General features: G+C 65.2%; 56 protein-coding genes and 1 pseudogene (1 of these 57 running past the window's edge). 32 read left to right on the top strand and 25 right to left on the bottom strand.

Annotation, left to right across the window (positions count from 1 at the left end; all coding sequences use genetic code 11):
* Positions 1-71 carry the end of a ribose-5-phosphate isomerase gene (locus tag G6R19_RS16795; protein ID WP_163167021.1) on the top strand. The gene continues 415 nt to the left of window position 1, outside the view, so the window shows 71 of its 486 coding nt (coding positions 416-486); the start codon falls outside the window, past its left edge; it ends in the stop codon at positions 69-71.
* Between the two features lie 2 nt (positions 72-73).
* A complete protein-coding gene (locus tag G6R19_RS16790) occupies positions 74-1,063 on the top strand; it encodes a 3-hydroxyacyl-CoA dehydrogenase family protein (RefSeq protein ID WP_205484523.1) in 990 nt (329 codons plus the stop codon).
* A 33-nt stretch (positions 1,064-1,096) separates the two neighbouring features.
* Here the strand turns inward: G6R19_RS16790 and G6R19_RS16785 are convergent, their stop codons facing one another.
* Positions 1,097-1,540, bottom strand: a complete 444-nt coding sequence (locus G6R19_RS16785) for a YgjV family protein (protein ID WP_205484521.1) — start codon at positions 1,538-1,540, stop codon at positions 1,097-1,099.
* A 261-nt stretch (positions 1,541-1,801) separates the two neighbouring features.
* Here G6R19_RS16785 and G6R19_RS16780 point away from each other — a divergent pair, with 261 nt between their 5' ends.
* The 5 genes from G6R19_RS16780 to G6R19_RS16760 all read left to right on the top strand — a co-directional run bounded on the left by G6R19_RS16780 (position 1,802) and on the right by G6R19_RS16760 (position 6,225).
* Positions 1,802-2,251 carry a helix-turn-helix transcriptional regulator gene (locus G6R19_RS16780; protein WP_163167019.1) on the top strand — a complete coding sequence of 150 codons (450 nt, stop codon included), beginning with the start codon at positions 1,802-1,804 and terminating at the stop codon, positions 2,249-2,251.
* A complete protein-coding gene (locus G6R19_RS16775; protein ID WP_163167017.1) occupies positions 2,248-2,667 on the top strand; it encodes a VOC family protein in 420 nt (139 codons plus the stop codon). The genes G6R19_RS16780 and G6R19_RS16775 overlap by 4 nt, the downstream gene beginning before the upstream one ends.
* Positions 2,668-2,702: 35 nt before the next feature.
* Positions 2,703-5,108: an excinuclease ABC subunit UvrA gene (locus G6R19_RS16770; protein WP_163167015.1), complete on the top strand. Its 2,406-nt coding sequence runs from the start codon at positions 2,703-2,705 to the stop codon at positions 5,106-5,108.
* 2 nt (positions 5,109-5,110) lie between these two features.
* Positions 5,111-5,548, top strand: coding sequence for a VOC family protein (locus G6R19_RS16765; protein ID WP_163167013.1), 438 nt, complete (start codon positions 5,111-5,113; stop codon positions 5,546-5,548).
* Positions 5,549-5,652: 104 nt separating this feature from the next.
* Entirely contained in the window at positions 5,653-6,225 is a 573-nt protein-coding gene (locus tag G6R19_RS16760) for an MOSC domain-containing protein (protein ID WP_163167011.1), read from the top strand.
* A gap of 18 nt (positions 6,226-6,243) precedes the next feature.
* Here G6R19_RS16760 and G6R19_RS16755 read toward each other — a convergent pair whose 3' ends face one another.
* Both G6R19_RS16755 and G6R19_RS16750 read right to left on the bottom strand, forming a co-directional pair.
* Positions 6,244-7,419 carry an MFS transporter gene (locus tag G6R19_RS16755; protein WP_163167009.1) on the bottom strand — a complete coding sequence of 392 codons (1,176 nt, stop codon included), beginning with the start codon at positions 7,417-7,419 and terminating at the stop codon, positions 6,244-6,246.
* Positions 7,416-8,081, bottom strand: coding sequence for a GntR family transcriptional regulator (locus G6R19_RS16750; protein WP_163167007.1), 666 nt, complete (start codon positions 8,079-8,081; stop codon positions 7,416-7,418). Before G6R19_RS16750 ends, G6R19_RS16755 begins: the two co-directional genes overlap by 4 nt.
* A gap of 74 nt (positions 8,082-8,155) precedes the next feature.
* On the opposite strand from G6R19_RS16750, the gene G6R19_RS16745 reads away from it, so the two are divergent.
* A complete protein-coding gene (locus G6R19_RS16745; RefSeq protein WP_163167005.1) occupies positions 8,156-8,878 on the top strand; it encodes an SDR family NAD(P)-dependent oxidoreductase in 723 nt (240 codons plus the stop codon).
* A 115-nt stretch (positions 8,879-8,993) separates the two neighbouring features.
* A pseudogene (locus tag G6R19_RS16740) lies at positions 8,994-9,083 on the top strand (IclR family transcriptional regulator); the annotation flags it as partial.
* 133 nt (positions 9,084-9,216) lie between these two features.
* Here the strand turns inward: G6R19_RS16740 and G6R19_RS16735 are convergent.
* Positions 9,217-10,701: an HNH endonuclease signature motif containing protein gene (locus G6R19_RS16735; protein ID WP_163167003.1), complete on the bottom strand. Its 1,485-nt coding sequence runs from the start codon at positions 10,699-10,701 to the stop codon at positions 9,217-9,219.
* Positions 10,676-10,993, bottom strand: coding sequence for a flavin reductase family protein (locus G6R19_RS20605; protein WP_346010089.1), 318 nt, complete (start codon positions 10,991-10,993; stop codon positions 10,676-10,678). Before G6R19_RS20605 ends, G6R19_RS16735 begins: the two co-directional genes overlap by 26 nt.
* Before the next feature lie 247 nt (positions 10,994-11,240).
* Here G6R19_RS20605 and G6R19_RS16725 point away from each other — a divergent pair, with 247 nt between their 5' ends.
* Positions 11,241-11,630: a VOC family protein gene (locus G6R19_RS16725; protein ID WP_163167002.1), complete on the top strand. Its 390-nt coding sequence runs from the start codon at positions 11,241-11,243 to the stop codon at positions 11,628-11,630.
* A gap of 27 nt (positions 11,631-11,657) precedes the next feature.
* Here G6R19_RS16725 and G6R19_RS16720 read toward each other — a convergent pair whose 3' ends face one another.
* Entirely contained in the window at positions 11,658-12,491 is an 834-nt protein-coding gene (locus G6R19_RS16720) for an oxidoreductase (RefSeq protein WP_163167000.1), read from the bottom strand.
* Positions 12,492-12,495: 4 nt separating this feature from the next.
* Positions 12,496-13,992 (bottom strand): FAD-dependent monooxygenase, encoded by a 1,497-nt coding sequence (locus G6R19_RS16715; protein WP_163166998.1) that lies wholly within the window; start codon positions 13,990-13,992, stop codon positions 12,496-12,498.
* 235 nt (positions 13,993-14,227) lie between these two features.
* Here G6R19_RS16715 and G6R19_RS16710 point away from each other — a divergent pair, with 235 nt between their 5' ends.
* Together G6R19_RS16710 and G6R19_RS16705 are read left to right on the top strand one after the other, a co-directional pair.
* Positions 14,228-14,707: a hypothetical protein gene (locus G6R19_RS16710; protein ID WP_163166997.1), complete on the top strand. Its 480-nt coding sequence runs from the start codon at positions 14,228-14,230 to the stop codon at positions 14,705-14,707.
* Between the two features lie 51 nt (positions 14,708-14,758).
* Entirely contained in the window at positions 14,759-15,016 is a 258-nt protein-coding gene (locus G6R19_RS16705; protein ID WP_163166995.1) for a DUF3072 domain-containing protein, read from the top strand.
* Positions 15,017-15,046: 30 nt separating this feature from the next.
* Here G6R19_RS16705 and G6R19_RS16700 read toward each other — a convergent pair whose 3' ends face one another.
* Positions 15,047-15,259 (bottom strand): hypothetical protein, encoded by a 213-nt coding sequence (locus G6R19_RS16700; protein WP_163166993.1) that lies wholly within the window; start codon positions 15,257-15,259, stop codon positions 15,047-15,049.
* A 369-nt stretch (positions 15,260-15,628) separates the two neighbouring features.
* Between G6R19_RS16700 and G6R19_RS16695 the strand changes: the two genes are divergently transcribed.
* A complete protein-coding gene (locus G6R19_RS16695; RefSeq protein WP_163167195.1) occupies positions 15,629-16,915 on the top strand; it encodes a glycosyltransferase family 87 protein in 1,287 nt (428 codons plus the stop codon).
* A gap of 64 nt (positions 16,916-16,979) precedes the next feature.
* Positions 16,980-18,200: a glycosyltransferase 87 family protein gene (locus G6R19_RS16690; protein WP_240341929.1), complete on the top strand. Its 1,221-nt coding sequence runs from the start codon at positions 16,980-16,982 to the stop codon at positions 18,198-18,200.
* A gap of 1 nt (position 18,201) precedes the next feature.
* On the opposite strand, the gene mptB is transcribed toward G6R19_RS16690, so the two are convergent.
* Positions 18,202-19,824, bottom strand: a complete 1,623-nt coding sequence (gene mptB, locus G6R19_RS16685) for a polyprenol phosphomannose-dependent alpha 1,6 mannosyltransferase MptB (protein WP_163166991.1) — start codon at positions 19,822-19,824, stop codon at positions 18,202-18,204.
* A gap of 321 nt (positions 19,825-20,145) precedes the next feature.
* Here mptB and G6R19_RS16680 point away from each other — a divergent pair, with 321 nt between their 5' ends.
* The gene (locus tag G6R19_RS16680) at positions 20,146-21,678 is read left to right on the top strand and encodes a SulP family inorganic anion transporter (RefSeq protein ID WP_163166990.1); all 1,533 of its coding nucleotides are present in this window, start codon (positions 20,146-20,148) and stop codon (positions 21,676-21,678) included.
* A 23-nt stretch (positions 21,679-21,701) separates the two neighbouring features.
* Here G6R19_RS16680 and G6R19_RS16675 read toward each other — a convergent pair whose 3' ends face one another.
* Entirely contained in the window at positions 21,702-22,853 is a 1,152-nt protein-coding gene (locus G6R19_RS16675; RefSeq protein ID WP_163166988.1) for a GGDEF domain-containing protein, read from the bottom strand.
* A 144-nt stretch (positions 22,854-22,997) separates the two neighbouring features.
* On the opposite strand from G6R19_RS16675, the gene G6R19_RS16670 reads away from it, so the two are divergent.
* A complete protein-coding gene (locus G6R19_RS16670; protein ID WP_138606428.1) occupies positions 22,998-23,234 on the top strand; it encodes a zinc-ribbon domain-containing protein in 237 nt (78 codons plus the stop codon).
* Positions 23,235-23,303: 69 nt separating this feature from the next.
* On the opposite strand, the gene G6R19_RS16665 is transcribed toward G6R19_RS16670, so the two are convergent.
* On the bottom strand, positions 23,304-23,948 hold the full coding sequence (locus G6R19_RS16665; protein WP_163166986.1) for a hypothetical protein: 645 nt from the start codon (positions 23,946-23,948) through the stop codon (positions 23,304-23,306).
* A gap of 439 nt (positions 23,949-24,387) precedes the next feature.
* Here G6R19_RS16665 and rsgA point away from each other — a divergent pair, with 439 nt between their 5' ends.
* Together rsgA and G6R19_RS16655 are read left to right on the top strand one after the other, a co-directional pair.
* Complete coding sequence (rsgA, locus tag G6R19_RS16660) at positions 24,388-25,521, top strand: ribosome small subunit-dependent GTPase A (protein ID WP_163167191.1); 1,134 nt, start codon at positions 24,388-24,390, stop codon at positions 25,519-25,521.
* A gap of 129 nt (positions 25,522-25,650) precedes the next feature.
* On the top strand, positions 25,651-26,676 hold the full coding sequence (locus G6R19_RS16655; RefSeq protein ID WP_163166985.1) for a LacI family DNA-binding transcriptional regulator: 1,026 nt from the start codon (positions 25,651-25,653) through the stop codon (positions 26,674-26,676).
* Positions 26,677-26,679: 3 nt separating this feature from the next.
* Here the strand turns inward: G6R19_RS16655 and G6R19_RS16650 are convergent, their stop codons facing one another.
* The 7 genes from G6R19_RS16650 to G6R19_RS16620 all read right to left on the bottom strand — a co-directional run bounded on the left by G6R19_RS16650 (position 26,680) and on the right by G6R19_RS16620 (position 34,609).
* Positions 26,680-27,723, bottom strand: a complete 1,044-nt coding sequence (locus G6R19_RS16650; protein WP_240341928.1) for an arabinan endo-1,5-alpha-L-arabinosidase — start codon at positions 27,721-27,723, stop codon at positions 26,680-26,682.
* A 1-nt stretch (position 27,724) separates the two neighbouring features.
* A complete protein-coding gene (locus G6R19_RS16645; protein ID WP_163167189.1) occupies positions 27,725-29,230 on the bottom strand; it encodes an alpha-N-arabinofuranosidase in 1,506 nt (501 codons plus the stop codon).
* 130 nt (positions 29,231-29,360) lie between these two features.
* Entirely contained in the window at positions 29,361-30,041 is a 681-nt protein-coding gene (locus G6R19_RS16640; RefSeq protein WP_163166981.1) for a YesL family protein, read from the bottom strand.
* Positions 30,038-31,390, bottom strand: coding sequence for an arabinan endo-1,5-alpha-L-arabinosidase (locus tag G6R19_RS16635; RefSeq protein WP_240341927.1), 1,353 nt, complete (start codon positions 31,388-31,390; stop codon positions 30,038-30,040). Before G6R19_RS16635 ends, G6R19_RS16640 begins: the two co-directional genes overlap by 4 nt.
* A gap of 3 nt (positions 31,391-31,393) precedes the next feature.
* Positions 31,394-32,341: a carbohydrate ABC transporter permease gene (locus G6R19_RS16630; RefSeq protein ID WP_163166979.1), complete on the bottom strand. Its 948-nt coding sequence runs from the start codon at positions 32,339-32,341 to the stop codon at positions 31,394-31,396.
* An 11-nt stretch (positions 32,342-32,352) separates the two neighbouring features.
* A complete protein-coding gene (locus G6R19_RS16625; protein ID WP_205484510.1) occupies positions 32,353-33,258 on the bottom strand; it encodes a sugar ABC transporter permease in 906 nt (301 codons plus the stop codon).
* A gap of 16 nt (positions 33,259-33,274) precedes the next feature.
* A complete protein-coding gene (locus G6R19_RS16620; RefSeq protein ID WP_163166977.1) occupies positions 33,275-34,609 on the bottom strand; it encodes a sugar ABC transporter substrate-binding protein in 1,335 nt (444 codons plus the stop codon).
* Between the two features lie 297 nt (positions 34,610-34,906).
* Here G6R19_RS16620 and G6R19_RS16615 point away from each other — a divergent pair, with 297 nt between their 5' ends.
* Both G6R19_RS16615 and G6R19_RS16610 read left to right on the top strand, forming a co-directional pair.
* Entirely contained in the window at positions 34,907-36,376 is a 1,470-nt protein-coding gene (locus G6R19_RS16615) for a family 43 glycosylhydrolase (RefSeq protein ID WP_240341926.1), read from the top strand.
* A gap of 26 nt (positions 36,377-36,402) precedes the next feature.
* Positions 36,403-38,694 carry a beta-L-arabinofuranosidase domain-containing protein gene (locus tag G6R19_RS16610; protein WP_163166975.1) on the top strand — a complete coding sequence of 764 codons (2,292 nt, stop codon included), beginning with the start codon at positions 36,403-36,405 and terminating at the stop codon, positions 38,692-38,694.
* A 27-nt stretch (positions 38,695-38,721) separates the two neighbouring features.
* Here the strand turns inward: G6R19_RS16610 and G6R19_RS16605 are convergent, their stop codons facing one another.
* Both G6R19_RS16605 and G6R19_RS16600 read right to left on the bottom strand, forming a co-directional pair.
* Complete coding sequence (locus G6R19_RS16605; protein WP_163166973.1) at positions 38,722-38,859, bottom strand: methionine/alanine import family NSS transporter small subunit; 138 nt, start codon at positions 38,857-38,859, stop codon at positions 38,722-38,724.
* Positions 38,856-40,448: a sodium-dependent transporter gene (locus G6R19_RS16600; RefSeq protein WP_163166971.1), complete on the bottom strand. Its 1,593-nt coding sequence runs from the start codon at positions 40,446-40,448 to the stop codon at positions 38,856-38,858. The genes G6R19_RS16605 and G6R19_RS16600 overlap by 4 nt, the downstream gene beginning before the upstream one ends.
* A 227-nt stretch (positions 40,449-40,675) precedes the next feature.
* Here G6R19_RS16600 and G6R19_RS16595 point away from each other — a divergent pair, with 227 nt between their 5' ends.
* From G6R19_RS16595 to G6R19_RS16580, 4 genes are all read left to right on the top strand, one after another.
* Complete coding sequence (locus G6R19_RS16595) at positions 40,676-41,380, top strand: alpha/beta hydrolase (protein ID WP_163166969.1); 705 nt, start codon at positions 40,676-40,678, stop codon at positions 41,378-41,380.
* A 90-nt stretch (positions 41,381-41,470) separates the two neighbouring features.
* Positions 41,471-41,971 (top strand): SRPBCC domain-containing protein, encoded by a 501-nt coding sequence (locus G6R19_RS16590; RefSeq protein ID WP_163166967.1) that lies wholly within the window; start codon positions 41,471-41,473, stop codon positions 41,969-41,971.
* 137 nt (positions 41,972-42,108) lie between these two features.
* Positions 42,109-42,540, top strand: a complete 432-nt coding sequence (gene umuD / locus G6R19_RS16585; RefSeq protein WP_163166965.1) for a translesion error-prone DNA polymerase V autoproteolytic subunit — start codon at positions 42,109-42,111, stop codon at positions 42,538-42,540.
* Positions 42,541-42,567: 27 nt separating this feature from the next.
* On the top strand, positions 42,568-43,848 hold the full coding sequence (locus tag G6R19_RS16580) for a Y-family DNA polymerase (RefSeq protein ID WP_205484528.1): 1,281 nt from the start codon (positions 42,568-42,570) through the stop codon (positions 43,846-43,848).
* A gap of 49 nt (positions 43,849-43,897) precedes the next feature.
* Here G6R19_RS16580 and treS read toward each other — a convergent pair whose 3' ends face one another.
* Both treS and G6R19_RS16570 read right to left on the bottom strand, forming a co-directional pair.
* A complete protein-coding gene (gene treS, locus G6R19_RS16575; RefSeq protein ID WP_163167179.1) occupies positions 43,898-46,096 on the bottom strand; it encodes a maltose alpha-D-glucosyltransferase in 2,199 nt (732 codons plus the stop codon).
* Between the two features lie 205 nt (positions 46,097-46,301).
* Entirely contained in the window at positions 46,302-47,645 is a 1,344-nt protein-coding gene (locus G6R19_RS16570) for a glycoside hydrolase family 27 protein (RefSeq protein WP_240341925.1), read from the bottom strand.
* A gap of 155 nt (positions 47,646-47,800) precedes the next feature.
* Here G6R19_RS16570 and G6R19_RS16565 point away from each other — a divergent pair, with 155 nt between their 5' ends.
* Positions 47,801-49,057, top strand: a complete 1,257-nt coding sequence (locus tag G6R19_RS16565; protein WP_163166963.1) for a D-arabinono-1,4-lactone oxidase — start codon at positions 47,801-47,803, stop codon at positions 49,055-49,057.
* Between the two features lie 80 nt (positions 49,058-49,137).
* Here the strand turns inward: G6R19_RS16565 and G6R19_RS16560 are convergent, their stop codons facing one another.
* Together G6R19_RS16560 and G6R19_RS16555 are read right to left on the bottom strand one after the other, a co-directional pair.
* Positions 49,138-49,980, bottom strand: coding sequence for an alpha/beta hydrolase (locus tag G6R19_RS16560; RefSeq protein WP_163166961.1), 843 nt, complete (start codon positions 49,978-49,980; stop codon positions 49,138-49,140).
* 107 nt (positions 49,981-50,087) lie between these two features.
* Positions 50,088-51,728 carry a 5-oxoprolinase/urea amidolyase family protein gene (locus G6R19_RS16555; protein ID WP_163166959.1) on the bottom strand — a complete coding sequence of 547 codons (1,641 nt, stop codon included), beginning with the start codon at positions 51,726-51,728 and terminating at the stop codon, positions 50,088-50,090.
* A gap of 54 nt (positions 51,729-51,782) precedes the next feature.
* Here G6R19_RS16555 and G6R19_RS16550 point away from each other — a divergent pair, with 54 nt between their 5' ends.
* The 4 genes from G6R19_RS16550 to G6R19_RS16535 all read left to right on the top strand — a co-directional run bounded on the left by G6R19_RS16550 (position 51,783) and on the right by G6R19_RS16535 (position 53,909).
* Positions 51,783-52,118 (top strand): hypothetical protein, encoded by a 336-nt coding sequence (locus G6R19_RS16550; RefSeq protein ID WP_163166957.1) that lies wholly within the window; start codon positions 51,783-51,785, stop codon positions 52,116-52,118.
* 107 nt (positions 52,119-52,225) lie between these two features.
* Positions 52,226-52,441: a hypothetical protein gene (locus G6R19_RS16545; protein ID WP_163166955.1), complete on the top strand. Its 216-nt coding sequence runs from the start codon at positions 52,226-52,228 to the stop codon at positions 52,439-52,441.
* Entirely contained in the window at positions 52,438-53,574 is a 1,137-nt protein-coding gene (locus tag G6R19_RS16540) for a Vms1/Ankzf1 family peptidyl-tRNA hydrolase (RefSeq protein WP_163166953.1), read from the top strand. Before G6R19_RS16545 ends, G6R19_RS16540 begins: the two co-directional genes overlap by 4 nt.
* Before the next feature lie 32 nt (positions 53,575-53,606).
* A complete protein-coding gene (locus G6R19_RS16535) occupies positions 53,607-53,909 on the top strand; it encodes a hypothetical protein (protein ID WP_163166951.1) in 303 nt (100 codons plus the stop codon).
* A 69-nt stretch (positions 53,910-53,978) separates the two neighbouring features.
* On the opposite strand, the gene G6R19_RS16530 is transcribed toward G6R19_RS16535, so the two are convergent.
* The gene (locus G6R19_RS16530) at positions 53,979-54,509 is read right to left on the bottom strand and encodes a MarR family transcriptional regulator (protein ID WP_163166949.1); all 531 of its coding nucleotides are present in this window, start codon (positions 54,507-54,509) and stop codon (positions 53,979-53,981) included.
* Between the two features lie 296 nt (positions 54,510-54,805).
* Here G6R19_RS16530 and G6R19_RS16525 point away from each other — a divergent pair, with 296 nt between their 5' ends.
* From G6R19_RS16525 to G6R19_RS16515, 3 genes are all read left to right on the top strand, one after another.
* Entirely contained in the window at positions 54,806-55,624 is an 819-nt protein-coding gene (locus tag G6R19_RS16525) for a hypothetical protein (RefSeq protein ID WP_163167175.1), read from the top strand.
* Positions 55,621-56,052, top strand: a complete 432-nt coding sequence (locus G6R19_RS16520; RefSeq protein WP_163164878.1) for a phage holin family protein — start codon at positions 55,621-55,623, stop codon at positions 56,050-56,052. The genes G6R19_RS16525 and G6R19_RS16520 overlap by 4 nt, the downstream gene beginning before the upstream one ends.
* Positions 56,049-56,132: DUF3618 domain-containing protein (locus tag G6R19_RS16515; protein ID WP_163167173.1), on the top strand; the 84-nt coding region annotated here is incomplete at its 3' end. The genes G6R19_RS16520 and G6R19_RS16515, both read left to right, overlap by 4 nt.

Below are 56,132 nucleotides of genomic sequence, written 5' to 3'. Positions count from 1 at the left end.
AAAACTCAGCCTCCGCCGCCAAGGTGGACGCCATCTGCTCCTACGAACCCGAATCAACGAAGGCAGTCTGACCATGACCGAACCAGCATCCAACGCGGCCGCCGCCAGTGGCGCCCTAAAAATCGCCATCGTCGGCTCCGGCTACATGGGCGGCGGGATCGCCCAGGTCCTGGCGCTGGGCGGAGCCCACGTGGCCCTCTCCGACGTGTCTGCAGAGGTGGCCCGGACCAATTACGACCGCCTCCTGGTGGAGTCTGACCAGTTCGTGGCCGACGGGCTGTTTCCCGCAGGAGCCACCGAGATCCTGAAACAGAACCTCTGGGCCGCCAAGGACATCGAGGAAGCCGTCGCGGACGCGGACTTCATCGAGGAAGCGGTCCCCGAAGTCATCGCCGTCAAGCACCAGACGCTGGCCCGCATCAGTGCCGCCGCCCGGCCTGACGCCATCATCGGCTCCAACACCTCCACCATCTCCATTGCCGAGCTGTCCGGGCCAGTCACCAACCCGGAACGGTTCCTCGGTGTGCACTTTTCCAACCCGTCGCCCTTCATCCCGGGCGTCGAGATCATTCCGCACGCCGGTACGTCTGCCGCCACCATCGGCGCCGTCCGCGGGCTGGTCCACGCAGCCGGCAAACAGACCGCCGTGGTCAAGGACGCCACCGGCTTTGTCCTCAACCGCCTGCAGTACGCGCTCTTCCACGAGGCAGCGCAGCTGGTGGAGCAGGGCATCGCGACGGCGGACGACGTGGACACCCTGGTTCGCACCACCTTCGGGTTCCGGCTGCCGTTCTTCGGCCCGTTCGCCATCGCTGACATGGCCGGGCTGGACGTGTACAACTTCTGCTACAAGTCCCTGCAAAAGGATTTCCCGGAGCGGTTTGCCACCCCGAAAATCCTCAGTGACCTGGTGGACGCCGGAAAGCTCGGCACCAAGACCGGCGCGGGTTTCCTCAACGTCCCGGCCGAGCGGATTCCCGAGCTGATCGCCTACCGGAACAAGGCGTACGTGGCCATGCAGAAACTGCTCGACGACCTCGGGCCGGCACCCATCGGGCAATAGAGTTCGCGGCAGTGCCGGCGGCGAGGAGGCCGGTTAGCGCCCTTCGTGCACCCCGGCTGCCATGGGCACGGAATGCAGGGAGCTTTCATGGCCCAGGCTGGCGTGGCAGGCAGCCGCGCGTGCCGGGACGTCGCCGTGGACGGCCGCAGTAACGGCCTCAACAACCGCGATCTGGCCGGTTGTGTCGGGGACGCCCGGGAACTGAACCGGCGGCGCTTCAACAGGCGCCGCCGGCGGCTGGTCCGTCGAACGCATCCGGATCAGCGCGATGGCGGAAATAAGGAACCAGGCGACATTCGTGACCACGGAGGGCCACGCTCCGTGGAACGTGCCGTTGATGATGAAGGCGATGGCGCCGAGCAGGTTCGCCGTCTGGAAGCCCCGGCCGGCCTTCAACCAGCCCATGGAAACTGACAGATATGCACTGAGGATCGCCGCCGCGCCGGCCCAGCCGGCGATTTCCCACAGCAGTTCCATGGTGTCCTTTCAAGGTGGTGCCCGGCGCCCAGAGGCTGGGCAGCGGCGTTCATTGTGGGTTTGAAGATGTGTTTTTGCCGGACGCCATCGCTGGATAAATCAGGCATAGCCGGACAAAGCGTTTACTCAAGCCCGTGCGGGGCGAGGACCTTATTTGTTGGTCGGCGGGATAATCATACTCTGCGCAGGAGCTGCTCGAACGCCCGGCCCACAGGCTGCCGCCTATGGACAACTCCCGTGCCACGTAGCACCATCTGAAAGGTGACCACCAGCCCCCTCTCCGATGCGCGCCTGCGTGAGCTCCGGGACCTTCGCCGCGTCAAGGACCGCATCGACAGGGAGTATGCACAGCCGCTGGACGTCGAATCCCTCGCCCGGGGCGTCCACATGTCAGCCGGGCACCTAAGCCGCAGGTTCAGGCTCGCCTACCAGGAATCGCCCTACAGCTACCTCATGACCCGCCGCATCGAACGGGCCATGGCGCTACTGCGCCGCGGTGACCTCTCCGTCACGAAGGTATGCTTCGCCGTCGGCTGCTCCTCCCTGGGCACCTTCAGCACGCGCTTCACCGAACTGGTGGGGATGCCTCCAAGCGTCTATAAACAGGAAGCGGCGGTATCGACGGCGGGCATCCCGGCGTGCGTGGCAAAACAGGTCACCAGACCGGTCAGGAATCGAGAAGCGCCCGCGCCGGAACCGCAACTAGCATGACTGCCATGGACATCACCATCAGCTCAAGTTTCCTTCCGCACACCGATCCCGACGCCTCCTTGGCGTTCTACCGCGACGCCCTGGGCTTCGAGGTCCGCAACGACGTAGGCCGCGGCACCATGCGCTGGATTACGGTGGGCCCGGCTGGCCAGCCCGACGTTTCCATCGTCCTGCACCCGCCGGCGGTGGACCCCGGAATCACCGACGACGAACGCCGCACCATCGCGGAAATGATGGCGAAGGGCACCTTCGCAACCGTCATCCTGTCCGCTCCGGACGTGGACGCCGCGTTCGCCAAAGTGGAGGCGACGGGGGCCGACGTGGTCCAGGAACCCGTCGACCAGCCCTACGGCATCCGCGACTGCGCCTTCCGCGACCCCGCAGGCAACACCGTCCGGATCAACCAGCAGCCCTGAGCTGGGAGGATTGGAACCCAACAGATGGAGACCCGATGAGCACGGACACCAGTACCGCTACGAACACCGATCCCCTGGCCAACGGGCTGCACGTCGCCGACACCCACGACCTGATCCGCGTCCAGGGGGCGCGGGAAAACAACCTCAAGGACGTCAGCGTTGAGCTGCCCAAGCGCCGGCTGACAGTCTTTACGGGTGTGTCCGGCTCCGGCAAGAGCTCCCTGGTGTTCGCCACCATCGCTGCAGAGTCGCAGCGCATGATCAACGAGACCTACAGCGCGTTCGTCCAGGGCTTTATGCCCTCACTGGCCCGCCCCGAGGTGGACTTCCTGGAAGGCCTGACGACGGCGATCATCGTGGACCAGGAGCGAATGGGCGCGAACCCGCGCTCCACCGTGGGCACCGCCACCGACGCGAACGCCATGCTGCGCATCCTCTTCAGCCGGCTCGGCACCCCCTACGTCGGTCCGCCCACGGCGTACTCCTTCAACGTTCCCACCCGCAAGGCCAGCGGCGTGATGTCCACCGAGAAGAGCGACGGCCGGGTGGAAAAAGCCGTGGTCCAGCAGGCCGTTTACCTCGGCGGCATGTGCCCGCGCTGCGAGGGCATGGGTTCGGTCAGCGATATTGACCGTACAGCCCTGTACGACGACGAAAAGTCCCTTAACGACGGCGCGCTGATTGTCCCGGGCTACTCCATGGACGGCTGGTACGGGCGGCTGTTCGAAGGCATGGGCCTGCCAATGGACAAGCCGATCGCCAAATTCACCAAAAAGCAGCTGGACACGATGCTGTACGCCGAGCCCACCAAGATCAAGGTGGAGGGCGTCAACCTGACCTTCGAGGGCATCATCCCCAAAATCCAGAAGTCGATGCTGTCCAAGGACCCCGAGGCGATGCAGCCGCACGTGCGCAGGTTCGTGGAGCGTGCCGTCGCGTTCCAGACCTGCCCGGACTGCGAAGGGACCCGCCTGACCCGGCAGGCCCTGTCCTCCAAGATCAAGGGCAAGAACATCGCCGAGCTGTGCCAGATGCAGATCAGCGACCTCGCCGGGTGGGTGCGCGACCTCAAGGACCCCTCGGTGGCTCCCCTGCTCAAGGGCCTCCAGCACCTGCTCGACTCGTTCTCCGACATCGGGCTGGGCTACCTCAGCCTTGACCGGCCGGCCGGCACGCTGTCCGGCGGCGAGGCCCAGCGCACCAAGATGATCCGGCACCTCGGGTCCTCGCTTACCGATGTCACGTACGTCTTTGATGAACCCACCATCGGGCTCCACCCGCACGATATCGAGCGGATGAACCAGCTGCTGCTCCAGCTGCGGGACAAGGGCAACACCGTGCTTGTGGTGGAGCACAAGCCTGAGACGATTGCCATCGCCGACCACGTCGTCGACCTTGGTCCCGGGGCCGGCACCAAAGGCGGAACGGTCTGCTTCGAGGGCACCGTCGAGGGCCTGCGGAGCAGCGACACCATCACCGGCCGGCACTTGGAAGACCGGGCGGCCCTGAAGGCTGCAGTCCGGAAGGCCTCAGGCGCAATGGAAGTCCGCGGCGCCTCGACGCACAACCTGCAGGGTGTCGACGTCGACATCCCCCTCGGTGTCCTCACGGTGGTCACCGGGGTGGCCGGCTCGGGCAAAAGCTCCCTCATCCACGGTTCCGTTGCAAAGCGCGACGGTGTGGTGGTGATCGACCAAGGCGCCATCCGCGGGTCCCGCCGCAGCAACCCGGCCACTTACACGGGCCTGCTGGAGCCCATCCGCAAGGCATTCGCGAAGGCCAATGGGGTAAAGCCGGCGCTCTTCAGTTCGAACTCGGAGGGTGCCTGCCCCACGTGCAACGGTGCCGGCGTTATCTTCACCGAGCTGGGCGTGATGGCCACGGTGGAGTCACCGTGCGAGGACTGCGAGGGCCGCCGCTTCCAGGCTTCGGTGCTGGAATACACGCTGGGAGGCCAGAACATCGCGGACGTGCTGGCGATGTCCGTGACGGAGGCAGCCGCTTTCTTCGCCGAGGGCGAGGCCAAGACCCCGGCCGCCCGGACCATCCTTGCGCGGCTCGAAGACGTGGGCCTGGGCTACCTCAGCCTCGGCCAGCCGCTCACCACGCTCTCGGGCGGCGAGCGCCAGCGCCTCAAGCTCGCCACCCAGATGGCTGAGAAGGGCGACGTTTACGTCCTCGACGAACCCACCACCGGACTCCACCTGGCGGACGTGGAGAACCTGCTGGGCCTGCTGGACCGGCTGGTTGATTCGGGCAAGTCCGTGATTGTTATTGAGCACCACCAGGCCGTGATGGCGCACGCCGACTGGATCATTGACCTCGGGCCGGGAGCAGGGCACGACGGCGGGCGGATCGTTTTCGAGGGCACGCCCGCCGATCTTGTGGCTGGCGCCGCCACCCTCACCGGCAAACATCTTGCGGCCTATGTTGGTGCTTGAGCATGGCCATCAAACTGGAAAACGTTGGGATCGCCGTTCGCGATCTCGAGGAAGCCATCGCCTTTTTCACCGATCTCGGCCTGACAGTGATCGGCCGTGACACTGTCAGCGGGGAGTGGACCGACACTGCCGTGGGGCTTGATGGCAACCACGCCAAGATTGCGATGCTCCAGACCCCGGACGGTCACGGCCAGCTCGAGCTCTTCGAATACATCCATCCGGAAGCCATCGAGTCGCACCCGACCCGGCCCAACGACATCGGCATGCACCGCGTGGCCTTCTCGGTGGATGACATCGACAAAGCCCTTGCGATAGCTGCCAAACACGGGTGCCATCCGCTGCGCGGCGTGGCGACCTACGGCGACGTCTACAAACTGACGTACCTCCGCGGCCCCAGCGGAATCCTCGTGATGCTCGCCGAGAGACTGCAGAAGGACTGACGCCGGAAAACAACGGCGCCGTCTACAGCGATTGGTTCCATTTTCTACTCCCCCAAAAGTATCGATCTGCGTGACTGACCGTTACATCAAACTACGCTGGCGGTATGGCCGAACGCTACCGGTACGATGTCGAAATCCTCCACCTGCTGGTGTCACCGGGGCATGCCTATTTTGGGCGGGCGAAGGACGGCCCTGCGGACGTGCCGACGCTTGACGCCGGCACGGCTGAAGTGGTGGCGGGCAAGGGCATTGTGGGTGACCGGTTTTTCGGCAAGGCCGCGCACATGGACGCTGCGGTGACCCTGTTCGCCGTCGAGGCCCTTGAGGCTATGGCCGCGGAACTGGAGACCGGGCCGTTTGATCCCCTGGCCACCCGGCGGAACGTGATCCTGCGCGGTGCCCACCTGGCTCCCCTGCTGGGCCAGGACTTCGCGCTTGAGTCCGGGGATTCCGTGGTGGAGTTCCACGGCGGGCGGCCCGCGCACCCGTGCGCCTGGATGAACGAGGTGCTTGCGCCGGGAGCCCACGCCGCTATGCGGGGCAGGGGCGGCATCCGCTGCCGGGCAATCTCGAGCGGCAGCCTGCACACTGGACCGGCGGTGCTGGTCAGCCCTGTTCCGCTGGATCCTGAGCAGGCCGGGGTGCCTTCGCTGCTGAAGCCCGGCCGGCTGCCGTAGCTAGTCCAACTGCACGCCCTAGTCCAACTCCACGCCGCGGAGCAGCAGCAGCGTCCCGCCCACCACCATGGCTGAAGCAAGGAAAACACCGCCTGCACCAAGTCCTGCCGCAACCACGCCGATGGCACTCGGCAGGACCACCTGGCCCACCCGGTTCCCGGCGAGCCTAAGGGCCAACGCCCGTCCGCGCTGCCCCGCGGGGGCCTGCGCCGAAAGCCAGGACATGGTCAGCGGCTGGCCGATGCCAAGCCCCAGCCCGAGAACGGCCATCACAACAAACAACAGCCAAGCCGGCATGGGAACCGCCGCCACGGCCAAGGCGACAGTGGAGAGTGCGAGGCTCAGCACCAGGAGCCTCATGCGGCCCAGCGTGCGGGACACCCGCCCCAGCAGGATCCGCGAAATCATGGAAAACACTGCACGGACAGTGAGCATGGCCCCCACTGTTGCCGCAGTGAGCCCGCGTTCGGATCCGAGCGCCGGGAGGTACACCATGGTCAGGTCCACCACGGCAAGCACGGTGGCGCTGGTGGCCAATGCGCGGGCGACGCCAGGGGTCCTGAGCAGTGAGAGTGCGTTGCCGGTCTTTGCGTCAACTGCAATTGCCTTCCTTTTCGCGCCGCTGACATGTGCTGCCACACCAAACGTGGTCACGAAGAGTGCCAGGCTCATGCACGTCGACAGGAAGAAGATCGCCTGCGTGTCGGGGCGAATGGAGGCACCACCGACGAGAGAGATCGCCAGGGGTCCGAGGGCCTGGCCCAGGGAGGCGGCGAAAGTCAGGTAACCGAAGGCTGCGTCCATGCGGGCTGGGGCAGCGTTGTTGGCCACCACGGCCTGCTGCCCAACAACGCATGCGAGTTGTCCGGCACCCAACAGCGCGGTTCCGATCACCAAGGTGACGATTGACGAGCCCCACAGCAGGAGGAAAGCAGAACAGGCAAGAACGATGGCGGACCCGATGGCCATCAGGCGGCGCTCACCCAATCGGTCCACCAGACCGCCCGTCGGGACGGCGAGCAGCAAGGGAAAAACAGCATAACTGGCAGCCAGAAGGCCCAGGGCAAACCCGGGAACGTCCAGTTCAAGCGCACGGTAGGTGGCCGCGGGCCGGACCAGGAAGGTCACGGCCTGGATCAGCGCGGAATGGACCAGGAGGGAAGTTGTTGTGCGGCGTCCAAGTTTGCCGATCATGAGATGCCCAGGCCGCTGCCCGAGATGGCACGCACCGCGGCGTCCCGGGCGCCCATGACGTGCTCGAAAGCTATCTTCGCAGCGTTGTCCGGATCGCCTGCGACCACGGCGTCCACCAATGCCCGGTGCTGGGCCAGGGCTTGGTCACGCCGTTCCTGGGTGCTGTTGGTGAAGTGCCGGTACCGCTCCATGTGGTTTGACACTTGGTCATGGAAACGGCGGGCCCAGGAATTTCCGGCAATCTCCGCGAGCCTGCTGTGAAGCGCCATGCCCTGCCGCATGGCGTCATCGGCGAATTCCACCACTGCAGCGTTCCGTGCAAGGATGCCTCGGAGCGCTTCGATGTCAGAAGGCGTGGCCTTAATGCAGGCGTTCCGTGCCATCAGCGACTCCATGGCCGCCCGGACCTCGTACAACTCTGAAATGACTGCCTCGTCCAGGCTGGGCACCAGGACACCCCCGGTGGGCTGCTGCTCCAGGAGGTTCTCTGAGATGAGCCGCCTGATGGCCTCGCGCAGCGGCGTACGGCTCACCCTCAACGAAGCCGCCATGGCAGGCTCAAAAATCCGCTCCCCCGGCTTCAGCTCAAGGCTGAGGATCTGCCGTTTGAGTTCCGCGTAAACAAAGTGTGCGCCGGTGTTCCGTTCCGGTAAATCAGTCATGTTCGACCTCCGGCATTAATCATACTTGTATAGATGTATACAAGTTTGATTGACCCGACCGATAAGGTGTAGGGATGCGTGTTTTTGTCACCGGCTCCGTTGACGGGCTGGGACGGGCCACTGCCCGGACCCTTCTGGAGAGCGGGCACCATGTTGTTGTCCATGGACGGAGCACCGCCCGGCTGGATGCCGTCCAGGATCTAATGGACCGTGGGGCCGAAGCCGTGGTGGGCGACCTGGCGGACCTGGAACAGACGCGCGATGTCGCCCGGCACGTCAACGAGATCGGCCGCATGGATGCCGTCATCCACAACGCGGGAGTCCTGCACACCCCGGACATTTTTCGTATTAATGTTGCGGCCCCGTATCTCCTCACCGCGCTTATCGACCGCCCGCAGAGGCTGGTTTACCTCAGCAGCGGGATGCACCGCAGTGGACACGCCGATCCCAGCAGGCTCGAAGCGGGCACGGGAAATGTGACCTACTCGGACAGCAAGCTCTACCTCACAGCCCTGGCAGCCGCCGTCGCCCGTTTATGGCCGGACGTCCTCAGCAACGCGGTCGATCCCGGCTGGGTACCCACCCGGATGGGCGGCGCAGGCGCACCTGATGACCTGCGCCTCGGCCACCTGACCCAGGAGTGGCTCGCCACCAGCGATGACCCGGCGGCGCTCACCAGCGGCGGCTACTGGTTTCACCAGACCCGCGAGAAGCCGCATCACGCAGCCCGCGACGAGCGGTTCCAGAACGCGCTCCTAGACCACCTGGCCGTTGTCACCGGCGAGCGCCTGGCCTGACGGGGCTACCCCTCACAGGAGCGCGGTGGCGTTCGCGGGTGATCCGGTCCCGTGATGAAGGCGTCCCCCACTGGTTATGGCCACGTATGTGGCGCGCCAGGGGCCCGCGCCGCCGGCCAGCGAAGCCACGCTCAAGGCAGGCGTCCCGGAACTCCGGCATGCGGCGAGCAGGCTCTCCGAGCTACTCGAGGGCTCCGTCTACTAAAGCTTTTACCAGCCCACCGTCCTCGGCGGCGTTCCCAACGACGCAGCAAATCCTTCGCCAGGACGTTTTCGGCCCAGCAAGGCGGCCGCCTCGGAACGGAGCGGCGCAAGTCCGAGGCCTGCATAGGCTGTGCCTAAAACGGCGGTGGCTCTGGCTGTTGGAGCGGATACAGGACTTTTCCGAGGTCCGCCGGTTCTGTGGTGTACTTCCTGCCCAGCGGTGAACGCCACTCAAGGTCCCCGGAGGTTGAAGAGTGTCTGTAGCTCCACGCACCGATGGACTTCAGCGCGTGGTGCCTGCGGCAGAGCATTGCCAGGTTGCCGGGGTCGGTAGTCCCGCCGTCCTGCCACTCGATGGTGTGGTCGGGCTCGCAGACGCTGGCCCGGCGGGTGCATCCCGGGAACCGGCAGGTCCCGTCGCGGCACTGCAGATACCGGCGCAGCGCCTTCGGCGGACGATATGCCCGGCGCCCCACGCCCAATGCCTGCCCGGTGGTACTGTCCGTGAAGAGCAGGTGCCATGTAGGCGCCAGGGCCGCCAAACGCCGGGCCGTTGCAGCATCAAGAGGGCCATAACCTTCGAGTTCAGCCGTTCCAAGTTCAGGTTCAGCGGATGCGGCAGTGCCACCGGAATCCGGGGTGCCGCCCCTAAGCTGTCCGACCGGAATAGTCACGACAATCTCAGGGCACAACACCCCGGATTCCACCCCGTGAGCGCCACCCAAGAAGCGGTAGGCCAGCGCCTCGGCTCGAAACTGCGACAGCGTAGGCGAATCCGCAGCAGTGCCGGATCCAGGTGCAGTGCAGGCTCCAGGTGCAGGGCCGGGCACAGTAGCAGCGCTGTGCCCCGGAATTTCCCTGAGCTCCGCGGCCCGCGCGCTTGCCAGCCGTGCATCACGATCGAGTCCGCTGTAGATTGCCAGACCTACCTCCGCGGTCAGGAACGCCGAAAGCGTGCACATCCCGTCCGGCTCGGCCCTGAACCACACGCCGCGCTCACGCCGGGCCGCCTCCTTGCGGGCCGCGAGGCTTTCAGGGTGAAGCTGTTCACGCAACCGCCGCAGACAGGCGCGCAATTCAGCGGGAGTGCGCCTGCGTCCGCGCCGGGTCCGCGTGCGCCGTAGCGCAATCGATGCAAACCCTTCAGCATGCCCGTCAGGGAGGGAGCGGGCTTGTTCGACAATGATCCGGGCATGTGCATCGGAAATTTCGCCGGCCTCCAAGGCTTCAAGGACCTCCCAATAGGACGTGGTCAGCTCCGCCGCATCATTGAGCAACCGCGCAGCCGTGCCCTCCGAGAGGGCACAGGCAGTCGACACTTCGGTGACAGCAAGCGCATGGGTCTCGTCGCCGCCAAACCGTAGCGGCTGGTTCTCCTGCCGCACCGGAGCTTCTTCCACAACAGCTTCCTCAACCCGGGCAAGCGCGCCATGCTTCATGCCCGTAGCCCAGGCGATCAGCCTGTCAGCGGACTGGACCACGCGGATCGCACCATCGGCGGTCAGGAAGGCAGGAGCCGGAAAGCTCAACGTCCCGGCCAGGAGCGAATCCTCCCGGTCCGTGAACTCGACAGCTGGAACCCACGCCTCGTCGTCAGTGACGAACGGCTGAACCTCCATGCTGCCCCTCCTTCGCGGAACCAATGCCGGCCCCTCCTCTTCCGGACACTTTCAGACTAGGAGTAGGGTCTGACATTTGCGCCCAACCGATCCGCGCAGCATCACCCACCACGATGGTGTGGTCGCCGCCGTCGTACTCTTTATGCAACTCACAGTCCACCCGGGCGAGCGCCTGGTCCAGCACCGGGTTGCCCAGGGGTAATGCCGAGTAGTCCACGCCGGCGAACTTGTCAGTACCGGAACGGGAGAACTGGGCGGCCAGATGCCGGTGCTCGGCGGGCAGGATGTTCACGGTGAACCGGCCCGCCTCGCGCAGCTGGGGTCAGGTGCTGGAGCTGCGCGCGACTGAAGGTGACCAGGGCGGTCCAGTGAGAGGGAAGAGAAAGACTGGCACGTGAAGCCCGCGGGGCCGTTGTCCGTGGCCGCGGTGATGACGGTCAGCACGGAGGCAAAGTGGCCTAGGACGTGGCGCACGCGCTGCGGGGTGAGATGCGGGGTCACAGCCCGAAGCATGGAGTAACGAAAGGTACTGTGGGCCAATGGAGATGCGCCTTGAGGTTGTGCAGGTACCCGTGTCCGATGTGGACAGGGCAAAGTCCTTCTACACGGAGAAGCTCGGCTTCGTGCTCGACCACGATGTGGAGCACGTTCCCGGAATGAGGGTGGTCCAGCTGACGCCTCCGGGTTCGGCTGCGTCCATCGTTATCGGCACCGGTATGACAGCCATGCCGCCGGGCAGCCTGGAGGGGTTGCAGCTGGTGGTGCCGGACATGGGCGCCACGCGCGACGAACTCCTCCGCCGGGGCGCGGACATCAGCGACGTCCAGGACATGGGTGGCGTGTTGTTTGCCCACTTCGCCGATCCGGATGGCAACCGCTGGGTCCTCCAGGGCGCCACACCGCCGGAGGTCAGGGATGCGCACCTCTAACGGTTGACGGACCGGGCTCGCCGGCCCTCAGCTGTGCGGCAGCCCGATCGCCCGGCTGATCACAGCGTCGAACTGGCGGTCACCGAGAAGGCTGCGGGCCGTAATCAGGGGCTTGGCGCCGAAGCCCATCGCGTAGCGGGTCTTCGGCTTCGCGGCGGTCACCGCCTTCCCGATCGCGTCCGCCACCACCGACGGCGGCGAGTTCCGGTTCCCGGTCGATTCCGCCCTCAACGTCCGGGCCACCGCCTCCGCCTGCGGGGCGTAAGGTCCGTGCCCGGATGTCGCCTCCAGGTTGTCCGCCGCGATGTCGCCCCACTCGGTGGCGATGCCGCCCGGTTCGATGACCACCACATCTATGCCGAAGGGCTTGACCTCCAGGCGGAGGCAGTCGCTGAGAGCCTCGAGGGCGAACTTCGTCCCGTGATACCAGCCGCCCAGCGGGGTGTAGATCTTGCCGCCCATCGAGGTGACGTTCACGATGGTGCCCGAACGCTGCCCGCGCATGTGCGGCAGGACCAGCTGCGCCAGCCGGATCGCGCCGATGACGTTGACCTCGAACTGCCGGCGGCCCTCGTTGATAGGCACGTCCTCCAGCGCGCCATACGAGCCGTAGCCGGCGTTGTTGACCAGGACGTCGATGCGGCCGGTATCGGCAATGATCTGCTCAATGCCCGCGCTCATCGACGCATCGTCGGTCACGTCCATGGCAAGCGGCCGGATGCCGTCGGCCGCCAGTCCCTGCAGCCGGTCCGTGCGCCGGGCCGCCCCGTACACGATGCAGCCGAGGCCCTGCAGCTTCCGGACAGTGGCCTCACCGATTCCTGAGGATGCTCCTGTAACAAGTGCCGTCTTGGTGGTCATGCCCCTAACCTAGGGCGGATCCGCACCAGGTGGCCAGAGCTTTCGCAAGCCCTGCGTCCGTTCCCTCGCCCACCCACGCGACGTAGCCGTCCGGCCGGACCAGGACAGCGGCGGGAGCAGGAACCTCGCCGAGGACCGGCAGTTCCCAAGAGCCGTTGTACTGGGCATCAACCACTTTCAGGCTTCCGGGCCGCTGCACGTTGTCGAAGACGCCCGGAGCACCAAGGTTCAACAGCAGCGGCCGGGCGTCGTGCAGCAGAGCATAGGCGGTCAGCGCGCCATCCGCAGTGGAGAGGTCGACGTCGGGCATCCGGCGTCCGAGCAGCGGGTGGCCCTCGCCAAGGTCGTAATGGACGTCCAGGCCAGACTGCATCCCGGCGAACCGCCTGCGCGGCTCCTCCATGCCGAGCAACTCGGACACCACCTCGCCGGCTGCCTTGATCCTTGGATCCGGGCGCCGGAGGGCGCTCTGCGCCATCGTGTTGCGCAGCACCCGCGCAGCCACAGGGTGGCGCTCCGCCTGGTAGGTGTCCAGGAGGGTTTCCGGGGCGGCCCCTTTGACCACCTGCCCCAGCTTCCAGCCCAGGTTCACCGCGTCCTGCACTCCGATGTTCAAGCCCTGCCCGCCGTCCGGGGCATGGACGTGCGCGGCATCACCAGCCAGCAGGATCCGGCCCGCGCGGTACGCCGCAGCCTGCCGTGTCATGTCCGTGAAGCGGGAAATCCAGGTGGGGCTGTGGGCCCCGTAATCGGTGCCGCAGACGGCAATCAGCGCCGCCTTGAGGTCCTCCAGGGTCGGCTCGGAGGACGGCCCCACGTGTTCCTCGGTCACCATCACCCCCACCGGCCCGCTGTCCGCATAGACAACCTTGCCGTCCACGATTTCGTACTCCCGCCGGCCAAAGGAATGAATACCGAAAGGATTCTGGTGCACACCAAATTCAGGAACGCCGGTCATCTCCACCTCCGCGATGAGCGCGCTGGTGGTGGGATCCCAGCCGGGGAACCCGATGCCCGCCGCCTTGCGCGCCAGGCTCCTGCCGCCGTCGCACCCCACTACGTAGTCTCCCCGCAGTGTCCTGCCGTCCTCGAGGTAAAGGTCGACGCCGGCAGCGTCCTGCGCGAGGCCTGTCACCTCTTGGCCGCGGTAGAACGTCACGGCCAGCTCGGCTACCCAGCCCGCCAGGATGCGTTCGATGTGGTTCTGCCACAGCCCCAGACCGTAGGGATGGCGGGTGGGAAAGTCGCTGATGTCCAGGCGGGTCATCGCAAATCCGGCCACCTGGGCCACCTGGCCCTCAGCGAGGAACCGGCCGGCGATGCCGCGCTGGTCCAGGACTTCGATGGTCCGGGCGTGAAGGCCACCGGCACGGGCACCTGGGAGGTCCTGGGTGGCACGCCGTTCCACAATGGCCGCGTCAACTCCCGCCAGTGCCAGCTCACCGGCCAGCATCAACCCGGTGGGGCCTCCCCCGACAATCACCACTGCATGATTACGCATCGCTTGTGCTCCCGCTCTCGAGGTTGTGGCACCTGCGATTATGCGGCCCCGCCCGGGCCTTGCCGCAAGCCCCACGCCGGGGGATACAGTGGAAATGGAAGGAGTGATTCAGCCTCTTTTCCGCCTGCCGTTGCCGCCGTCCAAAGCATCCCCAGGAGTACCGGTTTGAGGCACCCATATAGGTCTAGTGTGGGTGGGGTCGGCACTCGCCGCGAATAGCCCTCAGGGAGGGTGCATGAACTCCACACAGTCCAGCTCCGAGCAATTTATGCAGAACCTGAAAAGCATCGGGGGGTCAGAATCTGACGTCGACGAAGCTGTCTACGTAGTCCGCGATGAGGACACCGTGGAGAATGTGGTCTCAGGCCTCCGGATCGAACAGCGGCAGCATGGCAGCGACGCCAGGGAGTCGTCGATTCTCCATGCCGCAGCTGAAGTGATGGTCAGCAGGCGCGATGAACAAGACCGCGCCCACCATGCCAGTGCCTCTCAGGAGGGGGAGTATCAACTGGACATCCATCTCGGCGCAGGCCACAGCACACGGGAAAGCATCCCGCACAAGGACATCGAGGAGGCCAAGAGTTGGGCGCGGGCACGGATCGAAGCCCAGGGCGCCGAGTTCGGGGCCATCTATTTCCCTGCCGGCGGGGACGGCGTACCCGGAACGGGTGCGCTTGTGTCCAGTTACGACCGTTCCGTCGGGTGGTACAGATAACCTTCGGAGCCTGCCGGGGCGTGGGGGTACCCGGCGCCTAGAATTTCAGGCATGAGTGATAACAAGGAAACCATCGGCAGCCCCACCCCTGAACCGGATGCAGGCCTGAACCGGGACCCGGAAGACTGGGTGACCGGCGACGAGCCAATGACGGCGGCACAGCGAAGCTACCTGGATACGCTGGCCCGTGAAGCAGGCGAAGAACTTCCGGCGGACCTCAGCAAGGCCGAGGCATCCAAGCACATCGACCGGCTCCAGGGGCGCAGCGGACGGCTCTCCGGAGACGACTCCGGCAACGCCGGAGGGTAAAGCGCCGTCAGGGAAACAGGCGCGGCCGGGCTACCAGGCCTGGTGCTCGCGGGTGAGGCCAAAGGGGACGGCCTCGCTGAGGGCGACCGTGAACTTGTCCACGCCGTGCCGTGTCACCAGGATGCCGTGGCGCTTTTCAGCGAGCGCGTGGGCCTTGGCGGCCGTGACGGCGGCGTCGAGCTGGCTGTCCATGCTCTCGCGGTCGGCGATGGTCAGGGTCAGTGGGAAGTTGTGAGCGGTCATGTGGGGTAGGCCTTAATGGTTGGGGTTGCGCAGGCGTCTTCCGCTCCCCCGAACTGCTGACGCCGTGAGGCACTTGGTGTGCCCCGTTTATGATGCCCTAGCATCGCCCCGCCAGCAACTTGAAAAATCAACTAATTTAGAACCGCAGGTCAGCGGCACGCACTTCATCGAGCAAGCACAACAATTACGGGCCCCTAGGCATGGTCACTTAGAGTTGATGGGGAGTGGAAGCTGTTTTTGAACGCCTCCAATGCCCCGGAGAAGCCTCCCGGCATGACCCGTGCACCATTGCGCAACGACCTTGCTGTGCAACGACCTGACAAGGATTCCGCCATTTCCACCGACGCTTTCTTCGGCAATCTCACCCGGATGCGCAACCTCCTCATCCCGGCACCGGTTCGGGATCGGCTGAATACCGGGCGGGGACTGCTTGCCGGATTCATCGTGGTGCACCTGGTCTTCCTGGTCTTCGCCGCTTCACTCTCGCTCCGCGGCGAGGCCTTCAGTGACACGTTCATCTACCGTGACTGGGCCATGGCCGGGTTCGACGACGCCAACCTCACCGGCGGTCCCAGCCCCTGGGTTTACCCCATCCTCGCGCTGATCCCCATGGCCATCGCAGGCGTTGCCGGTCCCGGGCCGTTCTTTTTCCTTTGGGTCCTGATGACCACAGTGCTCAACGGCTGGGCCCTGCTGAAACTCACCAACCGGGGCCGGGACCGCCAGGCCATCCCTGCCGGCTGGTGGTGGCTGGTCTTCACCTTCCTCATGGGCTGGCTCGGCTTCGCCCGCGTGGACGGCCTCACGGCGCCGCTGGTCCTGGTGGCCCTCGCCTACGGCGTGGGCCGGCCGTTCATCGCCTCCGTCCTGCTGGCCGTCGGCACCTGGGTGAAGGTCTGGCCGGCTGCTGTCATGCTGGCCCTGTTCGCCGTCGTCAAGAACCGGATCCTGGTGGTGCTTGCCGGAATTGCGACGTCGGCGGTTGTGGTTGCGCTGGCTGCTGCGGCAGGCAGCCTTCCGAAGCTCCTGAACTTCCTCACCCAGCAGGGCGACCGCGGCATGCAGCTCGAGGCCACCTTCACCACGCCGTGGCTCTGGCTGTCCGTCCTGAACATCGGCGATTCCCGCATGTACATGAACACGGATATCAACTCCATGCAGGTGGACGGCCCCGGCACCGCCCTGATGTCCGTGCTGATGCAGCCCCTCCTGATCCTGGCCGCCCTGCTGGTGGCCGGCCTGACGTTCTGGGCGCTGCATAACGGCAACCAGCACAACGGCAAAGTCAGCGGCGGGGCAGACCGCACCGAACTGCTCCTGGCCGGCGCCCTGACTCTGGCCACCGCGTTCGTGGTCTTCAACAAAGTGGGCTCCCCGCAGTTCATGGTGTGGCTCGCCCCGGCAGTCGCCGTCGGGCTGGCGCACAGCTGGCGGGAATGGCGGGTCCCGGCGGCCATGCTGATCGTCATCGCCGTGGCCACCTACTTCATCTACCCCCTGTTCTACGACGCGCTCAGCCACAACAACCCGTGGATGGCCCTAGTGCTGACCATCCGCAACGTCCTCCTGGTGGTCCTGTTCCTCTGGAGCGTCCGGCGCCTCTACTCGCTGGGCAAAAAGACGCCTGCAGCCGCTCCCGCGCTGAAGGAGTCCTAAGATTTCCACGAAGTTCTTCGACCGGCTGGTCAGCGTCCGCACGAAATTCGTTCCCGCAAAAGTAGTGGACTGGTTCGCGCGCCCGTCCAGCGTGTGGTGGGGTTTCGCCGTCGTCCATCTTTACTTCCTGGGCTGGATGGCGTCCTTCTTCCTGCACGGCGAGACCTTCAGCGACACCGAGCAGTACCGCCAGTGGGCCACGGACGGCTACAACCCGGAGAACCTCGATGGGAAGATCAGCCCGTGGGTGTACCCGGTGCTGGCGCAGATCCCCATCTTCCTCGCGAACATCGCCGGGCCAGGCCTGTACCTCCTGGTCTGGTTCCTGATCATCACGGCCCTCAATGCCGTCGGGCTTGCCTTCCTGACCCGCGGTCCGCGGAAAGTGAGCGGCGTGGCCCCGGCATGGTGGTGGCTGTTTTTCACCGTCTTTATGGGCTACCTCAGCTTTGCGAGGGTGGAGGGCATTACCGCACCCATCGTGCTGATTGCCCTCCTGTATGCGGCGCAGCGGCCGGTGGTGGCGGGCATCCTGCTGAGCATTGCCACCTGGATCAAGGTGTGGCCGGCCGCGGTGCTGGCGCCCATCGTTATTGCCAGCCAGAAACGGATCCAGGTGGTCCTCTCAGGGGTGGTGGTGACGGCCGTTGTCGCCCTGGGAACGTGGCTGTCCGGCGGGCTGCCGCACATCATGGACTTCCTCACCAACCAGGGCGAGCGCGGCATGCAGCTCGAAGCAACCTTCTCCACGCCGTGGGTGTGGCTGAGCGTCTTCAACATTGCGGGTTCAAAAATGGCGGACAACACCGCCATCAACTCCACCGAGGTTTACGGCCCGGGCGCCAGCACTGCGGCGTTCCTGATGCAGCCGCTCCTCATCCTCGCGGCGGTGGGAGCGGCTGTCCTGCTGGTCCGCGCGATGAACCGCGGTGCCGAACGCGAGGAACTGTTCCTTGAGGGTTCCCTCATGATGGTCACCGCGTTCATCGTGTTCAACAAGGTGGGTTCCCCGCAGTTCATTATCTGGCTGGCACCGGTAATCATTGCCGGCCTCACCCACGACTGGGACCGCTGGAAGGTCCCCGCTGCCCTGCTGATGGGGATCGCCATGACCACTTTCGTGATCTATCCCCTCTTCTATACACCGCTCATTCATGCCCACCCGGTAATGGCGGCCATCCTCACCACCCGCAATGTGCTTCTGGTGGTGCTGCTCTGGTGGTCGGTGAAGCGGACGGCCGAGCTGGGCCGGAAGTCTGCTGCCGCAGTGCCTGCCGGAGCCTAGCTCAGCGGCTTCCGAGCTGCTGCCGATCGGGCTGTTCGGCGCGGAGGCGGCGCACCTCACGCCTCGAGCTGATCCAGTTCCAGCCCCGCCTTGCGAGGTCCAGCGGCTTGGCTTCAATCAGCAGTTTTCGTGTATGCACATCGAGGAATAAAAGGTAGAACGTGAACCCCAGGGCCGTCACGAACGCCAGGGATGAGGCGTCGATGGGCAGCTCAACGAAGGACCACACGGAGAGCTGGTCCTGCGCCCCGAACACCACAAAGAAGGTGACGCCCACGTACAGCGACCGGATCTGCCAGTCGTCCCGGATGCCGGTAACAGCCAGGAACGGCAGGAACCACAGGATGTACCAGGGCTGGATGATGGGTGACAGCATCACCACGGCGGTGAACGCCAGGGCCATCCGGCGCACCGCCCGGGAGTAGTCCCCGCGGAACATCAACAGCAGGACCAGCGCGATGGCCGCATACTTCATGCCCGTCCGCAGCAGGGTGGCAAATGTCCCGCCCGGCAGCCCCAGCACATTGGCCAGGAACTCCACCTGCTGGCCCAGGAAGCCTGACGGCGAGTAACCGGTATAGCCGGGAGTGGGATCCATGATGGCCCAGGTCCAGCCCAGCCCCAGGTTGTACGGGATGCCGCTGAGGGCCAGGACGCCGAAGCTGATACCCGCCGTCGCGCCCCAGATCAGGAACTTGCGCAGCCACGAGGCAGAGGGGCCCGCCCACATGACCCCGATGAACGGCAGCAGGAGCACAGTGATGGGTTTGATGCCGATGGAGGCGGTGACCAGCAGGATGCCCAGCAGGTAGCGGCGCGTTGCCGCGAAGTAGACGCCGGCGACGGCGAGCCCCACCATGAGTGCATCATTGTGTGCGCTGGCAATGAAGCTGATCAGGAACAGGGGGTTGGCCACGGAGATCCACAGTGCCCGGGCACCGTTGATGCCGTGCAGCTCCGCCAGCTTCGGCACGTAGATGACGCAGAGGAGGACGCCGGCGCCGGCGAGAAGGCGGAAGAGCAGCACGGAAACATCGGGCTGGGCTCCGGTCAGCCCTACGACGGCGCGCGCCAGCCACAGGAAGTACGGACCGTACGGGGTCCTGTTCTCCGCCCAGGCAGGATCTGCCCCGAGCGAGAACCAGTTGTTGAGCGTGGAAATGCCCACCTCGTACGGGTTTTGGCCCTCCATCACCAGCCGGCCCTGGCCCGTGTACGCGTAGACGTCGCGGGAAAAAACCGGCACGCAGAAAAGCAGCGGCAGGGACCAGGCAGAGATGGCGATAACAACGGAACGAAGAGACGATTTGCCCCAATCACCCAGCCGTTGCCCCAGCCGGAGCCACGAACGCATCAGCACCATGGCGCCCGCCGTCAGCAGGATGGTGGAAACCGTCACTCCCCAGCCTTCTGTACGGAGCGCGATGACCACAGGCTGGCGGATCATGGGCGAGCCGTTGGCGATCCAGCCGGTGCCGATGGAACCGACGAACATCATGAGGGCGCCGAGGAACCCCTCAATGATGGCCACGTAGGCGCGGCGCCTGGCGGGCTCGGTGACGGCGGTTGCCGGCAAGCCTGGCTGGCTTTCCGACGTCCCGAGGTGTGCACCGCCTTCCGTCATGATTGTTGGTCCCCTACTTCGTTACGGCGCTGGTTGCACCAGCGAAAAGGCCGCCCTGCAACCCCGCCATTTTACCAGTCAAGCTTCCCGCTGCTTCCGGATGACGGGCCGCAGGAAGCCACAGTTTGACAACATGCCCACGTGCAGGCTCCCCCGCGGCTCGGCGTAAAGTTGGAGAGTTCGGGCGCCGCAAACCGCTGGTGCCCCGGCCGACTCTCCCACTCCGGCGCAAGGCAGCGCCATCCTTCCTGACCACCACTCACTGCGAAGGCGCGCGCCTCCCCTGCTGCCGCGTTTCCGATACCCGATTGGAGCCGGACCATGGCTGTTTCCACCGCAGAGAACAGGGCGCCCTCGCCCCAGCAACTGCAGTCCGTACGCGCCACCTTGCGCTCCCCGCGGCGGCTGAAGACGGAAGCCCTGGCCGGGTTGGTGGTGGCGCTGGCGCTCATTCCGGAGGCCATCGCGTTCTCGGTGATTGCGGGCGTGGACCCGCGGATCGGCCTCTTCGCCTCCTTCACCATGGCGGTGACCATCTCGTTTGTGGGCGGCCGGCCGGCGATGATCTCGGCCGCCACCGGGGCCGTGGCGCTGGTGATTGCTCCGCTGATGCGCAGCCACGGCCTGGACCACCTGATTGCGGCAGTCATCCTGGCTGGCGTCTTCCAGATCCTGCTCGCGGTAGCCGGTGTCACCCGGCTGATGCGTTTCATCCCCCGCTCCGTCATGGTGGGATTCGTCAACGCGCTGGCCATCCTGGTCTTTATGGCCCAGTTGCCGGAGTTGATCGGCGTCCCCTGGCTGGTCTACCCACTCGTCGCCGCCGGCCTGGTCATCGTGGTGGGGCTGCCAAGGATTACGACGGCGGTGCCCTCGCCCCTGGTTGCCATCGTGGTGCTCACAGTGGTCGCTGTACTCGCGGGCGTCGACGTGCCAACGGTCAATGACAAGGGCCAGCTGCCGGAAAGCCTGCCTGGCTTCTTCCTCCCGAACGTCCCGTTGACCTGGGAGACCTTCCAGGTCCTGGCGCCGTTTTCGCTGTCCATGGCGCTGGTGGGACTGCTCGAATCCCTGATGACCGCCAAGCTGGTGGACGACATCACGGACACCCGTTCCAACAAGACCCGGGAATCATGGGGGCAGGGAGTTGCCAACATCGTCACCGGGTTCCTCGGCGGCATGGGTGGCTGCGCTGTGATCGGCCAGACGATGATCAACGTCAAGGGCTCCGGAGCGCGCAGCCGCGTATCCACTTTCCTCGCCGGCGTCTTCCTGCTGGTCCTCGTGGTGGTGCTGGGTGACGTGGTGGGCCTCATCCCCATGGCAGCCCTGGTAGCGGTAATGATCTTCGTTTCGGCCATCACCTTCGAATGGCACTCCATCGCCCCCCGGACGCTGCGGCGGATGCCCAAGTCGGAAACCGCCGTCATGCTGATCACGGTGGGTGTGGTGGTGGCGACGCACAACCTGGCCATTGGCGTCGGCGTCGGCGTGCTGGCCGCCATGGCCATGTTCGCGCGGCGGGTGGCCCACTTTGTCACCGTTGAACGGACGGTGCTCGAGATCAACGGCGAAAACGTAGCCACGTACACGGTGGATGGCGAGCTGTTTTTTGCCTCGTCCAATGATCTGTACATGCAGTTCGAGTACGCCCTGGACGCGGAGCCGGAGATCAGCCGGGTGGTGGTGGACCTGCACGCCTCGCACCTGTGGGACGCCTCCACCATCGCCGTGCTCGACGCCGTAACCGAGAAGTACCGCCGCCACGGCCGGGAGGTGGAGTTGCTCGGCCTGAACTCGGCCAGCGTCCAGATGCGCGAGCGGCTGGCCGGAAAGCTTAACGCCGGCGGTTGACGGCCTGGGCACCGCTGACCGCCCTAGCCCTTCCGGTCGCTGCGGGCAGTCCGGTTCCGGCCCAGTGACTTCGCCATGTATAAGGCGCCGTCCGCGGTAGCGATCAGGTCGTACACGTCGCTGGTGCCGTCGTCGTACGTGGAAATCCCGTAACTGACGGTGGGCATGTCCATCCCGTCCACCGATGGTGCCGCCGCCAGGCGCCGGCTGATTTCTTCGGCAATCGTTTCGGCCCGTTCTGCACTGGTACCGGGCAAAAGAAGGACAAACTCTTCCCCTCCGTACCTTCCCACCAGGTCCGTGGATCGGACCGTCGCCGTGCAGGCGTCCGCGAAGGCTTGGAGGGCGAGGTCCCCGGCGGCATGGCCATAGGTATCGTTGACGGATTTGAAGTGGTCCAGGTCGGCCAGGATGAGGGTGCCCGAACCCCGGGTAATGGTACGGTCCGCCAACTGCTCGGCAGCAAGATCCAAAAAGGCCTTGCGGTTGAGGAGCCCGGTGAGGTCGTCGCGGGAAGCGACCACCCGCAGGGCCCTGGTCTGCTGTTCGCTGCTGAGCGCGGCCATGCTGAACGAGACCACCACCAGCAGCACCATTGTGATCAGGGTGGTCACGGCGGAGCCGAAGACCGTGACGAAGATGGGCCCGTCCTGGCCCTCCACCACAAACGCCAGCCAGCGGAAGAAGTAGAAGACCGCGAGTCCTCCGGCGGATACGGCCATGGGAATCCGCACCCGCGAATAGCCCGGCTCCAGGCGCCACAGCTCCCGGGCCGCCAGCCCTATGGTGATGCCCATCGCGGCGAGGAACACGGGCCCTCCGGACCACGTGTTGGTGGCCGGATTGTCCACCACCGAGGCGACCAGGGTAACCAGCGGGATGCCGGTGAATGCCCACTTCGGCGGCGGAACTGTGCGCAGCGAACGTGCACCCGCCCAGACCGCCACCCCGCCGTGCACCAGCAGCACGTTGCCCGCCGGGTTGGCCCAGATCTGGTGGGCCGTCCCGTCCAGCAGGTAACAGGCAGACCCGGCGAGGAAGAAGATAAGGGCCAGGCACCACCAGCCGCTGTACGGCGAGCGCGTGGTCCGATAGGCGGAGAAGTAGAAGAGGAACACCAGAACCAGGGCCATCAGGCCAAACGCAATTCTCAGCGTGGCGGTATCCAGAACCATGTAACCGAAGTCCCCCCGATGCCGAAACGCGCGAATGACCCCCAGTATTGCACCGGCCGGGGAGCCTGTCAGGCTATCGGCAGGACCTTTTCCAGGGCTTAGGGTTGTCAGATAGCCCGCAGGACAGACCCGAAAGGCAAAGCCATGCTCCTTCTCTTCGGTTTCAAGACAGTGCTTAAGGCGCTCCCCGGCAAACCTGCCACCTGCCAGTACTGCCGCTCGTTTGTCCACCACCACCTCGAGGAGCGGGCCACCAAGTTCACGCTCTTCTTCATTCCGGTGTTCACTACGTCACGGTCCTACCAGATCACGTGTACTAACTGCGGCTACGTCTCGCGAATCTCCGCACGGGAAAAGCGGGCTCTGGAACTTCAGCGCTAAAACCGTACCGTTTCCCGTTCGTTCCGCCGGTGAAGCGCACTGAAGCCCGGAAAGACGGGCTGCCGGGCGCTACTTCACGGAGCGGGCTACTGTTTTGTCTTTGCTTACCATCGAGGCGAGCATCCCGTAGTACGCCGGTGTGCCCGGCGAAACCACAGTTTGAGCCCCGAGTTTTATGGTGCCGGTGGAGGAGACGGGCCGGCTCCTGGTATCTGCCGACGAGACAAAACGGATACCCGCCGAAGCGGACTTGGACTTTACCCGCGTCCTGTCCGCTTCAGCCGTGGCCCGGAAGGACATATCGGCCGTCAACTGCGAATTTACTGGATTGCTGGGGTCTGCAAAGTTGGTGAATTCCATGGACATCTTCAGGCGTCCCCTGGACAACCCGTTTGGAGAGTCCATTTCCAGCGTCAATGTCTCCCCAAACCCGTTAATCAGCGTGGTGCCTGTGCAGGTGTTGTCCTGGGTGACCGACACAAAGCCCAGCTTCTCAGGGGCAGTTGATCCGCGGACCGTGTAAACGCTGCCGAACACGCTGACCGTCGTCCGTATACAGCCATTCGTGTGGTCATATTCCGCGGTCATCGCCTCCCCTGTTGCCACGGTTTTCGTAATGACACGCGGCTCCCCCGCGATGCCCGGTCCGGCGCCAGCGAGCTGAATGGACAGTGTCCCGGCTAGAGCCAGAACTCCGAGTGCTGTCTTTTTCATGGCGCCTCTTTCCCAGCCTGAGAGTCCTCACGATCCTCGGATCGTAGAAATGCGAGGCTGGGAAAACCTTGGAACGGCGCGGGCTGGCCGGCCCTGACGGCAATACAGCTCTGGTTCATCCGGCTGCCGGCAGCTAGAGTAAAGCCGGGCCGGCACCACGTCGCCAGGTGCTCGCCGGGCTGAAGCCGTTCGGCTCAAACAGGGGACTTGTTACCAGTCCCCTTTTCGGGAAAGGGAGGTGTTTTCGATGACTGTCACAGCCGTGCGCCCAATGCGCTCCGCACCCATCATCCAGACCCTTCCCCTGTACCGCACCGGCGCCGCTTGACTTCTCCGCGGAGCGCCTAACACCAAAGCCGAAAGCGGCCGGTGCGCAGGGGTAATACCCCGAGGTATCACAGTGAAAACATCTGCAGGCAGCGCCCTGGACAGCATCAGCATGTCAAGCAACACCACGTCGGGCACTTCGGCTTCAACCAGCAAGGGCCCTGTCCCCTACGGATATACGCCCGCCGTTGCCCGGCACTTCCAGAATCATGCCCTCCCGGACGCAACCGAGCCGGGACGGGTGGTCCGCGTGGACCGCAACCTGTTACTGGTGGCAGCTGGCGGGGACCTCCTGCACCTGCCCTATCCGCTGACCGGAGAAGCAGCAGTCACCGGAGACTGGGTCTGGATCGGACCCAACCGGGCCGGCGAGCGCCAGATCCTGGGCGTCCTTCCCCGCCGCTCGGAGCTCAGCCGCAAGCGCGCCTTCGAGGACTCCTCCGCGGCGCAGGTCCTGGGTGCGAACATGGACATGGTGGGCGTGGTGGTGCCGGTGGACCGGCCGCTGACGCACAACCGGCTGGAGCGCACCCTCGTGGCGGCGTGGGACTCCGGCGCCACTCCCCTGGTGATCATCACCAAGGCGGACCTCGCCGAGGTGGCGGACGACGTCGTCGGGAAAGTCATGGTGCAGGCCGCAGGCGTGGACGTGGTGACCACGTCCGCGGAGAGCGGGGACGGCATCGACGAACTGCTGGCACACATTCCGGCGGGCGGCACCATCGTCCTTCTGGGACCCTCCGGCGCCGGAAAGTCCACACTCATCAATGCGATGGTGGGCCGCGACGTCCAGGACACCGGGGAGGTGCGGGCCGGCGACTTCAAGGGCAAACACACCACAACGTCGCGGGAACTTGTGCCGCTTCGGAACGGGACGGTCCTGATGGACACGCCCGGTGTGCGGGGCTTCGGATTGTTCGACGCCGAGGACGGCATCGGCGAGATGTTCGGCGATGTCGAGGAACTGGCAGGCCGGTGCAGGTTTTCGGACTGCGCCCACCAGGGCGAGCCCGGCTGCGCCGTGCAGGAAGCCATGGCCGGCGGCGTGCTGGAGGAACGCCGCTGGCACAACTACCTGAAGCTGCAGCGTGAGCTGGCCGCCCTGGCCCGCCGGAGCGACGCCGCGGCGGAGCGCGCCTACCAGCGGGAGTGGCACCAGAAGGTGGTGTCGGCCGGGAAGTCCCAGCGGTGGGCCGAGCGGGAGACAGCAGAGCGGAAGGACCGGTCAGGCCGGAAGCGCCGTTGAGGACGCGGGCCGCCCAGTTCTGTGTCCTGGGCGGCCCGCCCCTGGCGCAACCTGCACACGAGATATCGATTCAACGTTGTAAAATCGCAGGTACTGGCCTGCGGGCCGCAGCAGGAGCAGGGGGCAGGGATGGCGGCGACTCTTCACGACGTGGCCCGCGTGGCAGGCGTGTCCTTCAAGACCGTCTCCAACGTGATCAACCACCACCCCCATGTCCGGGACACCACCCGGGCCAAAGTGGAAAAGGCGATCGCAGAGCTGGGCTACCGGCCCAACCTGACCGCCCGGAGCCTGCGCTCCGGGCACACCGGGGCCATCACCCTGGCGCTGCCGCAATTGCGCCTTCCCTATTTCGCGGAACTGGCCGACGCCGTGATCGAAGCGGCGGCGAAGCGCGGGCTGGTGGTGCTCATTGAACAAACCGGCGCGGACCGCAAGCGCGAGCTGGAGGTGATGGCCAGCCCCCGGCTCAAAATGTCCGATGGCCTGATCTTCAGCCCGCTGGCACTTGGCCAGGAAGATGCGGACCTGATCAAGGCTGACGTGCCGATTGTCCTCCTCGGCGAGCGCATCTTCGATAGTTCTTCAGACCACGTCACCATGCAGAATGTTCCGGCCGCGCGCGCCGCTACCGAGCACCTGCTGGACCTCGGCCGGAAACGCATTGCGGTCGTCGGCGCCCATGAGGGCGAAGTCATCGGCTCCGCGGGGCTTCGCCTGCGGGGGTACCGGGAGGCGCTTGAGGCCCGGGGCATCCCGTACGACGACGGGATCGTCGCCTATGTGGTGGACTGGCACCGGTCCAACGGTGCCGCAGCCATGCACGACCTCCTGGACCGCGGAGTGTCCTTCGACGCCGTATTCGGCCTGAATGACACCCTTGCCCAGGGCGCGGTGCGCGTCCTGCAGGAAGCAGGTTACCGGGTCCCGGACGACGTCGCCGTGATTGGCTTCGATGACCTCGACGAAACCCGCTACACGCTTCCCACCCTGAGCACTGTTGATCCCGGCCGCACGGAGATCGCGGAGACCGCCATCCGTATGCTGCTCGAGCGGATCAAGGACCCTGCCGGAACACCGCCCCGGGAAGTCGAGACGGCGTTCCGGGTGGTGGCCAGGGAATCGACCATGGGCAGCGCGGCCGGCGCCGCGTAGGCCCTACTCCCACCGGGCCTTAGGCCAACCGTCCTCCCACTCCAGCCCGGCAAGCCCCAGGCGGAAGGCGCCGTCGAGCTCTTCCGCGTAGTAGTGGAACGCCAGCGTATTGCTGGAAACGGACTGCCCGCCCGGCCCCACACGCCCGCCGTCGGAGGCCAGGAGGGGCGTGCCGCCGCCGTCGAGCAGTTCCTTGCCCTCGGCATCCAGGTACGGACCGGTGATGCTGTCCGACCTCCCCACGGCGATGTTGTACGTGCTCTCGAGCCCCTGGCAGCAGAAGTCGCGGGAGAAGAACAGGTAGAACTTGCCGTCGTGCGGGAGGATGTACGGCGCCTCGATCGCGTTGGGCGGCGCTTGCCGGTCTGCGATGGTTAGTGGCTCTTCCGTCCCGGCGCGCAGGCCGGTCGGCCATTCGAGCTTCACTAGCTGCAGTCCGGTCCAGAAGGAGCCAAAGGACATCCAGGGCATGCCGTTTTTATCCTCGGCGATGCCGGGGTCGATGGCGTTGAACCTTTCCCCCTTGGAGGAGATCACCTGCCCCTTGTCCACCCACTCGTAGGCCGGGTCGGCAGGGTCAAGTGTGGTGTTCGTGGCCAGTGCGATCACCGAGAGGTTCTTCCCGAACGTCGACGCCGAGTAGTACAGGTACCAGGTCCCGTCGTGCTCGTACAGTTCCGGTGCCCAGAGGTTGTCCACGCCAGGCACCGCTTCCTTGAGCCAGGCGGGTTTCTCCGGCCACACCTCGCCGGCGTACTCCCACTTCACGCCGTCGTCTGAGCGCCGCACCTGGATATTGCCGTCCGCCACCTGCCCGTTCCCGGTGGAGTAGATGAACCAGGGTTCGCCGTCCTCCCCCTTGACCAGCGCGGGATCGTGGGTGAAGAAGTCGCCGCTGAGTTCGGCGGCAGCGCCTGCCTCGGGCGCTGGCGCCGCAGCACCGCATCCAGTCAGGACCAGGACGACGGCGGCCAGCACCGCCGCCAGCCGCGCCGCTGTCCATTGAGCAGCAGGGCGGCTGGCAGCGGACCTTTGTGGCTGGGCCACGTCAGCCAAGCGCGACGGCGGACCAGGACACGGGCGGAAGCGTCACGGTGAGCGTGCCCTCGTCCAGGATGGCGCCGCCGAGCTGCTTCAGGCCCACGCGGTTCTGGTCCTGAAGGGTGTTCTTGGCGTAAACGTCCTCATCGTGCAGGGTCACGGCCTCGGTGACCGTCTTCGCGTTGAGTTCGGAGACGTTGATGGTCACGTCGATGGCCTCGGTCTGGCTGCGGTTGACCAGGAAGACGGCCGATTCTCCGGTAGCGGCGTCGGTGGTTGCCACTGAGTCCACCAGCGGGGCCTCGCCGTACACCGCCGTCGTGTAGGTTCCGGCCTCGATCCTGGGGCGGAGCACTTCGCCTTTCGCGAGGCGGGACGTGACGGAGAACGGGAAGAAGGTGGTCTGCCGCCAGGTGTCACCGCCCGGTTCGGTCATGATGGGCGCGATCACGTTGACCAGTTGGGCGAGGGATGCGGCGGCAACGCGGTCGTGGTTCTTCAGGAGCGTCATCAGCAGGTTGCCGAACACCACGGCGTCGGCCACGGAGTAGGTGTCCTCAAGCTGGCGCGGTGCGTGCGTCCATTCCTCGTTGACCTCATCGGAAGCCTGGTGCTCGTCCAGGTACCAGATGTTCCACTCGTCGAAGGAGAGCTGGATGGTCTTCTTGCTCTTGAGCTTGTGCTTGACGTGGTCGGCGGTGGCCACCACCGTCTCGATGAAATACTGCATGTCCAGCGAGGACGCCAGGTAGGAGCCGAGGTCGCCGTTGCGCTCCTGGTAGTACGCGTGGCAGGAGATGTAGTCCACGTAGTTGTAACTGTGCTCCAGGACTACCCGCTCCCACTCGCCGAATGTGGGCATGGAGGATCCGGAGGAGCCACAGACTACGAGTTCGAGGTTCTTGTCCGCAGTCTTCATGGCGGAGGCGGTGCGGGCCGCGAGCTTTCCGTAATCCTCGGCGGACATGTGGCCGATCTGCCAGGGGCCGTCCATCTCGTTGCCCAGGCACCACATGGTGATGTTGTAGGGATCCTTGGCGCCGTTGGCGATGCGCTGCTCGCTGAGTGCGGTCCCCGAGGGGTGGTTGGTGTATTCCAGCAGGTCGAGGGCGGCTTCGATGCCGCGGGTTCCAAGGTTCACGGCCATCATCAGCTCCGAGCCGGTGAGCTTGCACCAGCGTGCGAACTCATCCAGGCCCACCTGGTTGGACTCGAGCGAGTGCCAGGCGAGGTCACGCCGGACCGGCCGCTGGTCGCGCGGGCCAACGCCGTCCTCCCAGCGGTAGCCGGAGACGAAATTGCCGCCCGGGTAGCGGATGGTGCTCGACCCCAGCTCCTTGACCAGTTCGATGACGTCCAGCCGGAAGCCGTCCTCGTTGGCGGTGGGATGGTCGGGCTCGTAAATGCCGTTGTAAACGCAGCGGCCAAGGTGCTCCACAAAGGAACCGAAGATGCGGCGGCTGACAGGTGCCACAACAGCGGCCCTGTCGATAGTGACGACGGTGGGCGCCACAACGGCCAGGGTGGTGTCTTCTGCGGCAGGAGAGGTGATGGTCACGGGGTTTTCCTTTTCTTTATAACGTTGTAGATGCTAACTAGGTAGCGCTAAGTGTCGTTATGGGGTGCCAAAACGGCAGTTAGCGCTACCTAGTTGGGCTGGGGGAAGCGACTGGATGGTTGGACGCCGGATCTGCGGTTTCAAGCGCAGCCAGCCGCCGTCCCACCAGCCAGCCGGAGAGCAGCAGGGGAACCGACGCGCCCACAAGGGGCACCAGCACCGTCGTTCCGGAAAAAACGACGGCGGCGGCCGCCAGGGTGACCAGCAGGGACAGGCTCATCACCGGCGACACCAGCGGCAGCAGAAAGGCGGTCCGCCACGTCCTTGCCACCTTGTCCCGGTAGCGGCTGCACAGGGCGACAGCGGTTGCCGCGGCAGCCACCGTCCCCAGGGCGGCAACCGTTGAAAGCGCCAGGAGGACAGCGTGTGCGGCCGGTGGTATCACGGTCCCGGCCCGTCCCAGCAGCGCCAGGAAGTCAAGGAGGAGTACCACGCCGGCTATCCAAAAGACGCTTCCCACCCGGTTGGCGTGCCGGAACTGGAAACGGTATGCCGTGATGAAGTCCCGGACCAGCGTGTCCCCGGCCGCTCCGCCGCGCAGCCCGCCAAGGACCGAGGTGGCGGCGACGGCCGCGGGGAAGACCCCCAGGACCACCAGACCGGCCAGGACTCCGCCCACAAACAGCACGTTGACCAGGACCAGCCGGGTTGCGAAGCGGAGCCAGTCCATCAGACGCCCGGCCCACCCCAGGGGAGCATCATTCATCGCGGTGCATCCTGGGTTCCGGACCAGGCCACACCGTGCTGGTCAATGCCGCTGAAGGACAGGGCAGTCCGGCCCCTGGTCCAGTCCCAGGAACCGAAAACTACAGCATCAAGTTCGACGGCGTCCTGCCCGCCAATGGGGGCGACGGTCCGGAGCCGGATGTGGGCCGGCGCACCGGCGGAAACAGCGCAGTGGCCAGTGGTGCTTTCGAGTTCCATGGCCACAGCCCTGACAAGGTCTGCGGACTCAGGAGCGAACCGGAGAACCTGCCAGGTTCCCGCCACCGGAACAGGTGCGGGCAGCGTTTCACGCTGCACGCCTGCGAAGGGCTGTGGTGAGACGAGGGGCCAACCGGACGCGGTGAAGAAGACCCGCCGGAGCTGGACCACGTGTTGGCTCGGATCCGCGGCGAAGCGGACGTGGTGGACCGCGAAATACTCCATGCCGTCCGGACATGCTTGGGTAAGGATTGAATTGTGGCCGGGGGCCAGCCAGCCGGTGCCGCCGTCGAACTGGTAGCCGCCCAACACCTTGGTTCCCACAGCCTCGGGAGAGGCGCCCACATCCGTCATGTCCGTGCCACGGAAGTCGCGGTAGGGACCGGTGATGGAGTCCGCAACGCCCACACGCATGTTGTAGGTATTGAAGAGCGAATCGTAGGAGCAAAAGAGGACGTAGCGGTCCTCCTCGGGCCGGTACAGCACAAAGGCGCCTTCCACTGCCCCTTCCACGGACTTCGCCCGGCGGGCGATGACGGATCCAAGATCACCCTCCACCAGCGGCAGCCCGGAGTTCCGGTCCAGCGGGAGGATGTAGATGCCGGAGAAGAAGGACCCGTAGGTCAGCCAGGGGAAATCATCGGCATCAAAAGTCACTGCCGCATCTATGGCGTTTTGGGAATGTTCGCCTTTCCTCGTGGCCACCACCAGCCCGCGGTCCTCCCACGGGCCGGCCGGTGAAGGTGCAACGGCAAGCCCGATGGCTGAGGTGTTGGAGCCGAAGGTCGACGCCGAGTAGTACATATGCCATTCGCCGTTCGGCCAGCGGACCACGTCCGGCGCCCACAACCCCACTGCCCCGGACCATTGCGCAGCCGCTTCCGGGACGCCGTCGAACGCTGTTCCGATGTACGTCCACTCCACCAGGTCAGCGGAGGTCCTGATATGTACGCCTGCCGGTATATCTTCCGAGTTGGCGACGGCGTCAGTGGAAAACATGTAGTAGGTGCCGTCATCGTCCCGCACCACGGTGGGATCGTGGGCGTGGCGGGCGCCCCAGGAGGAAGGCTCCTGGCGGGCCCCTGCAGCGAGCGGAAGCAGCTCGCGGGAAACGTCAAGATCAATAGCCACGGTTCAGCCCTTGGAGCCGGAGAGCGCGATGGATTCGATGATCTGGCGCTGGAACACCACGAAGACGATCAGTACCGGCAGGAGCGCCACGAAGGATGCCGCCATGATCAGCGGGTAGTCCGTCTGAATGGCGTACTGGGCGTTGAAGTTGGCAATGACCAGCTGCAGCGTCTGCGTACCCGGCGAGTTCAAGTAGATGATCGGGGCAAGGTAGTCGTTCCACATCGCCATGAACCAGAGGATGAACTGGGCAGCGAGGGCCGGGCGGATGGCCGGCAGGATGAGGGTCCGGAAGATCTGCAGGTAGGAGGCGCCATCGATCCGTGCCGCTTCGACGATGGAGTCCGGAATGCTGTTCAGGAACTGGCGCAGGAAGAAGATCATGATGATGTTGCCGAAGAGTCCCGGCACGATCAGCGGCAGCAGCGTATCCACCCAGCCGATGCTGGCGAAGATGGTGAACTGCGGAATCATCAGGGTGGGGAACGGGATCATCAGCCCGGACAGGAGTCCCAGGAACAGGACGTTCTTGAACGGCATCCGCATCTTGGCGAAGGCAAAGGCCGCGAGCGCGGAGGTCAGCGAGCCCACGATGGTCACCGAGCATGCCACGATCAGGCTGTTCTGGATGCCGGTAAGGAGCGGGCCGGCAGTCCAGATGCGGGCGTAGTTTTCCCACACGAACGGATCCGGGATCCACTGCGGCGGAAGCTCAAAGACGCCGTCCTTAGTCTTGAGCGAAGTGGAGAAAGTCCAGGCGAGCGGAGCGATCATCACGATGGCACCGACGCTGAGGATCAAGGTGGTGAGGACGTTTCCCACGCGAAGCGTGTCCTTAGTGGACCGGCTGCCGCCGGTCCGCGAGGCGGAGGGGCGTGAATCCCCGGCGCCGCCCGGAAATTCCTGGCTTGGTTCCAGCGGTGGGGTGGTGAGGACATTCTGTGCGGACATGGCTGCCTGCCTCAATCGATCGAGAACTGGTTGCGGCGGTTGAGCCGGAACTGGATGAAGGTGATGACGAAGACCAGCAGCCCCAGGACCACGGACATGGCCGATGCGTAGCCCATCTGGAGGTTGTCGAACGCTTTCTGCCAGATGTACCAAACGATGGAAGCCGACTGGAATTCAGGGCCGCCGGTGGGGGTCATGATGTTGATCTCCACGAAGATCTGGGATCCTCCGATGATGCTGGTGACGATGAGGAAGAAGGTGACCGGCCGGACCATGGGGATGGTGATGTGCCGGAACTGCTGCCACGCGGTGGCGCCATCCAGCGCGGCTGCTTCATAGAGGTAGCGGGGGACCGACTGGAGGGCGGCCAGGTAAAGCAGCATGGAGTATCCCAGGCCCTTCCAGATGGCCATGATGATGAGTGCTGGCTTGACCGTCGCGGTGTCCTGCAGCCAGTTTGGGCCGTCGATCCCCACCAGGGCAAGGCCCTGGTTGATGAGGCCGAAGTCGCCGTTGAAGGCCCACTGCCAGAGGATGGCGACGGCGGCGATCGAGGAGATCACGGGCAGGTAGTAGACGGTGCGGAAAAACGTGGTTCCCCGCATCTTGCGGTTCATGGCCAGTGCCAGGCCCAGGGAGATGACCAGGCCGATCGGAATGCCGATCATCATGTACAGCGTGTTCCAGAGCGACTGCAGGAAGTAGCGGTCGCCGAACATTTTTGTGTAGTTGTCCAGGCCCTTGAAGACCGGCGCTGAAATGCCGTTCCAGTTCGTGAAGGATGCATAGACCGAGAAAAGGAGCGGGAAAAGCGTAAAGAGGAGGAACCCGATCACCGGTATGGCAACAAATGCGAGGGCGGCCTGGTGTTCCTTCCGGTGAAGCTGCGAGCGGCGCGGGCGCGTCATGGTTGTCATACCGGTGATCCCTCCTCTAGTTGCCGGATTGCTGGTTGGCGGAGTCCAGGAATTCCTGCATCCTGGGCTGTGCTTCCTTCAGGTAGTCCGCCGCCGTCTGCTTGCCGTCCAAAACAGGCTGGATGTTGGTGAAGAGTTCGTCGTACCACTCAGCGTTGAAGGTATTGCCGCCTGGCAGCGCCCGGCCGTAGTCCTTCACGATCTCGAGGAACTCGGCCTTGTTGGCCGGCTTGGTGGTGGTGTCCGCGGCCCAGGTCTCGGCCATGTCCTTGAGGTTGGGAATCTGGATTCCGGCGTCCACCAGGCTCTTCTGGGCTTCCTTGTTGGCGGTGAGGTATTCCACCAGCTTCACAGCCTCTTCGGGGTACTTCGTGCTTTCGGAAACAGCGACGCCGAGGGTACCGATCCAGCTGGCCGTCTTGCCGGTGTCTCCTGCCGGGTACGGAATGACGTCCCATTCAAAGCCGAGCTTCTGGTAGGTGGAGAGATCCCAGGGGGCAATGGGGAAGAACCCGATTTCGCCCTTCATCCAGCGCTGGTAGGTGTCCAGGGTCTGGGCTTCCGCCACCGAAGGCGTCACACCGTGGACATTCTGCAGGTCGGCGAACCACTGCAGTGATTCAGCAAACTCCGGGGTGTCCACCGTGACCTTGGTGCGGTCCTCGTTGAGCCAGTCCCCGCCGTTGGACCAGACAAACGGCTGCAGGTTCCACTGGACGTTCAGGCCGGTGCCCCACTGGTCCAGGGTGCCGTCGCCGTTGGTGTCCGCCGTCAGCTTCTTGGCAGCTGCCACGAACTCGTCGAAGGTGTACGGTTTGTCCTTGTCCGGCAGCGGAATCCCGGCCTTCTCCAGCATCGTCTTGTTGTAGCCGAAGGAGAACGGGCCCACGTCCTTGGGCAGGGCGTAGATGGCCCCCTCGCCCACCCTCTTTCCGTCGTAGCGGTAGCTGTCCACGCCGTACTCCCAGATGTTCTCCAGGTCGATGGTGTCGGAGCCTTCCACGTATTCGGTGATGTCCTTGACGATTCCGTTCTGCACGTAGGCCTGGACGTCGCCGGGGCCGATGTAGAACACATCCGGGACCTGCTTGCCGGCAATGGCGGCCTTGAGCTTCGTGGCGTACTGGTCAGCGGTGGTAACAATGATGTCCACGTCCACACCATTGGCGGCTTCGAACTGCTCCACGGCCTTTTCATAGGCCTTCTTCTCGTCTTCACCTCCGCGGAACATAAAGGTGAGCTTCTTTTCGCCGCCGGCGTCCCCGCCGGTGGGGGCGGAGCAACCGCCGAGCATAAGGCCGGCGGCGGTAAAGAGCGCCAGGGTTGCGGCCATGGGACGTGACTTCATCATCACGCAGTCCTTCCGGGTTGGGTGGAGCAAACAAGTGTATGGGTTGAGCTGAGCGGTACCGCACCCCGCACGCCGCGGTAGCTGAGCGTCTTTGCGAGGTACTTTTGCAACGTTGTAAGAAACCATCACACAGCAGCAGATGAATCGTCAAGGGTTGGAAAACGAATGGTTCCAGCGCCGAGGGACGGCTGCTTGACGTGACCCAGGTCGCATGCCATATTTCCATTACAACGTTGCAAGCTCTTGTTCCCCCGCCTGCGGCCCGGTGCCGCACCCACTTCCCGGAAGGACCACGTGATGATGAAGTCACGTCCATGGGCGCTGCGCGCCGCAGGATTGGCCGCAGCCATCGGTATCGCCCTCACGGCAGCAGCGATTCCGACGTCGGCCAGTCCCGTCAGCACCTCGGCAGCAGCGTCCGAAGCCCGGCAGACAGCAAAGTCTGTGCCCGGATGGCCCGCCAAGGAGAAGGCCCAGCCGGACCTCCCCGGGGGAAAGACCGTGGTGGGCCAGACGTCCCCCATCCACGATCCCGCGCTGATCATCGCCGAGGACGGCACCTGGTACGTCTATTCCACCGGACTGATGAACCGGGAAAACGGCGGCACCATCCAGATCTGGGCGTCCCATGACGCCGGAACCACGTGGGAATACAGCGGGACGGTGTGGGACCGGATCCCCGCCTGGATCGACGAGCACTTTTCCGACGGCGAGCTGCCGGGCAATCTCTGGGCTCCTGAGATTACTGAGCACAACGGCACGTATTACCTCTACTATTCAGCGTCGCGGTTTGGCGGCAGCAACTCGCTAACGGCCTTGGCCACCAACACCACCCTCGATCCGAACCACCCGGATTATGAATGGGTTGACCAGGGCCTCGTTGTTTCCTCGCCGGTGACCGGACTCGACCCAGGCAACCCGGGTAAAACCTTCAACGCCATCGATGCCGGCATCATCGAGGACGCTGACGGCACGCCTTACATGGCCATTGGCTCCTTCTGGTACGGCATCTTCCTGGTGCCCATAGAGTGGCCAAGCGGGAAACCGGTAACGGACTGGCAATCAAAGACTGTGAATATTGCGGACCGCTTTATGCCTGGCAACCCCATCGAGGCGCCATACATCACCCAGCATGGCGGCTACTACTACCTGTTTGTCTCGTTCGATTCCTGCTGCCGCGGGGGCGACTCCACCTACAAAATAGCCGTGGGCCGGTCCACTTCCGTGAAGGGCCCCTACCTGGACAAAGAGGGCCGTAACATGTTTGGCGGCGGCGGTTCCGTGGTGCTGGATTCGCATGGAGCCATCACCGGGCCCGGCGGCCAGTCGGTCTTCGGCGACTACCTGGCGTTCCACTACTACGACGGCTCCAACGAGGAGCTCCCCTTCTTCCCCACCTTGGGCGTGCAAAAAATCGAATGGGCTGACGGCTGGCCGGTATTCGACCAAACCGTGGGGCTGCCGGTGATTGCAAAGCAGCCCAAAGTCGTAGCGGCGGGGAGCGGCAAAAATGCCAGCTTCAGTGCCGCCGCCACGGGAACACCGGGGCCGGTTGCTGTTTGGGAGACCTCTTCCGACGCCGGCGCAAGCTGGCACAGGGTCGGGACCCAGCCGGTCACCAAACGCACCGACGAGGGCACCTACCGTTCCACCCTCGAACTTCCGACCCCGATGCCGGGCGACCCGGACGTGCTGGTGCGCGCCGTGTTCCGTAACGCCCACGGTACGGTGACCACGGACGCCGTCGGACTCTCTTCCAAGCAGTAATGCCCGCCAGCAAGAAAGCCCATGCGATGACCAGCAGCACCGCCAATTCCAGGTCCGGGGCCGGCCGGCCGGTGTCACCGTTCCCCCTTAATCGGGTCCGACTCCTTGACAGTGGCTTCAAGACTGCCCAGGAGACCTCTATCCGGTACGTCCTGGAACTTGAGACAGACAGGCTCTGCGCCCCCTACCTCTCGGAGGCCGGCCTGGATGCCGGCGCTGAACCGTACGGAAGCTGGGAATCAGACGGGATGGGCGGGCATATCGGCGGCCATTACCTGTCAGCCTGCGCGCAGTTGTTCGCGGCCACGGGGGATCCGCGCCTGCTCGACAAGGTGCGGGCCGTCGTCGGCGTCCTTGGCAGGTGCCAGGACGCCGGCGGCGACGGCTATGTGGGCGGCGTACCCGGCGGCCGGAAGCTGGGGAACGAACTGGCCGCGGGCACCGTGGATGCGGACCTCTTCACCCTGAACGGAAGATGGGTCCCGCTCTACAACCTCCATAAAACGCTCGCCGGATTGCTGGACGCCTATTCGTACGCGGGATCAGCCGAGGCCCTGGAGATCGCCGCCGGCCTTGCCAACTGGTGGCTGGGCATCTCGGCCAGGATTTCCGGCGAGGCTTTCGAGGAGCTCCTGCATACTGAATTCGGCGGCATGAACGACGCCTTCGCCATCCTTGCCGGAGTCACCGGCCGGGCCGACTATCTTCAGGAAGCCCACCGGTTCGCACACCGCGCCATCCTGGAGCCGCTTGCCGCCGGCCAGGACCAATTGGACGGGCTGCACGCCAACACCCAGATCCCCAAGGTGGTGGGCTACGCCAGGCTCGCCGCCGCCGGCCACCGGGAATACGAGAGTGCCAGCTCCAGCTTCTGGGACTCGGTGGCCCTGCGCCGCTCCGTTTCCCTCGGCGGAAACAGCGTGCGGGAACACTTCCATTCCTCAGCCGACTTCACGCCGATGATGCTTGATGCCCAGGGCCCTGAATCCTGCAACACCTACAACATGCTGAAGCTGGCCAAGCTGCGCTTTGAACACTTGGGCGACCGGGCCGCCGTCGACTTCTATGAACGGGCAACCTACAACCACATCCTGTCCTCCCAGCACCCCCGCCGCGGCGGCTTTGTGTACTTCACGCCCATGCGCCCCCGGCATTACCGAGTCTATTCACGGGCGCAGGAGTCCATGTGGTGCTGCGTCGGTTCGGGGCTGGAAAACCATGCCCGCTACGGTGAAATGATCTACAGCCACAGGGGGAACGAGCTGCTCGTCAACCTCTACATCCCCTCGACCCTCGACTGGGCGGATAGGGGCCTGCAGGTCAGGCTCGAAACGGACTTCCCGCACTCCGACGAGGCAACGCTGCACGTCACAGCACACAGCCCCGTCGAGGCCACCATCAGCCTGCGGCGTCCGGGATGGGCCACGGCATTTCAGGTCGACGGCGGGGCCGCGCCGGCGGGCGCCGGCAACGTCAGCATCAGCCGCACCTGGCAGGGCGATTCCGCCGTCCGGATCCGGCTCACCCCCGGCTTCCGATCCGAACGTCTGCCGGACGATTCGCCCTGGGTCTCATTCCTTTACGGGCCCGTGGTGCTGGCATCGCGGGCGGGAACGGAAGGCGTACCCGGGTTCGAGGCAGCGGACGAACGGATGGGGCACGTGGCCTCCGGGCCCTTGCTGCCGCTTGCCGGCACCCCCGTGGTTCCCAACACCGCATCCATCCGGCTTCGCGACAGAGCTACAGTAACGGCGGAGCTGTCAGTAATTGACGCCGACGGGCAACCCGGCACCGTTGTCCTGGAACCGTTCCACGCCATCCACGACGAGCGGTACACCGTGTACTGGCCCTCCGGTGAGCCCCGCGAGCGGTGGGAGGAACTGCTTAAGCTGGACCGGGCCGCCGTCGTGCAGGGGGAACTGGTGGATGGCGTCACCGCCGGGGAGCAGCAGCCGGAGGCGGACCATGGCTTCAGTGGTGAAGGCACCCGTGCCGGGGGCGCTGAGGGCATCCACTGGCGCAGCGCGACCGGGTGGTTCTCCTACCTCCTTAGTGATCGGGACGCCCGCGCCAACCTGCTGCGGGTCCGCTTCCGCCCGGACGAAAACCGCAGCCATCAGCTGAGTCTGAACGGATTGCCCCTGGGCGAACCTGTCCGCCAGGTGCAGGAGGGAGGGGAGGTGCTGAGCGACTTTGCCATCAGTAATGCCCATCGGGCTGCATCCCCAGGCGGCGGGCTCGTCTTCACCGTCACGGCGCTGCCCGGTATGCAGACAGGGGATCTCCTGTCCGTCCAGCTCCGGGCACCCGGCCCGTAACTTCCAGAGACGTGGTCATACCGGCGGTCAGAGTTCCGGTGCGTGCTCCTTGGGCAGTGCGCCCTCGTCTTCCGGGTGCCGCTTCAGGTTGAGCAGCGCCAACGCAAGGCCGCCCCATACCGTGAGGACAGCGATGATCATCATGGTGATCGCAATGGGTGTCACCGTGCCGTCTCCTCTTCTTCCTCGTCCAGCATGGATTGGTACTCCGGGTCATCGTGCGCTTTGGATGTGCGGCTCCAAGGAATGAAGGTCAGGACCAGCGCCACGACCACCAGCGCGCCGGCCATGCCCCAGCCGAACAGGCCCACAAACCACTCGGGATAGCCCTCGTAGGTGGTGGAGATCTTGCTGATGAATTCGCTGGACACCATGTAGATCAATGCGAGCGGCACCACCCCGGCCACGAGTACCATCCAAATCCGGCGCATCTTGATCGTTGAGACGTGATTGAGGTGCGCTGACAACAGCGGCAGCTTGCGCAGGAACCATGCCAGCACCACCACGGTCACCAGCGCGCCCAGCGTAATGCCAAAGCTGTTGACGAACGCGTCGGAGGTGTCCAGGAGGTACAGGCCCGTTGCCGTGGGAAACAGAGCCAGGGACACTGCCGCGACCAGCCCGCTGACCACCAGGGAAGCCTTGATCCGTCCCCAGCCGACCTTGTCCTGCACTGCCGCGACAATAACCTCCAGCACCGAGATCAGCGAGGTGACTCCCGCGAACACCAGGGATCCGAAGAACAACACCCCCATGAGGGCCCCGAACGGAGCCTGCGAAACGATGGTGGGGAACGCGACGAATGCCAGGCCGATGCCCTGCGTCACCACGTCGTTGACGCCGGCCCCCGCAGCCTGGGCCATGAATCCAAGGGCGGCGAACACGCCGATGCCGGCCAGGATCTCGAAGCCGGAATTCGCGAACGCAACCACCATGCCAGAGCCGGTGAGGTCCGTCCTGCGCTTCAGGTAGGAGGAGTAGGTGACCATGATGCCGTAGCCCACGGAGAGCGAGAAGAAGATGTGTCCGTAGGCCGCCGCCCACACGGACGGATCTGCCAGGGCGGACCAATCGGGGGTGAAGAAGGCGTTTAAACCCTGTGCGGCACCAGGGAGGAACAACGATTGGACCACCAACAGCACAAACATCACCACCAGCAGCGGGAGCAGGATTGAGTTTGCGCGCGAGATGCCCTTACGGATCCCGGCCACCATTATGACGATGACGGCTATCCAGACCAGGAGCAGCGGGAAGAAGACGGACGGCACGTAGGTGAACCCGATGCCAGGTGCCTCGGCTACCCGAAGGAAGCTCCCGAAGAAGTAGCCCTCGGCGTCGTCGCCCCATGCCTCGGTGAAGGAAAAGAGGGTGTACATCAGGGACCACGCGATGATCACCGCGTAATAGGCCGCGATCACAAAGCAGACCAGGACCTGCCACCACCCGAGCGGCTCGGCGACGCGGTGGAGCCTGCGGTAGGCCAGTGGAGCGGAGCCCCGGAATTTATGGCCCACGGCGTAGTCGAGGAACAGCAGCGGGATGCCTGCCGTCAGCAAGGCCACGAGGTAGGGGATGAGGAAGGCACCGCCGCCGTTGTCATAGGCGATGTAGGGGAACCGCCAGATGTTGCCCAGTCCCACGGCGGAGCCGATCGCGGACAGGATGAAGAGCCGGCGCGTGGAAAAGGTCTCGCGCTTCGCTGGCGCGGCCGGGCCGGCGGCCCCGCGCGAGCTCCCGGCCGCAGCGCTGCTCATGCCGCCCCGCCCCCGGCGCCTGGCCAGGCTTTGACAAGGCCGCGGCGGCAGTACTCTGTCCGGTTCATGTGAAGCTCGCTCTCGCGTAGAGGTGAATGTCCGGTGCAGTGGCTATCCGGGGACTTTACTGCGGATGCCTCCCTCCGGGAAGCCCCTGTGCAAGTTCCCCCCCGGAGGGAAGCGCGGGACTCGGGACTTGTGTCCTGCCCCGGTAGTAGGGTTCGGTCATGGACATCATCCTCGTACCCGGGTTCTGGTTGGACGCCTCATCCTGGGAGGAGGTGACGCCTGCCCTGGAGGCCGCCGGCCATCAGACCCATCCGCTCACGCTTCCCGGGCTCGAATCCGTGGACGCGAGCCGTGCCGGAATCGGCCTCCGCGACCATGTCGATGCGGTGGTGGCTGCCCTCGATTCCCTGGAAGGCAAGGTTGTGCTCGTGGGGCATTCCGGCGGGGGCGCCATCATCCACGCCGCCCTGGATGCCCGGCCGAACCGGGTGGAGCGGGCCATCTATGTGGACAGCGGCCCCCTCGGCGAAGGAGGCGTCATCAACGACGAACTGCCGGCCGACGGCGACGAGGTGCCACTTCCGCCGTGGGAGGGCTTTGAAGACGCCGACCTGGTGGATCTGGACGAGGGGCTTCGCCGGGCCTTCCGCGCACGGGCCATCCCGCAGCCGAAAGGCGTCGCCTACGACCAGCAGCACCTGGGTGACGAGCGCCGCTACGACGTACCGGCCACCATCATCGCCTGCGAGTTTCCGTCCTCCATGCTGAAGGAATGGATCGACGGCGGCCACCCTTTCGTTGCCGAACTGGCCCGGATGCGCGACGTCGAGTACGTCGACCTCCCCACCGGGCACTGGCCCCAGTTCACCAAGCCTGCGGAGCTCGCCCGCGCCATCCAGGCGGCGGTGGAGCGGACGCCGTAGTCCGCGGTCGTCACGCGTCGCTTCGCCGCTGGCATCCGGTTTCCGCCATCCACCCAGCTTGATTGCCTTTCCCAACCGAAAGAGGTTCGCGTGTCCGATACCTACGATGTTGAAGTCGTCAGGGAGTTCGATGCTCCGCTGTGGCGGGTCTGGGCCGCCTGGACGGAGCCCGGCGATCTGCGCCAGTGGTGGGGACCAACAGGTTTCACATGCCCGCGGGCGGAAGCCGACGTTCGGCCCGGCGGCCGAATTCTGGTGACCATGCGCGCCCCGATGGAGTGGGGCGGGTTCGAGCAACACAGCACGTGGAATATCACCGAGGTGGAACCGTTGCATCGCATCCGCTACGTATTTAACTTCGCGGATGCCGGTGGCAACCGCATCACTCCGGCAGAGGCTGGCATTCCCGCCGATGGGGTTCCCTCCGACGGTGCACACGAAGTGGTGCTGACCGCCCTCGGGGACGGGCGCACGATGCTCCATATGACCGAGCGAGGGTACGGCAACCAGGAAGCACGCGACATGTCGCAGAGCGGCCTTGAGCAGTGCCTCGACAAAATGGCGGCGCTGGTGGAGGGAAGTGCCCGCTGAGGGCGGTTGCATCAAAAAATCGGCGCGCAGCTCCGGCTGCCCTACTTCACCCGCCCGGCAGACGGCCGCCGGCTATGAATGTCCGGACCGGGGAGTACACTCAGAGTATCGAACATATATTCGAATAAGGGTGTGTTGTGGGCGTTATTGTCGGTCCCCGTGTGATAGATGCGGGGCTCTCTTTGCAGCTGGCTTGGGTGTCGCCGGTGCCCGTTGCTGCCGGTTATCCCTCGCCCGCGCAGGACTACTTCGACGGCCGGATAGACCTGAACGAGCACCTGATCAAGGACATCACCAGCACGTTTGTGGTCCGGGTTACCGGCGACTCGATGGAACGCGCGGGCATCAGCGACGGCGATGAACTTATCGTCAACAGGGCCCTCGAACCAAAGGACGGCTGCGTGGTTATCGCCGTCCTGGACGGTGAGCTGACGGTCAAGCGCCTCCGCATCACCGCCACGGGCGTGGTGCTGCAGGCGGAAAACCCGAAATACCCGGACATTAAGGTGCCGGCCCTCAGTGAGCTGACCATCTGGGGCGTGGCCACCCGGTGCCTGCACCATGTCTAGGGGATACCCGTGACCCGGCCAGCCATCATGCGGCAGATGCCCGAGATCGCCCATGTGGACGTCAACTGCTTCTATGCCAGCGCCGAACGCGCCTTTGACCCCTCCCTTGAGGGAAAGCCCCTGATCGTGCTCTCCAACAACGATGGCTGCGCCGTCACGCGCTCACCTGAAGCGAAGGCCCTGGGCATCGGCGTGGGCGAGCCGTGGTTCAAGCTCGCACCGCGGGCCAAGGAATGGGGCCTGATCGCGAAGTCCAGCAACTACGAACTCTATGGAGACATCAGCGCCCGCGTGATGGAACTGCTGGGCCGCTACTCCGCCTGGCTGGAGGTCTACAGCATCGACGAAGCATTCCTTGGCGTCAAAGGCACCCCGGACCACCTGCTGGAACTCGGGCGGACCATTAAGGCTGCGGCAGCCCGGAACGTCGGCGTCCCCGTGTGCGTTGGCATCGCGCGCACCAAAACCCTGGCCAAGCTGGCCAACCAGTGGGCCAAACACAATCCGGCGTTCAACGGCGTCTGCCGCTGGGATTCGGTACCGCCGGAGCAACAGGAGGCACTGATGGCCAGGCTCTCCGTGATCGAGGTCTGGGGCGTGGCAACCAGAATCACCAAACGCCTCAACGCCATGGGCATCCACTCCATCCTGGACCTCAAGCGCGCAGACCCTGTCCGGATCCGCGAGCGCTTCTCCGTGGTGATGATGCGGACCGTCCTCGAACTGCAGGGGACACCCTGCATCCCCATGGAGGAAGCCCGGGTTGGCCGGGACCAGCTGATCTTCTCCCGCTCCTTTTCCACTCCCATCACCGCGGCCCGCGACGTGCGGCAGGTCCTCAGCGTTTATGCCCAGATGGCCAGCGGCCGGCTGGCCAAGCACAACCTGCAGGCGAAAGTCCTCACCGCCTTCGCCGGAACGTCCTCCTTCAACGCGCAGGAAACGTCCTTTCCCTCCGTGTGCGTCCCGCTTCCCATGCCGACGGCGGACCCTGTCATCCTCACCAAAGCCGCCCATGCGCTGCTGCCCGCCATCGTCGACGGCACCAGGTACGCCCGCGCCGGCATCATGGTCACGGACCTGCGGCCCAGCGGCAACCAGAAACCGCTGGAGCCCTTTGAGAACCCGCACGAGGAAAGGCACATCGGCCCGCTGCTGGAGGACATCACCCGCCGCTACGGCCGCGGCTCCATCGGCCTGGGCCACGCCGGGATCCGCGGCGGCCCGGACTGGACCATGAAACGGGACATGCGCTCCCCCAGGTACACCACCCACTGGGACGAGCTCCCGCTCGTCAAGGCAGCCTAGCTGCACCAAGTCGTTGTGACCCGGGGAAGCGCCCCCACCACAGTTGTCCCTATGCTTCGTCCTCCACGCTGACCGGTTCCTCGATCAGCAGCGCCGTGCCCTGGTATGCGCCGAGCTCGATGAAGAAACTGTGCAGGTCGTCCACCTGGCCCACGGTCTCCTCGGTGAAGAGGTCCTGGACCTGCGCCCCGGCTTCCAGATGGGTGGAATGGACACTGCCGGTGATGCTTTCACCGGAGAAGTTCAGGACCGTCACCTGGATCTGCCCTGATGCGAGGCGGTGCACCATTACCAGCAGGCCCCGGTGGGAAACGTCCGGGACGTCCAGGAGCAGGCTGGTGGCAATTCCCCACTCCTCCCGGACCTTGAGGATTTTCTGGAGCCGTCGGGCGAAGGACTGGTCGTCCTTGAGCTGCTCGGGCAGAGGACCGTAAAGGCTGCGTGCCCGGGGCATTCCCGAAGCTGAGACGGTGGCCTCGGCATTGGTGCCCATCAGGTCGTGGGCGCCGCGGTTGATCCACCTGGTATCGCCCTGGGCTGTGAGCTCGCTGACCTGCGCCCGGTCCAAGGTTGTCATGCCCACCATGTCCCAGCCGGAAAGCGCGAAGACTCCTGGCTGCAGCGCGTTGTACATTGCCAGCAGCAGGTGGGCTTCCCGCACCGTCTCAACCTGCTCGGCAGTCAGCGAGGAAATGTCCTTGATGCCCAGGGCGGCGGTGATAACGCTGACCGTGGTGCAGGCAATGCCGTTGGTGGTGAAGACCGCGTTGTAGGGCCCGTTTTCGCCCGTGAGTTTGTTCCGGAGCGTGTCCTGGACATGTTCGGTCAGCTCGGCGCCGGTCAATTCGGAACCAGCCAACTCGAAGACGTCGTCCTTGTGCCGGGTGGCGAAGTGCACCAGCTCGTAGGTCAGCTCATCGTGGTTCTGCAGCGCATGCACCAGTGACGCCTGGTCCACACCGATCTCCATCGCCAGCCGCAGGGTCAATCGCAGGAACTCCGTGTCCTGGGTGACCAGGGCATAGTGGTAGCCGGGCCGCGTGATGAAGTCGTAGGACAGGTCCGGGCCGGTTTCGGAGGTCGCCTTGATGTCATCAATGGTGAGGTTGAGTTCCTGGAACGAGAAGCCGCCCACCTTGCGCACCATGCTGCCGATGAGCTGGTTCGCTGCTTCGGAGAGCGGATGGCCTTCGGACCAGCCGGGCTGTTCCTCTGCGCTTTTTTCGACGCCGAGGAAGCCGTTGGCATCCAGGCGCAGCGCGCCGGTACCCAGGTCCAGCAGCGAATGCAGTGCGTCGCCCACCACCAGGCGCATGCCGGAGAAGGTTGGGTCCAGCCAGTTGATGGACGGCTGCCCGGCCTTGAAGTAATGCAGGTACACCCAGCGGCGCTTCTGGCCGGTGGTGTCCACAATGGCCCGGGTGGCGCTCCAGTTGGTTTCCTTCACGCCCGGTTCATAGAAGATGACCCGCTGCAGCCGGCCGATGATGTATCCGGCCTTCTGCAGGGCCTGCTCCGCTTCGGGGCTGATGTTTACCGAGTCCTCACCCGGCGGAACGTCGGGCAGCAGGTGCCAGTCCGATTCCGGAATGTCGATCATGTGGTAAATGCCGGGGTAATCCCGGTAGTTCATCTCGGCCAGGCGGAAGTCCGCACCTTTACCGGTGTGCCCGGGAACGATGTCATCGATGATGGTGCCGTCGTGTTCGCCGGCAACCTCGCACATCCGGCGGAACTCGTCTTCGGAACCGAACAGCGGATCGATGGCCATGCTGATGCGGTCAAAGTGGCCGTCCACGCTGGGCGTTTCTGCCCACCCCTGCAGGCCGCCGGCCTTCTTCACCGGTCCTGTGTGGATGGCCCGGATGCCGATTTCCCGGAACGTCTTCCACAATTCAGGATCGCCGAGCGCCCCCAGGAAGGATTGACCCGGCGTCGTCATAAACGAAAGCGGGTAGGCAGTGAACCACACGGAGGCGCGCTCGACGGCGGCCCGCGGGTTGGGGTGCGCATAGGAGTGCTGCCACATGCTCGCCTGCCCTGACAGCTGCCGGGCAAGGACATTGGCATCGCCCAGCATCGCCTGGTTCCTCAGCCACTCCACATAGGTTTTGTTGAGCCCGTCGAGTTCCAGCGACGGCGCATTGGCAAAGTATTGCCGGCGGCGGGCTACAGGCCGCAGCGCCTTGGGCCGTGCAGGGTAGAACTTTTCATCGAAGGTAATTTCCGGCGCTTCCGGGGCCTCCATAAGCTCCGCGGCTTCCGCTGCCTCCGCTTCGGTCACACCGCCGGTGTCCCCCGCTAGCTCTGCTGCATCACCATCAGAGACGCTGGCGGTAGCTTTTCCCAGTTCAGACACTGAGTTCCTCCCTCAACTCGACTGCATTCCACTCTGCCATGATTCAACCGCCGGCCGAACGGCGCCGGGCGATGAATTTCCGGTGAGCGGCGGCTCAGGGAGTCCGTACCCGCGAGAACCGGTAGAAATGCACGCCGTGCGGCGGAACCTCAACGAGTAACGCCGGCCGGCCCAACAGCGGGCGGATCACGGCGTCGCGCCCACTCCAGGCCTCATGGCCGTGCCACTCCACCCCGTCCAGGAGTGCAGCGCCGGAAAGGACTGTGGCCGCAACGGAAGCACCCGGGCCTGGTAGCCCAAGGTCCGCGAGCGGCAGGGTGCGGGACAACCCGGCCGTTCCGGTGTTAAACGCCGCCACAAAGTAATCGTCCGAAGCCGTGCTGTCCGCTGCCCACAGCACCAGGCCGCCGTCGCGCAGTAACTCCCGGTTGTTGGTGCTGGCGCCGTGCGCGTCCAGGAGGTCCCGGTTGGTCAGGAGGTCCAGGGTTTCCGCGGGCGACGACGGGAGGTCGCACCCGAGCATAAGCGGCGAACGTGCAACGCACCAGAGGGTCAGCATGGTCCGCTGTTCATCAAGGGTGAGGCGGCTGAGCCGCTCGCTTCCCCGTTCCGCCCGCTGGCCGATCCTGCCCACGGGCAGCATGTCGGCGTCCGCCCAGGCACCGGGGCGCTGGTGCGGGGCCCACCTTGCCAGCCGGGCGAACTGCGCCTCCACGTCCTCCCACACGTCCCAAAGGTCGTCTGATACCCGCCACATCTGGGCATTTCCGCGGAGGTGCTCCAGCCTCGCCAGTGACACCGCCCTGCCCGGCGAAAGGCTGAGGACGATGTCCCGGCCGCTGCGGTCCAGGGCCCGGCGGTAGGCCTCAATTTCAGCGCCAAAGTAGGGCCCCAGCATGTCGTCCGCCTTGACGAAGTCCACGCCCCAGCCGGCGAACAGCCGCACTTGGGAGTCATAGTAGGCCTGGGCGCCGGGGTGGTCATGGTCCAGTCCGTAGTTGTCCGTGTTCCAATCGCAGACCGAAGACTTGTCTGCCACTTCGCCGGCAGTGAAGGCCGTGCCTTCACTGGGGAGCCTCTGATGCACCGCCTGCCGGGGTATGCCCCGCATGATGTGCAGCCCGAACTTGAGCCCCAAACTGTGGATCCGGTCCGCCAGGGGTTTGAAGCCGAGGCCGCCCGCGGCCGAGGGGAACCGGTTGATGGCAGGGAGCTGCCGGCCATAGCTGTCCAGTTCCAGCACGGCACCCTCGTTGTAGCCGCCCGCCCTCGCCGCGGGTTCGTACCACTGGATGTCCACCACCACCGTGTCCCAGCCGAAGGGCAACAGGTGTTCGGCCATAAAAAAGGCGTTCGCCAGCACCTCCTCCTCCGTCACCGTGGTGCCGTAGCAGTCCCAGCTGTTCCAGCCCATCGGCGGAGTCTCGGCAAGCGTCACCGGAAGAATTTACAACGATAGAAAGGCGAAGGCAAGAGTATCCGGCCGTGCCTCGTGAAACGACGCAGCGGCACGTGCCGCCGCCTTGACATGCAGATTGTGAGCGCTGACAGTTGAGTGAGCCGCCACCCATCCCCCACCGGAAAGCTGATTCATTGAAGAACTGGGCAGGAAACCTCGAATACTCCTCTGCAAGGGTCGAACGGCCGGAATCCGTGGCGGAACTGGCACAGATTGTGGAGCGAGCGGCCCGGGTCAAGGCCTTGGGATCACGCCATTCCTTCAACCGTGTGGGCGACACCGATGGTGTCCACGTCCTGCTCGACGCCCTGCCCCAGCACATAGCCCTGAACGCCGACCGCAACACTGTAAGGGTCAGCGGCGGCGTCAGCTACGGCGCCCTGTGCCGAACCCTCGAGCAGTCGGGTGTAGCCATCCACAACCTCGCGTCACTCCCCCACATTTCGGTAGCAGGCGCAGTGCAGACGGGAACCCACGGTTCCGGGGTGGACAACCCGTCGCTGGCCGGGGCCGTACAGTCCATCGACCTGGTACGGCCCTCGGGTGAAACCGTCACCCTGTCCCGGGAAGATGGGGACGAATTCCTGGCCAGCGTGGTGGGCCTGGGCGCCCTGGGAATTGTCACCGGCCTCGAACTGGCCGTCCAGCCCAGCTTTGAGATGCGCCAGCGCGTGCTGGAGGACCTGCCATGGGAACGGGCGCTGGCGGCCTTTCCGGAGATCATGTCCAGCGCATACAGCGTCAGCCTCTTCACCAATTACGCCGGCGACACCATCAGCCAGGTGTGGTTGAAAGCGCTCGGCTCGGAGCCCCCGCTGACCGACCTGTTCGGTGCCACGGCCGCCCTCCGGCCCCGGCACCCGCTGCCGGACATGTCCGCCGAAAACTGCACCATCCAGCTTGATGAGCCGGGACAGTGGCTGGACCGGTTGCCGCACTTCCGTCACGAATTCACCCCCAGCAAGGGCGAGGAACTCCAGAGCGAATTCATCCTGCCGCTGGAGCACGCACCGGACGCGCTGCAGGCGGTCCGCAGCCTGGCGAACAAGCTCGCGCCCCTGCTGTTTGTCTCGGAAATCCGCACCGGCGCCGCGGACGAATTCTGGCTGAGCCCCTTCTACAAGCAGCAAAGCGTTGCCCTGCACTTCACCTGGAAGCCGCTGCAGGCCGAGGTGGAAGCCCTGCTCCCGGAACTTGAGGACCTGCTCCGACCCTTCGGCGCCCGGCCGCACTGGGGCAAGCTGTTCTCCCCCGGGGGTCACGACTGGGAGACGCTCTACCCCCGCTTCGCCGGATTCCGGTCCCTGGCCTCGTCCCACGATCCCGAGGGCAAGTTCCGCAATGCTCTGCTGGACAGCATCCTCGGCGTCCCCGCTGCGAGCGGCCGGTAACTCAAATGGGTACGCCCGCCACTGCCGGGGGCCGCGAACTGTAGCGTTCGACGGCGGGTGCCCACCTGCCGTCGAGCGCTTCAGTTGGTTACCGGTCGCCAGCCGGAAGGCGGGGGCGAGTCCAGAAACGTTGTCACAACGTCCTGCACCAGACCCGTCCTGGACAACCCAAAGAAGTGCGTCGTGCCGGGAAAAACCGCCAGCTGCGATGCAGGTACGCCGTCGAAGTCACCGTTCACGTCTCCCCCGCGGAGCTGCAGGAAGCGCACGGCATGCTCGAGCTTGACCATGTCGCAATCGCCTACCGTGATCAGCGTCGGGGCGGCGATGCTGCGGATCTCCTCATCGCTCCATCCGATGGCATCCGCGTCGTAGCCGCCAAGCTTGTCCAACAGCCCCTGCAGGTGCTCGCGGTCCGGGTGCGGCGAAACAGCCAGGTAGCGTTGTTCCATTGGGGTGCCGGCGATCATGTCGACAGTCATGGCGGCTACCTCCTCGGCGTTTCCGCCGCGGTCCCCGTCGGGCCGGAATGACACCGACGAGACAATGAGCTTGCGGACAAGTTCCGGATGCTTGACCGCCAGGTGCAGCGCCACCGCGCCTCCGACGCTGAAGCCAAACACATCAACCTTCGGGACTTCCAGGTGCTCAAGGAGTCCGATGACATCGGCCGCAAGGTCGCGGGTTCTCAGCGGACGGTCGATGTCGTTGGTCCGGCCGTGACCCTGAAAGTCCGTGGCGATGACCCTGCGGCCCGCGGACAAACCCGGGATCAACGCGCCGAATTGCTGCTCGATGTCAAATAATCCGACATGCAGGAGCAGCAGCGGCGTACCGCCGGCCCCGTGCAGCTCGTAGTACATTTGCAGGCCGTTGACGGGGGCGTATCCCGTTTCGGGGGCTGGCGTCGCTGGCTCGGGCATGTGGTGGTCCTCCGTCCGTTTCGGGCCATCCTAGTGCGGTGGCGGTTCCGGCGGGAGGGCCAGGGTGAGGCCAAGGCAGTGCCTTTTATGCAAAAGCGGACGTACCGTCAGCCCCCGGCCTCTACCCGCCGGAACCGGATACGGCCGCCGATGGGCACCTGCCCCGCGAGGTCCCGCTGGTGGTCCACCACCACTCCGATCACGGGGTAGCCGCCGCTGACGGGATGGTCGGCGAGGAACAGGACGGGCAGCCCCTCCGGCGGAACCTGGAGGGCGCCGGCCACGGTTCCTTCGCTGGCAAGCTCGCCCTGCCGGTTCCGCTCCAGCGCCTGGCCGCCGAGGCGCATTCCGATCCGGTTGGATCGGGGGGTGACCTCCCACTCCTGGGCGTAGAACGATTCCACCGCCGCGGCGCCGAACCAGTCTTCCCGGGGGCCGGGCACCACATCCAGCACCGTCACTCCCGCGCCCGGAAAATCGGGCTGGATCTCGGGATTGCTCACCACACGGGATTCCGTGGCATCGCCGGCGTGGATGAAGTCTCCCGCCGCCAGCGGGTCGGGCCCCAGGCCGGACAGTGTATCGGTGGAACGGCTGTCCAGGACTTGTTCCGCCTCCACGCCTCCACGCAGGGCCAGGTAGCTGCGGAAGCCTTGTTCCGGCGGGCCAATGGTCAGCACCTCGCCGTCCAGCAGCACGAACGGTTCTGCCGGGGCTACATTCCGCTCGAGGTATACATCCTCGTCCTCCGGATCCCCGGCCGTGCCCTTCACAGCCAGCTCTGCCGGGGCCCCGGTGACAGCCAGAAGCTGGTCACCCACTGCCTGCACCTGCAGTCCTCCGGCCACGACTTCCACGGCGGCAGCTGACGGGCTGTTCCCCACCAGCCGGTTCGCCCGGCGCAGGGAGGAACGGTCCAAAGCGCCGGCGGCGCCCACACCCAAACCGGTGTGCCCGGGGCGGCCGAGATCCTGGATAAGGCTCTGCAATCCCGGCGAGAGTATGCGCAGCCCCGCGCCGCGCGGGGACCCCGCCGCCTTAATCCCCTCGTCCGGGACTGCCACGTCGATGAGTTCCCGGACGGGCCGGAACTGCACCCGGTCGCCGGGGGCGGCGAGCGCGGGCTGCTCCCGGCCCAGGTCCCACATCCGGGCAGCCGTTCGGCCGATCAACTGCCACCCGCCGGGGCTTTGCCGCGGATAAACGGCCGAGTAGCTTCCGGCAAGGGCCACAGAGCCTGCCGGAACAGCAGTCCGGGGCGAGGGACGGCGCGGAACGTTGAGCACCTGGTTCTCGCCCACCATGTAGCCGAAGCCGGGGGCGAACCCGCCAAAGGCCACAGTCCACACCTGTCCGGTATGCGCGGACACTACGCCGTCCGGACCCAGGCCGCTCAGCGTTCCCACTTCGGCGAGGTCTTCGCCGTCGTACACGGTATCTATGGTTACCAGCCTGCCCTCCGCCCGCTTCTGGACCGCAAGGTCCATTGCGAGCAGCAGCCCCGGCATCCGGCGCGCCGACCGCGGTGAATCGGCCATCACCAGCACCGTTTCCGCAGCCGCCAGGACATCCACCTGGCCTGGCAGCGGATGCTTCAGCAGCAATGCCTGCAGTGCGAGAACGCCCGGAAGCCCGGAAAGCTCGGCGAGAACCGCAGTGGTCCCCACCGCCCGGACAGCCAGCACCTTCAGTGCAGCGGACGGGACGGGGGATGCCGGATTTCCCGGAGCATGCGGCGGTGTCTCCATAGGAACCTCATGGTACGCGGAACGTCAATACGCTCCGATTGTTAGGCTGTACCCATGAACCGCCGCCATGCCACCCTGTCCGCTGTCCCGCTGTTGCTGCTGCTGGCCGGCTGCGGCGCCGTAGAGGAAGCCGCCGGGAACGCAGCCAGCGATGCTGCCTCGAAGGTTGCCACTGCTGCCGCCGACGAAGTGAACCGGCAGATCTGCGCGGTGGTCCAGGACGGCCTGGTCAGCGTGGAGGACAAGCGGGTGCTCGGGGGGCTGGTCTCAGCCGCCCGTACCGCCGGCGTCCCGGCAGAAATCACGACGCCGCTGGGCGAGATCGCGGAGGCCGGAGACCAGGTGCCGGCCGGGTCAGTCCAGGCCCTGAAGGATGCCTGCACTGCGTAAAGCTATTCCCTTTCATTGCCCCTTTTGGCCGCCGCGTCCTGGTGCTACGGTGAAATGACGAACTAGTAAGCCTGTGATACTAAATTCACGGAGCGAAGGAGATCGTCATGGCTGAACGCGGCAATACCAAACACGGTCCCAACCTGGACGACCAGATGAAACACGAAGCCCAGGGCGTGGTCCACGGAATCCAACCGCCCCACGCGGAGGAATGGCGCGAAACCGAGCCTTTCCCCGACGATACGGATCCTGCTGAAGTCCAGGAAGCCCTTAATCCTGTAGCTTCCCCGGACTCCATCAGCGATGAGGAGGACGAACAGTGACCGGCAGCTTGAAGGAATACGCGGAGCTGTACCGGCTGGGCGGGCCCTGGTGTACGGCATACGTGGATGCCGGAACCGGCACAGTTGACACCCTGGAAGCGGCCGACGTCAGGCCCGGAAATATCCGGGCCGCGCTCGAAGCCGCTGGCGCATCCCCGGCAGACCTCGATGCCATGGAACAGGCGCTGCAGCCCGAAGCGGGGGTTCCTTCCCCGGTTTCGAGGTTCGTCCTGGTGCACCAGGGCAGGGCGGAACTCAACGAGGTCCTGCCGGGAGACCGGGTAGGGGCGGAACGGATTTCGGTGGATCCCATCCCTGACCTGCTCCCGCTTGTCAAGCACCGTCCCGAGGAATTCCCGTATGTTGTTGCCGAAGTGAGCCGCGAACACGGCGAGATCCGGCTGCACTACGCCGGGGCAGGCACTCCTGCCAGCACCCAGGAGGTGCAGGGAGAAAGTGAGCATGTCAGCAAGTTCCAGGGCGGCGGCTGGGCCCACCTCCGTTTCCAGCACCACACCGAGGATGTGTGGCGCCGCAATGCAGACCAGGTGGCCGAAGAGATTGACCGGGTGGTGGGCAGCAGCGGTGCCCGGTTGGTGGTTCTCGCAGGAGATATCCACGCCCGCAGACTGGTCCAGGAGCAACTTTCCAAGGCCAGCCAGGCGCTTGTGTCAGTGATCGACTCCCATACTCATACAGCGGGCGCGGATAACGCCCTCCTTGAGGACCAGGTCAACCAGCGGGTGGCCGAACAATGGGCCACCGAGCAACAGGAGATCATGGAGCGCCTGGCCATGCAGGAGGGCCAGGCCAACCCCGAGTCCGCCACCGGAATCGGCGCTGTGGTGCACGCGCTGCAGCAGGCACAGGTTGAGGTGTTGATCCTGGACGAGGCAGCCCTTTCCGAGCGGACGCTGCTCGCACTCGATGCGGAGCCGTGGATTGCCACCGCAGAGGAGGAGTCCCTTGGAGCGAACGTCCTGGGCAAGGTTCCCGCGCCGGCGGCACTGCTGCGGGCTGCTGCCCTGACCGACGCGCGGGTCCTGCTGGTCCCCGGCCCCGTCCTGCCGGACGGCGTGGACGTGGCCGCCCTGCTCCGTTGGCCCACCGGTCCGGCGGTGCCCGCGTCCTGAACCAACCAACACAAGCGACAGGAAGGTGAACCATGGCAACTTCGAATGAGGAACAGGACCGTGGGCCCGGTGGCGCCATCATCCCTGAAGAGGACGCGCTGCCGAATCCCACCCGGACGGGCCACGGCAAGATGCCGGAAAACATAGATGACGACGTGTACGAGGCAGCGGCCGAACAGGAGCGCGTGGCGGCGGGCCTTGCCGACTATGCGCCCAGTGACGTGCCGCCGGCTACCGATCCCTTGCCGCCTGAAGCATCAGAGGCTGCGGATTTCGCCCAGCGGGGCCTGCTGGAGGACAACGACGCCACCGGGAACCAGGAGAACACCAAGTAGACCGCCACGGACAAGAGGGGCAAGGCCATGCGGCCCTGCCCCTCTTGCTGTTTCATCACTGTCCTGTCATCACTGGTGCGGCTGGTCCAACCCGCGCAGCCCGCTGCCGCGGCCGCCATGGGAACGGCGCACGTTCCTGTGCTCAGGAGCAACGAACGGAACCACCTCGGGATCCCGGGTAGCCGGCAAAGCCCGAATGAACTTCGAAAGTTCCTCATGCAGGACCTTCCACGCGATGTTGGGATCGTCGGGATAGGCATCGCTTTCTGCCTGCCGTGCCGCATCCAACGCAGCCTTGCCGGCTTCTGTCAGCTCGACCTTAAACTGCCGGCGGTCTGCCGACTGCCGGGTCCTGCTGATATGCCCTGATGCTTCCAGCCTGGTAAGTACTCGGCCCAGGGTCTGGCTCTGCACACGGACCACTTCCGCAAGCTGCTCCTGGTTCAAGGGCCCGGCAACCAGCCCTTCCAGTGCAATCACGGCGGCGCGGGTCAGTCCAAGGGGCGCCAGAGCATCATCCTGACGCCTTTGGACCAGCCGCGCCGCCAGCGTAATAAGGCGGTAGCTGTTCCGTGCATCCGGATCGAGGTTGCTGGTCATCGGCCGCGGCCTTCCTGTAGGTGGCGAAGTGCGGGTGTCCTCACCCCTTCATGCGTCGCTACCTACCTACAATAAGCATGCTTAGCATCCTATTCGCAAGTAGGCTTACTATTCAGCGCCAAAACATCCTCGCGACTCCTCGCACAAACACTCCGCAGCCGACATTCCCAAATGCACCCCCTTGCAAAGCAAATGGGAAGTGTGCTTAGTATCTAAGTAGTAACCATGCTTACTAACTACAGCCAGCACTGCTGTTTCTTGATCGCCAGCTGACCCTTCTTTCGAAAGAGAGCATGATGACAGAGAACCAATGGCCCCAGACGCCCAACCCCGCTATCCCGGACGCTTACGGCGCCTCAGAGGTTGGTGCTGAAGACACCTTCGCTACCTCAGGCACGCTGGATTCCGGCGCCAACTCCAAGAAACAGGCAGCCAAGGAAGAGGCTTCGAACGTGGCGGGACAGGCCGCCACCGCAGCCCAGGGAGTGGCCCAGACGGCGAAGGAAGAGGCCGCCCACGTTGCTTCCGAGGCGAAGTCCAGCGCGCAGGACCTGCTGTCCCAGGCAAAATCGGGGCTTTCCAGCCAGGCCGGTACGCAGCAGCAGAAGGCGGCCGAAGGCATTCGCACCATTTCCAGCCAGCTGCAGAGCATGGCTGACGCCCCGGAGCAGCAGGGTATGGCCAGCGACCTGATCCGGCAGGCTGCGCAGCGCAGCGAGTCGGTGGCTTCCTGGCTTGAGAACAAGCAGCCAGGCGACTTGCTGGGCGAGGTCCAGAGGTTCGCCCGCAACAAGCCCGGCACCTTCCTCCTGCTTGCCGCCGGTGCCGGCGTCCTCGCAGGCCGCCTGACCCGCGGCCTCACCGCGGGAACCGCATCCCAGGGCGGGACCTTGCAGTCCTCCCCCGCCCAGCGCCCGGTGGCCGCTCCGCAGGCAGCACCCCTCCGGCAGGAGACGGTGTTCGCCGCAGGAAGCGACACCGACCTGTACGACGAGCCCGTTGTAGGCGCCGGAGCCCCGGTATCCACAGCGTCCCTGCCGTCCGGTACCGCGGAAGACACTCCTCTGCGCTTTGAGGATGACCCCTACCAGTCGAAGGAAGGACGCCACCTGTGAGTAGTTCTATTCCGGAGCCGCCGCCGAGTGCGGCGCATGTGAAGGCGGATAACGCGTCGTTGGGTGAGTTGCTCGGTGATGTGACCCGGGATCTGTCCACCCTGATGCGCCAGGAACTCGAGCTCGCCAAGGCCGAAGCGAAGCAGTCCGCCACCAAGGCAGGCAAGGGCGGCGGCATGCTCGCCGGAGCCGGCGTCGCCGGGCACTTCGTCCTGCTGTTCCTTTCCCTGGCACTGATGTTCGCCTTGGGCGCCCTGATGCCGCTGGGCTGGGCCGCCGTGATCGTCGCCGTGATCTGGGGCATCATCGCCGCGGTCCTGGCCTCGATCGGCCGCAAGGAACTCAAACAAATCAAGGGCATCCCGCAGACCAGCGAAACACTCTCTGAAATTCCCCCAACCCTAAAACCAGGTGAGGTAAACCGATGAGCGATAACCCGGACGCAATCCGCCAAGACATAGAAGCCACCCGCGCACGCCTGGGCACCAACGTGGACGCGGTCGCCGAC

It is taken from the genome of Arthrobacter sp. Alg241-R88 (assembly GCF_900537115.1).
In the GTDB taxonomy this organism is placed as follows: domain Bacteria; phylum Actinomycetota; class Actinomycetes; order Actinomycetales; family Micrococcaceae; genus Arthrobacter.
This window is presented reverse-complemented; position numbering and strand designations above follow the sequence as displayed.

Coding starts and splice junctions, on each gene's coding strand:
- G6R19_RS16705 (WP_163166995.1), top strand. CDS start 14,759: ATGAGTGATAACAAGGAAACCATCGGCAGCCCCACCCCTGAACCGGAT.
- G6R19_RS16755 (WP_163167009.1), bottom strand. CDS start 7,419: ATGATCGGCAAACTTGGACGCCGCACAACAACTTCCCTCCTGGTCCAT.
- G6R19_RS16785 (WP_205484521.1), bottom strand. CDS start 1,540: ATGGAACTGCTGTGGGAAATCGCCGGCTGGGCCGGCGCGGCGGCGATC.
- G6R19_RS16555 (WP_163166959.1), bottom strand. CDS start 51,728: ATGGAGACACCGCCGCATGCTCCGGGAAATCCGGCATCCCCCGTCCCG.
- G6R19_RS16640 (WP_163166981.1), bottom strand. CDS start 30,041: ATGAATGATGCTCCCCTGGGGTGGGCCGGGCGTCTGATGGACTGGCTC.
- G6R19_RS16545 (WP_163166955.1), top strand. CDS start 52,226: ATGGCTGAACGCGGCAATACCAAACACGGTCCCAACCTGGACGACCAG.
- G6R19_RS16715 (WP_163166998.1), bottom strand. CDS start 13,992: ATGCGTAATCATGCAGTGGTGATTGTCGGGGGAGGCCCCACCGGGTTG.
- G6R19_RS16700 (WP_163166993.1), bottom strand. CDS start 15,259: ATGACCGCTCACAACTTCCCACTGACCCTGACCATCGCCGACCGCGAG.
- treS (WP_163167179.1), bottom strand. CDS start 46,096: ATGGAGGCCCCGGAAGCGCCGGAAATTACCTTCGATGAAAAGTTCTAC.
- G6R19_RS16610 (WP_163166975.1), top strand. CDS start 36,403: ATGACCAGCAGCACCGCCAATTCCAGGTCCGGGGCCGGCCGGCCGGTG.
- G6R19_RS16680 (WP_163166990.1), top strand. CDS start 20,146: ATGGCTGTTTCCACCGCAGAGAACAGGGCGCCCTCGCCCCAGCAACTG.
- G6R19_RS16770 (WP_163167015.1), top strand. CDS start 2,703: ATGAGCACGGACACCAGTACCGCTACGAACACCGATCCCCTGGCCAAC.
- G6R19_RS16615 (WP_240341926.1), top strand. CDS start 34,907: ATGATGAAGTCACGTCCATGGGCGCTGCGCGCCGCAGGATTGGCCGCA.
- G6R19_RS16630 (WP_163166979.1), bottom strand. CDS start 32,341: ATGTCCGCACAGAATGTCCTCACCACCCCACCGCTGGAACCAAGCCAG.
- G6R19_RS16595 (WP_163166969.1), top strand. CDS start 40,676: ATGGACATCATCCTCGTACCCGGGTTCTGGTTGGACGCCTCATCCTGG.
- G6R19_RS16625 (WP_205484510.1), bottom strand. CDS start 33,258: ATGACAACCATGACGCGCCCGCGCCGCTCGCAGCTTCACCGGAAGGAA.
- G6R19_RS16550 (WP_163166957.1), top strand. CDS start 51,783: ATGAACCGCCGCCATGCCACCCTGTCCGCTGTCCCGCTGTTGCTGCTG.
- G6R19_RS16670 (WP_138606428.1), top strand. CDS start 22,998: ATGCTCCTTCTCTTCGGTTTCAAGACAGTGCTTAAGGCGCTCCCCGGC.
- G6R19_RS16600 (WP_163166971.1), bottom strand. CDS start 40,448: ATGAGCAGCGCTGCGGCCGGGAGCTCGCGCGGGGCCGCCGGCCCGGCC.
- G6R19_RS16745 (WP_163167005.1), top strand. CDS start 8,156: ATGCGTGTTTTTGTCACCGGCTCCGTTGACGGGCTGGGACGGGCCACT.
- G6R19_RS16675 (WP_163166988.1), bottom strand. CDS start 22,853: ATGGTTCTGGATACCGCCACGCTGAGAATTGCGTTTGGCCTGATGGCC.
- G6R19_RS16720 (WP_163167000.1), bottom strand. CDS start 12,491: ATGACCACCAAGACGGCACTTGTTACAGGAGCATCCTCAGGAATCGGT.
- G6R19_RS16530 (WP_163166949.1), bottom strand. CDS start 54,509: ATGACCAGCAACCTCGATCCGGATGCACGGAACAGCTACCGCCTTATT.
- G6R19_RS16710 (WP_163166997.1), top strand. CDS start 14,228: ATGAACTCCACACAGTCCAGCTCCGAGCAATTTATGCAGAACCTGAAA.
- G6R19_RS16790 (WP_205484523.1), top strand. CDS start 74: ATGACCGAACCAGCATCCAACGCGGCCGCCGCCAGTGGCGCCCTAAAA.
- G6R19_RS16760 (WP_163167011.1), top strand. CDS start 5,653: ATGGCCGAACGCTACCGGTACGATGTCGAAATCCTCCACCTGCTGGTG.
- G6R19_RS16735 (WP_163167003.1), bottom strand. CDS start 10,701: ATGGAGGTTCAGCCGTTCGTCACTGACGACGAGGCGTGGGTTCCAGCT.
- mptB (WP_163166991.1), bottom strand. CDS start 19,824: ATGACGGAAGGCGGTGCACACCTCGGGACGTCGGAAAGCCAGCCAGGC.
- G6R19_RS16775 (WP_163167017.1), top strand. CDS start 2,248: ATGACTGCCATGGACATCACCATCAGCTCAAGTTTCCTTCCGCACACC.
- G6R19_RS16695 (WP_163167195.1), top strand. CDS start 15,629: ATGCGCAACCTCCTCATCCCGGCACCGGTTCGGGATCGGCTGAATACC.
- G6R19_RS16620 (WP_163166977.1), bottom strand. CDS start 34,609: ATGATGAAGTCACGTCCCATGGCCGCAACCCTGGCGCTCTTTACCGCC.
- G6R19_RS16535 (WP_163166951.1), top strand. CDS start 53,607: ATGGCAACTTCGAATGAGGAACAGGACCGTGGGCCCGGTGGCGCCATC.
- G6R19_RS16750 (WP_163167007.1), bottom strand. CDS start 8,081: ATGACTGATTTACCGGAACGGAACACCGGCGCACACTTTGTTTACGCG.
- G6R19_RS16765 (WP_163167013.1), top strand. CDS start 5,111: ATGGCCATCAAACTGGAAAACGTTGGGATCGCCGTTCGCGATCTCGAG.
- G6R19_RS16580 (WP_205484528.1), top strand. CDS start 42,568: ATGCGGCAGATGCCCGAGATCGCCCATGTGGACGTCAACTGCTTCTAT.
- G6R19_RS16725 (WP_163167002.1), top strand. CDS start 11,241: ATGGAGATGCGCCTTGAGGTTGTGCAGGTACCCGTGTCCGATGTGGAC.
- G6R19_RS16665 (WP_163166986.1), bottom strand. CDS start 23,948: ATGAAAAAGACAGCACTCGGAGTTCTGGCTCTAGCCGGGACACTGTCC.
- G6R19_RS16560 (WP_163166961.1), bottom strand. CDS start 49,980: ATGCCCGAGCCAGCGACGCCAGCCCCCGAAACGGGATACGCCCCCGTC.
- rsgA (WP_163167191.1), top strand. CDS start 24,388: ATGTCAAGCAACACCACGTCGGGCACTTCGGCTTCAACCAGCAAGGGC.
- G6R19_RS16655 (WP_163166985.1), top strand. CDS start 25,651: ATGGCGGCGACTCTTCACGACGTGGCCCGCGTGGCAGGCGTGTCCTTC.
- G6R19_RS16525 (WP_163167175.1), top strand. CDS start 54,806: ATGACAGAGAACCAATGGCCCCAGACGCCCAACCCCGCTATCCCGGAC.